The following is a 41,989-nucleotide window of genomic DNA, read 5'->3' on the forward strand; positions in this document are numbered from 1 at the left end:
GGCCCTCGCGCACGAGCGCCTGGGCGAGCACGGTGGCGGTGGTGGTGCCGTCGCCCGCGACGTCGTCGGTCTTCTTGGCGACCTCCTTGACGAGCTCCGCACCGATCTTCTCGTACGGGTCTTCCAGCTCGATCTCCTTGGCGATCGAGACGCCGTCGTTGGTGATCGTGGGGGCGCCCCACTTCTTCTCCAGCACGACATTGCGGCCCTTGGGGCCGAGCGTCACCTTCACGGCGTCGGCGAGCTGGTTCATGCCGCGCTCTAGGCCGCGACGGGCCTCTTCGTCGAACGCGATCAACTTGGCCATACGGTGGTCCTCACTTTTCGATTGGCTCGAACAGGCCGGCGGCGATGCCCGCGACGGACGGCTGCCGCGCGCGGATTCGGTTCCGGCGTCGGCGACCTCATCGGAAGCCAGCTGGCACTCAGCCTAGCCGAGTGCCAATTCGAGTCTGGCACTCGGCCCCGGCGAGTGCAAGGAAATGGCGCCGCGAGCTACGCGGCGCCTACGCTCTGCGGACCCGCAGAGTTCAGGCGAGGCGCACGGCGTCGGCCTGCGGGCCCTTCGGCCCCTGGACGACCTCGAACTCGACGCGCTGGTTCTCCTCGAGCGACTTGTAGCCGTCGGACTGGATGGCGCTGTAGTGGACGAACACGTCCTGGCCGCCGTCCACGGCGATGAAGCCGTAGCCCTTCTCGTTGTTGAACCACTTCACGCTGCCCTGCGCCACCGTGCTCTCCAAGCTCTCGTCGATCGGTCCGGCAAAAGCTACACGGCAGGGCACGCCCGGCCTAGTGGAACGCGCAACCGCCCGTAACGGCTCGCCTTTCCTGCCTGGTGGCCGCAGATTGGTCGCTCGCGCGGCCATAACACAGGAAAGGCCCTGACGCGGTGCGCCGTCCACATCGCTCTGCGGCATCCACATCGCGTGCGGGAACGCCGCAGGGCCGTGCTGGTCCCGCGATCGTGGCGCCTATGCGGCAGCTGCCTCCCGGTCTCGTGTTCACCGCGGATGCCGCCGCGCAGTACGGGTGGACACGATCCGCTCTGCGGCACGGCGTGCGCACCGGCCGCGTGCTGCGGATGGGACCAGGCGTGTTCTGCGCCCCGGAGGCCGCCGACGTGCGGGCGATCGCGGTAGCGGCTGCGCTGCGCCACGCGGACGGCGTGCTCAGCCACCGAACGGCCGCACTGATGCGCGACACGCCCGTTGTCGGCGGCCGTCCGGATCTGGCTGAGATGACGTTCGCGCCAGGGGCCGGCGCAAACCGTGCCGGCGTGCACGTGCACCGTGCCCACCTTCCGCCCACAGACATCGATCCGATGAGCGGCGTACCGGTAACCAGCGCGGCACGCACGGTCGTGGACATCGCTCGCAACCGTCCGTTGGTCACCGGTGTTGCCGCGATGGACGACGTGCTGCACCGCGAACTGGCCGACGAGAAAGACATCCTCCGCGTCCTGCACGAGTGTGCGAACTGGACGGGAGCACGTCGCGCGAAGCTGGCCTGGTCCCTTGTCGACGCCAGGTCGGAGTCAGCCCTGGAATCAGCGAGCAGGCTGCGGCTGCGCGAGCTGGGTGTCTGTGCACCCGAATTGCAGAAGTCAATCTTCGATACGCGGGGCAGGTTCGTTACTCGGGTCGACTTCTATTGGGACGAGTACGGCGTCTACGGCGAGGCGGACGGTCGCACCAAGTACGTCGACCGAGCCACTCTGTGGCTGGAGAAGCAGCGGGAGGACGAATTAGGCCGACTCGGGCTCGTCGCGGCGCGCTGGGGTTGGGACGAGGCCTGGCACCGTCCGCGGCTCATCCGCGAACGCGTCCTGTCGGCCTTCGGTCGTGGACGCGCCCGCGACCGATCCGGGTTTCCTCGGAAATGGTCGCTGTAGAGGTCCCAGAGCGACCGCAGTGCAGGAAAGGCACCCGACCAGCGACCACCAGCCAGGCAAGGCGCCCAGGTTCGCGAGGAAAGGAGGGCCAGGTTAGAGCAGGCCGGCGTCGCGCATGCCGGCGAGCGTCGGGGCGATGACGGCGCTCGGCCGCCCACTGGCGCTCACCGCGTCGATTGTCTTGAGGCCGTCCCCGGTGTTGTAGACGACGGTCTCCACCGAGGTGTCGACCCGGCCCTGCTCGACGAGCTTGCGCAGCACCGCGATGGTCACGCCGCCGGCGGTCTCGGCGAACACCCCGGTCGTGCGGGCGAGCAGCCGGATGCCCTCGCGGATCTCGTCGTCACCGACCGCGGCCATCGCGCCGCCGCTCGAACGCACGGCGTCGAGCGCGTACGGGCCGTCGGCGGGGTTGCCGATGTTGAGCGACTTCGCGATGCCGGTCGGCTTGACCGGTTGCACGTTGTCGTGCCCGTCGGCGAACGCCGTCGCGATGGGCGAGCACCCGGCCGACTGTGCGCCGAACACCGTCCACGACGACTCGGGCACGAGCCCGGTGCCGACCAGTTCCTTGAAAGCCTTATTGATCTTGGTAAGCATGGAACCGGACGCCATCGGCGCGATGTACTGCCCCGGCAGCCGCCAGCCGAGCTGCTCGGCGACCTCGAAGCCGAGCGTCTTCGACCCCTCGGCGTAGTACGGACGGATGTTGACGTTGACGAAGCCGGTGTTCTCGAACGCGTCCTCCTCCGCCAGCATCGAGCACAGCCGGTTGACGTCGTCGTAGGAGCCCTCGACGCCGACGAGCGTGCCGCCGTACACCGCGGTCTGCACGATCTTGGCCGGCTCGAGGTCGGCGGGCACGAAGACGATGGACGGCATGCCGATGCGCGACGCGTGCGCCGCGACGGAGTTCGCGAGGTTGCCCGTCGACGCGCAGGCGATGCGCTCGAAGCCGAGCTCGCGCGCGGCGGTGATCGCCACCGACACGACGCGGTCCTTGAACGAGTGGGTCGGGTTGGCGGAGTCGTCCTTGATCCACACCGGCGCGGTGAAGCCGAGCTCGTCGGCCAGGCGGTCGGCGCGGATGAGCGGGGTCATGCCCGTGTTCGACTCGACGCGGGCGTCGGTCTGGCCGACGGGCAGCAGGCCGGCGTAGCGCCACAGCGAGTGCGGGCCGGCCTCGATGTCGGCGCGCGTGACCCGGGCCAGGGCGTCGGCGTCGTAGCCGATCTCGAGCGGGCCGAAACACTCGAAGCACGCGTGCTGGGCACCGAGCGGGTATTCGGCGCCGCAGTTGCGGCACACGAGTGCCGAGGCCGGCGAGGCGGGGTTTGCAGTGCGATCAGCGACAGCAGTCATTACGAGGTCTCCTCATCTTTCCCGCCACGAACGTGGCGGGGCGGAGTTGGCACCTGCGCGCGGCGAGCTCGCGTCAGACGCAAGTCACCGCACCGTGGTTGCCGGGGCTTCGTCGGGCCGGTCCCTCTGCCCCTCTGGATGAGCGGTGCTATTCGGTTGTGCCCTTGATGATGGCACAGGCCGGCGAAGCTCTAACCGGACGTGTAATCCGACGTGAGGACGACCACGATCGGACCGCTCGGCAGCTGGGCGAATCGCTTCTTGACCCGCTGGATGGACGGGAACTGTTGCGCCAGCGCCTGCGCTGCCGCCTTCGACCCCGGCGAGTCCGGGTCGTAGTAGGCGCAGGTCGACACGATGTTATTGGTGAGGTTGCCCGTGGTGCTGACGTTCCACCCGCCGTCCTCGAAGCGCTTGGCAGCCCGTCCGGCCAGCCCGGAGGTCTCGGTGTTGTTCAGCACGATCAGCGGCACGCTCTTGACGTCGCCCGCGGCGGCGGTCGAGGACGTGTGCGGGGGCGACGACGCGTGCGAGGACTTCCCCGTGGACCTGGACTTCGACTTCGACTTCGTGGCGGACGAGGACGGCTTCGACGACGACTGCGACGACGATGCGCCGGCCGACGCGCTGGCCGACACTGCGGCGACATGCGTCTTCGGGTGGCGCAGCGCCAGGACGGCGATCACCAAGACGATGGCACCGACCAGCACGACACTGATGCCGGCCAGCCGCTCACGCTGCCGGCGACGCGCCTGCTGTCGGGCCAGACGGCCGGAGCCGCCAAGCTGTGCGTTCAGTGCTCAAACCTCGATACCCAGTCGACGTGCCGACCGCTGACGCTGCCGGCTCGCCCGTAAGCGTCTCAAACGCTTCACCAGCATCGGATCGGCGGCCAGTGCTGCGGGGGTGTCGATCAAGGCGTTGAGCACCTGGTAGTAACGCGTCGCGGACATGTCGAACAGTTCCCGGATGGCCTGCTCCTTGGCGCCGGCGTACTTCCACCACTGCCGCTCGAAGGCGAGGATCTCGCGGTCCCGACGGGTCAGCGCATCGGACCCGGAGTCGTCATCAGCTGCGGCGGCGTGCACTGACTGCATCGGTGTTCCGGCCCTCCGACGTGAAAAGTTGCGTACGGCCCCGGCCGCTCGCGCGGCGCGAAATTGCACCCGTGTAATTCGCGGTGCCATTCAACCACGGTTGACGCACGTCAAGCGTTCACGCCGCGCTGTGGACACCGGGACGTGTCGTCCACAGCCGGGCGGCGTACGCGCGGTTGTGGGTGCGCGCAGCGTCATCCTTCGCTGGTGTCCACACCTTTCGACGCCGGCGGCCTCGCGGCCGTCGCCGCGCGCATCGACGCCCAGGCGACGGCACTGCGCGCACAGCTGCCACGCCTGTCCGCCACCTTCGCTGCCGTGCGGTGGACCGGACCCGCCTCCCGGGCGTATCACGGCGCCGCCCGTGAGGTGCTGGCCGTGCTGCTGGCGTCCGCCGACCGCCTCGAGATCGCCGCGGACGCCCTGCGGGTGCACGCCGACCACGTGCGGCTGGGCCGATCCCCTGGAGCGCACTGAATGTCCGCGCCCACCCGGCCGGTCACCGTCGCCGGCGGCAGCACGATGATCGACGCGCATCTGGCGGACTTGACCGCGCTGGCCGCCCGGCTCGACGCCTTCGCGCACGAATGCGAACTGGCGGCGCGCACCGTTCGCGGGTACCTGCTCACTCCCGAATTGGACTCCTCGCAGCTGCTCGACCCGGGCGGGTACTACCGCTTCGAGTCGGCTCTGCTCGATGCGGTCGGCACCGCAGGCGGGCTGGGGTCGGCGGTCGCGCAGGCGGACGCGCTCGCCCGAGAGCTACGCGGCACCGTGACCGCCTACGAGCAGGTGGACGCCCTCGTGCGCCGTCTCGGGTCGGGCGGCTCCCCGTTGCTCACCGGGCTGGTCGGGCTGCCGGTCGCGCTCGGCCTGGGGATCGCCGAGCTCGTCCAGGGCGCCGGGTTCGCCGACGCCGGACAGGCGGTGATCACCACCGACCCGGCGGTCGGCGACGTCGCCATGGCCGCCGGTGGCCTGCAGGTCGGCGTGCTGCTGGGTGGCGTCGTCCCGGACGGGCACGGTGTCGTGACCGACCCCGGCATCGACGCACAGGGCGTGGCCGCGCAGCCGCCGCGCGGGCTGACCGACATCGTCGCCGATCTCGCCCAGCGGGACAACAGTCCGAACGACGGCGAGATCGACGTGCGGATCCTGACGATGCCGGACGGTTCGCGACGCGCGATCGTCGACGTCACCGGCACCAAGTCCTGGAATCCCGGTCCGACGAGCGACGTCACGAGCCTGACGACCAACGAACGCGCGATCGCCGGCCGGCGGACCGCCTACGAGGGCGGTGTCCTCGCCGCCATGCGCACCGCGGGCGTGCGCAAGGGCGACGACGTGATGATCGTCGGGCACAGCGAGGGCGGGATGGTCGCCGTCAACACCGCCCGCGATGCCGTGCGTTCCGGCGAGTTCGACGTCACGCACGTGATCACGGCCGGCGCGCCGATCGGGCGCACCGTCGGCGGCCTGCCGGCGCAGGTCAACGTGCTGGCGCTGGAGAATCGCAATGACGTGGTGCCGCACCTCGACGCCGCCGACAATCCGCAGACGCGCAACGTCACGACCGTCACCGGCCTACGCGGCGACGGCACCGTCGTCGGCGACCACGACGTGCACGGCAGCTACCTGCCGATCGCGGCGGACACGCAGGCCAGCCACGACGTCGCCGTCAGGCAGTACGAGCGCAGCGCGAACGGCTACTTCCACGCGTCGCGCGTCACCACGCACACGTACCGCATACGTCGCAGCTACTCGTGACGTCTTGCCGCGCCCGGCCGGACGGGTCACGATCACCGCATGCTCGGACTCATGCAGGACCTGCCACTGACCGTCAACTGGATCGCCGCGCGGGCGGGGCAGTACTACGCCGACAAGGAGATCGTCACCCGCACGGCGAACGGCATCGAACGCGCGACAATGCGCGACGTGCTCACCGACGCCGGGCGCATCGGCGCGTACCTCGACTCCGTCGGTGTCTCGGCGGACGGCCGGGTGGGGACATTCGGCTGGAACACCGCGCGGCATCTCGCGCTGTACGTCGGCATCCCGTGCACCGGCCGGGTGATGCACACGATCAACATCCGGTACTTCGCCGACCAGCTGATCTACACGGTCGATCATGCACAGGACGAGGTCGTGTTCGTCGACCGCTCGCTGCTGCCGCAGTTCGCCCAGTACCTGCCCAAGCTCGACGGCGTCCGGCACGTCGTGGTCACCGACGACGGCGCGGACTGCGAGCTGCCCGACGATCCGCGCGTCGTCCGGTACAGCGACGTCGTCGAGCCGCTGGACCCGATCGACTTCGACGGTCGGGTCACCGACGAACAGCAGGCGGCGTCGCTGTGTTACACGACGGGCACGACCGGCAACCCGAAGGGCGTCCTGTACTCGCACCGGTCCGCGTGGCTGCACTCCAACGCCGCGACGACGACCGGCGTCTTCGCGCTCAGCGACCGCGACCGCGTCCTGCCGGTGGTGCCGATGTTCCACGCCAACGCGTGGGGCCTGCCCTACGCATGCCTCATGGCCGGCGCGTCGATGGTCATGCCGGGGCCGGACCTGTCGCCGGCGGCGGTGCTCGACCTGCTCGACACCGAGGACGTGACGGTCACCGCCGGCGTCCCGACCATCTGGATGGGCGCCCTGCCGCTGCTCGGCGACCACGACCTCTCCGCGCTGCGGCTCATCATCTGCGGCGGTTCCGCGGTGCCCCGCTCACTGTCCGAGGCGTACCGGGACGCGATCGGTCTGCCGATCCGCCAGGCCTGGGGCATGACGGAGACCTCGCCGATCGGCTCGGTCGCCGTCGAACGCGGTGAACTCGCCGGCGCGGACGAGCAGCAGAAAGCCGACGTGCGGGCGACGGCAGGTATTGCGCCGCAGGGCGTCGAGCTGCGCATCGTCGACGCCGACACCGGGAACGTGCTGCCGTGGGACGACGCCGCGTCCGGCGAGCTCGAGGCCCGCGGGCCCTGGGTGGCGCGGCAGTATTTCCGCACCGACGAGCCGGGCGAGCAGTTCAGCGACGACGGCTGGCTGCGCACCGGTGATGTCGCGACGATCTCGCCGCTCGGTTACGTCCGGCTGGTCGACCGCACCAAGGACCTCGTCAAGTCCGGCGGGGAGTGGATCAGCTCGGTCGACCTCGAGAACCACATCATGGCGCACCCGAAGATCGCCGAGGCCGCGGTGATCGCGGTGCCGCACCCGAAGTGGGCGGAGCGGCCGCTGGCCTGCGTCGTGATCAAGGACGGCGAACAGCTGTCCGCGGCCGAGGTGCTCGATTTCCTGCGCGACCGGCTCAGCAAGTGGCAGCTGCCTGACGATGTGGTGTTCATCGATGAGGTGCCGAAGACGAGCGTCGGGAAGTTCTCCAAGAAGACGCTGCGTGACCGGTTCGCGGACTATCAACTGCCGCAAACCTGACCAAATCGCCCGCTTCGGCGTGTCGCAACACAAGCAACACTTGTCACACCCTTAACGTGGATGGTTTCATCGACCGACCCCTTCCCCCGGGGGTCGAGCGCGGCATGCACGGCACGATCGCGGCTTCGCTCGCCACGACCCGCAGTCCCCCGCCTGCGTGGCCGACGAAAGACCCTCGATGAAGCGCTCCCGCCTGTTCACGATCCCCCGTGGCGCCACCGCCGTCCTGACCTGCCTGGCCCTCGCCCTCAGCGGCGCCGCGGCCACGCTCACCACCGAGAACACCAGCTCGGTGGTCCCGGGCTCGCCGTACGGCGGTATCAACTCGATGCGCGTCGTACCGGGTGGCGTGCAGGTCATCGGCTGGGACATCGACCCGAGCGCGCAGACGTCGCCGGTCGCCACCTACGGAACCGTCGACCACGCGAACGGCGTCCGGGTGACCGCGAACGGCAACAGGCCCGACGTCGCGCGGGTCTACAAGCACGCCGGCGCCGCGCACGGCTTCAACTTCGTCATCCCGGCCACCGAGGGCAAGCACGTCCTCTGCGTCGGAGCGTTCAACATCGGCGCCGGGGCACGCCGCACGCTGAAATGCCTGACGATGACACTCGATTACGGCCCGTTCGGCGGCTTCAACCCCGTCACGAATCGGCCCGGCGCACTCGACGTGCGTGGCTGGGCCATCGACCGGGATGCACCCACCTCGCCGGTCACGATGTCGATCAGCATCGACGGCACGCCGCACACCGTCGTCGCGAACCGCACCCGCACCGACGTCGCCCGCGTCTACCCCGGCACGGGCACCGCACACGGCTTCGACGTCGTGCTCCCGACCTCCCAGGGCGCACACCGCATCTGCGGCACCGCGGTGAACATCGGCTACGGCTCGAACAACAGCTACGGCTGCCGAACGGCAGTGCTGGACAACAGCCCGCTGCTCGCCTTCGGCTCGGCGACGCGCAGCCGCAACCAGATCCGGGTGACCGGTTGGGCCATCGACGAGGACGCACCCACCCGGGCGGTGACTGTCACCGAGACGGTCGACGGCCGGCCGAGCTCCTTCGCCGCGAACACGAGCCGACCGGACGTCGGCCGGGTGTATCCGAACACCGGCACGCACCACGGCTTCGACCACTCCGTCACCGTGGCCGAGGGCACGCACACCGTGTGCGTCCGCGCCGCGAACATCGGCTACGGCGTGGACGCGGTCCTGCCGTGCAAGACGGTGGTCATGAACTACACGCCGACGGCCTCGATCGGGACACCGAGTGCGACGGCGACCGGGATGCGCGTGGTCGGCTGGTCCGTCGACCCCGACACCGCCGCACCGACCGCGGTTCGGATCAGTGTGGACGGCAGGGGCGCCGGCACCACCATGGCGAACCACACGGGCGTGCACGCCGCGCACCGCGGGCACTATCTGACCGTCGGCGTGCGCTCGGTCTCGGGGCGGCACGCGGTGTGCCTCGTCGCTGTCAACGAGCTCTACGGCACGCACGACTCGCCCGCGTCCTGCACGACGACGACGCTCGCGCTGCGTCCGGTCGCGGACGTCAACTCGCTGACCCGGGTGGCGCATTCGACCGCCATCGCGGTGCGCGGCTGGGCTTTCGACCCGGACACCGCGGCGCCGCTGAAGATCGGTGTCACCGTCGACGGCGTGGCCCGCCCCGACCTCACGGCTGCGGCCACACGCACCGACGTCGCACGCGCCTATCCCGGGACGAGCGCCGAGCACGGATTCACCGCCTCGCTGGCGGCCACCGACGGCGAACACCGGGTCTGCTTGATGGCGCGCAACGTCGGCGGCGGCAGCGATCTGACATTCGCTTGCCGAATCATCAATGCCGTGCACCCGCGCGCCGCGAGCGTGCCGCTTTCGGCACACGGCACGCCGGGCTATGGCGCGGTGACCGTCACCTGGACGGCGCCGGTCAGTGACGGTGGCGCACCGGTGAGCCGCTACATCGTGCGCACGAGCAACGGCACGGTGATCAACGCCGCCGCCACGGCGCGGTCGGCCACCGTCACCGGCCTGAAGTCCTCGACGTCCTACCTGTTCAGCGTGGAGGCCGTCAACGTCGCGGGCAGTTCCGCCCGCGCTGGGACCGGACTGGTGAAGACGCTGACCGGCCCGGCGCCGCAGCGCAGCCCCGCGCCGGTGTCCATCAGCCGCTACATCCGCAACATCCGCGGCTCGTCACCGAGTGAGCTGGCGACGATGCGGGCCGAGGGCCTGGCCGACGCGCGGCGAAACCCGTCCGGCCACAGCTATGTCGTGCTGCTCGACATCGGCGGCCAGGATCAGAGCGACGGCGGTGTCGTGCTCAGCGCCGGCGTCCGGTTCGTGTCCTACGGGAACCTGGTGCGCGACGTCGAGGCGTACACCGACGGCTACCACCAGGGCCAGCGCGGCGTGGCGCCGGTGGTCATCGCACTCGGTACCAACAACGACATGGACGTGTCGTACAGCAGTGGCGCGGCATGGGCGACGCGGGTCGTCAACCCGGTGCGATCGCACGCCCACTCGTACGGCGGCATGAGCGTGGCCGGGGCGAACGACATCGAGCCCGGCTTCCGCGCGTCGTACTCGGCGACGCGCAGCTGGCTGTCCGGGTACCTGGCGAGCACCAGCGCGACGTTCGTCTTCAACGGCTCCGCGGACGGTTGCGCCTGGACCGCGACCGGCCGCCGGTGCAACAACGGCTGGACGATGGCCGGCCTGTACACGCTCGCCACCGGCGCCGCGCCCACCCGGTCGTGGAACCTGCCGCAGATCTACAACACGACGATGGCGGCGCAGTGGAAATACATCTCGCTGACCGGTGTCGTGTCGCGCCAGGCGCGCATCCGCTTCGGTGGCACGCTCACCGAGCTGACCGCATGCCGCCAGGCACACAGTTGCGGCAGCCTCAGTGGGGGTAGCGCGTGGTCGACGTTGTGGCGCGATCTGCAGTCGGACTCGCGCGTGCGGGTCAGCAGTCTGCCGTGGGCCACCGACCTGCGGATCGATTCGTGAGCGGTGCCCGGCAGCGACGAACGCTGATCGCGGCAGCACTGCTCGGCGCTGGCGTGCTCGCCGGATGCACCGCGAGCCCGGCCGCGGTGCGGCAGCACGCAACTCAGTCGTCCCGTCCCAGCAGTACGGCGGTGACCAGCGCCGCACCGGCCGTCAGTAACAGCACGACGCCGACGTCACCCGCGGCGCCGCCCAGCACGTCCGTCGCGTCGACGAACGCGCCGGCCGCCCCATTGAGCAGTGCGGCGCCGCGCTCGACCTGCACGAACGTCACGGTCCGCGTCATCCGCGGGTCGGCGGCGCAGGGCATCGAGTTCGCAGCGCTGCAGTTCAGCAACGCCGGTAAGAAGGCGTGCGAGCTCTACGGTTATCCGATGGCCACACTGCGTCTGCAGGGCAAGCAGATCGGGACGCCCGCACAGCCGGCGACGACTGCGACGTCCGCCATGAAGCTCGCGCCGGGCGGCACCGCCGAGAGCCGGCTCGTCGACTACGTCAGCTGTCAGGCACCGTTGTCCGACTCGGTTCGCGTGGTCGTGCCCGGCAGCACGATCCACACCGTCCGGCCGGCGCAGCTGCGCGCGTGCGTGCTGCGCGTCGGCAAGCTGGGCCAGCCCGAGTGAGCGACGCGTTCGTCGACGATCCGCGCTCGTTGCGCCGGCACGACTTCGGCGTGCTGCGGCAGGTACCCACCCGCTGGTCGGACGACGACACGTACGGCCACGTGAACAACGTCGTGCACTACCTGATGTTCGACACCGTCGTGAACGGTTGGCTGATCGAGGCCAGCGGCGTCGACATCCGGGCACTCCCGGCCGTCGGCCTCGTCGTCGAGACCTCCTGCCGGTACTTCGCCGAACTGCGCTTCCCGGAGGTCGTCACCGCCGGGCTCGCGCTCGAACGGCTCGGCACGTCCAGCGTCGTATACCGGCTGGCCCTGTTCGGCGAGCACGCGCAGACGCCGGCCGCGGTGGGTCGCTTCGTGCATGTCTACGTGGGTGCCACGGACCGACGCCCCACCTCCGTTCCGACGCAGATCCGTGATGCGCTCGCCGGGCTGACACGGGGATCAGCCGGCCCGGTTGAGTAGGTGTGCTCACGCGCGCACCCGGCGCCGGACGGCAAGGTCATCGGCATGAACACGAACCCGTCCGCCAAGACCACTCCCGCCTTCTACCTCCAGGCGATTCTGTCGTTCGTCATCGCGCTCGCCGTCGTCGTCATCGGCGAGCTCTACCTGCCGGTGGCGCCGTGGGCACGCGCGTTCCTCGCCATCGGCACCGTCTTCCTGGTCAGCTCGACGTTCACGCTCGCCAAGTGCGTTCGTGACCATCAGGACACCGAGAGCGTCGTCGGGCGACTGGACGCCGCCCGGGTCGAGCGGCTGCTCGCCGAGTTCGACCCCTACCGGGTGCCCGGCGAACCCGCCCCGACCGAACAGCAGCCGCGTTACGCACCGGCTCCCATGCCCGCACCCGTGAGCTGACGTCATCACTTCGCCCACCGACCATTCGGCCCGGCCCGTTTCGACGGGCCGGGCCGTCCTGCTGTCTTCTAGTCTTCGGCGCATGCCCACCGCCCGGCCGAGAGTGCTGTCCGCCCCGGTCAGCGGCGTGCGGCTGTCGCTGTGGCGGGCGGCCTGCGTGTTCCGCGTGGTCGGACTCGCGGTCTGCGTGTTCCTGATCGTCTTGTGGCAGCCGATCTACCGCCGTCCGTCGATCGCCGTCCTGGCCGCCGTCGGGATGGCGGTCGTGACGGCAGCGGTGTTGGTCCTCGGCTGGCGCGGGTACGCGCATCGTCGGGGTTTCGTACTGGCCGACGCGGTGGTGACGCTCGGACTGACGCTGCTGAGCATCCCCGCGCAGACCGCGACGCAGCAGCACGGTGGCATGGTCACGTTGACGACGATCTGGGCCGCCGGGCCGACCGTCGAGGCGGCGTTCGTGGCCGGCCCGTTCGGCGGCCTCGCGGTCGGTGCGGTTCAGTACGCGGTCGCCGCGGGTATCGCGCAGCAGTGGGACGGGCGCACGCTCTACAGCGGCGTGCTGCTGCTGGTGACGGGCGCGGTCGTCGGGTTCGTCGTGCAGCTGGCCACCCGCGCCGAGGACGATCTTCGAGTGGCCGAGGCGACGCGCGCTGCGACGGCCGAGCGTGAGCGCATCGCGCGCTCCATCCACGACGGCGTGCTGCAGGTGCTCGCCCTGGTGCATCGCGCGGGCGCGCGCGCCGACGGCGAATGGGCGCAACTCGCCGCGGCCGCTGCGGAGCAGGAGACGGCACTGCGCGGGCTTCTCGCCTGGCAGGACGCGCCGGCACCGCGCGACGGAATGTGCGACCTGGCGACCGACCTGCGTGGCCTCGCCGGGCCGCGCGTCACGGTGGCGGCGCCGGGCGAGCCGGTGCTGCTGGACGCACAGGTCGCCGAGGAGGTCGTGGCCGCGGTCCGCGCCGCGCTGCACAACGTGGTGATGCATGCCGGGGACGGCGCCCGCGCGTGGGTGCTGCTCGACGCACTCGAGGCTGAGCTGCACGTGTGCGTGCGCGACGACGGAGCCGGGATGGCGCCGGACCGGCTCGACACCGCGGCGCGCGACGGCCGGCTCGGCGTGGCCCGCTCGATCCGCGGTCGGGTGACGGAACTGCGCGGCACGGTCGACATCACGTCCGCACCGGCGCGCGGCACGGAGGTACGGATGGTGATCCCCCGATGACCGCAGACGCCGTGCGGGTGATGGTCGTCGACGACCACCCGATCTGGCGCGATGCGCTGGAACGCGATCTCGTCGACGCCGGCTACGACGTCGTCGGCGCCCCGGCCGACGCCGAGACCGCGGTGCGTATCGCGCCGGCCGTGCGGCCCGACGTCGTCCTGATGGACCTGCAGCTGCCCGGCATGACCGGCGTGGACGCGGTCGCCGAGTTGGTGCGCGTGGACCCTGCGGTACGGGTGTTGATGTTCTCCTCGTCCGGGGAGGACGCGGACGTGCTGGCCGCCGTCAAGAGCGGCGCGCGCGGCTACCTGATCAAGTCCGCGGACCGGGCGGAGCTGCTCGACGCCGTCGCGCGCACAGCAGCCGGCGAAGCGGTGTTCTCCCCCGGCCTGGCCGCGCTGGTGCTCGGCGAGTACCGGCGCATCGGCCGGGACGAGCCGGCGCCGACCGCCGTGCTGACCGAGCGCGAGACGGAGATCCTGCGGCACGTGTCGACGGGCATGTCCGCGCGGGACATCGCCGAGCGCCTGGTGGTGTCGCACCGCACGGTGCAGAACCACGTGCAGAACACGCTGCGCAAGCTGCAATTGCACAACCGGGTCGAGCTCACCCGCTGGGCGATCGAGCAGGGCCTGACCGAGTGAGCGGTCAGCGCTGGTCGCGGCGCAACGGGTGGTCGGCGGGGATCTCGACCAGCACGATGGGCACGCCGTCGGGATCCTCGATCCACGCCTCGAGGAGTCCCCACGGCTCCTGTCGCGGCGCGCGGACGGTGCGCACGCCGGCCGCCGCGATGCGCCGGTACTCGGCGTCGACGTCGCGTACCTGCAGCCACAGCGCCACGCCGTCGCGGCCGGCTTCGGGAGCGGAGCCGGACACCTCGGAGCAGGACGTTGCCCGCGTAGTAGACGACGCCCGGCTCACTTTCTGCGCTTCCCACCCGGGATGGTCGTTGCGTCGACCGGAATCGCGACCATGTCGGGTGGGAAGACGGATGCAGCGGTGCGTCAGGTCGCCATGACCTCGATCCGGTCCATCGCCTCGAGCTCGTCCTTCGGCGTGTCCCGGACGGCGGCGAGGATCGCCTTCTGCAGTTCACCGATCCGGGCGTCGAGCACCGCGCACAACCGGTACGCCAGGCGTCCGACGTGGCGCACCGCTTCCGGATCGACCGCAGGTGACGGCACGGAGGTCACGGCGACCGCGTTCACCTGACCGTCGTCGTCCTGGGCCACACCCACCGTGTAGGTCTCGCGCGGGTTGACGAGCGGGTCGGCGTGATGGTCGCGCAGGTGCATCAACACCCGGTGCCGACGCACGACATCGTCACGCTCCTCGCCCTCGGCCGGATCGAGGTCGGTCTCGGTGACCGCTGCGGCCGAGGCTTCGGCCGCACCGAAGGCCCGGGCGTAACACAGCAGCACGAAGGTCCACAGCGCCTCGGCGGTCGGGTCGGCGCCCCCGCGTGCGGGATCGCCGAGCACGGTGAGCAGCTGCTCGCACGTCACCAGCACGGTCTGCAGGTCGTCATAAGCGCCGACCAACCGCACGAGGCGGATCGCGTCGGGATTGTCGAGGCGGCGGATGGACTGCGGCATGGCGTCGTTGTCGGCTCGATCGCTCATCAGCTGGCTCCTCGGTCGGGGACGGTGCTGGTCTTCAGTGCAGGACGGCATAGAGCAGGTAGGCGTTGAGCGTGATGATCGTGGCGGCCACAGCTGACATCAACGCCGTCGTCGTCGCTCGATTCGCGTGCGGTCCCATGACGTCGGCGCGGCGGCTGAGCATGGTCAGCGGGACGAGGGCGAACGGGACCCCGAAGGACAGCAGCACCTGCGACACCACGAGCGTCGACGTCAACGGCAGGCCGAGGCCGAGCACGACGAGTGCCGGGAGCATCGTGACGCCGCGCCGGACGAACAGCGGGACCTGGCGCCGCAGGTAACCCGCCATCACCACCTGTCCCGCGTAGGTGCCGACGCTCGACGACGAGAGCCCGGACGCGAGCAGGGCCACCGCGAACGCGACGGCGGTGCCGCCGCCCGCGAGCTCGGCGAGCCCGGCGTGTGCGGCGACGATGGAGTCCGCGTGCTGGCCGCTCAGTCCGGAGAACACCGCCGCCGCGACGACCAGCATCACCACGTTGATCACGCCGGCCAGCCCGAGCGCGACGACGACGTCCAGCCGCTGGACGCGCAGCACCGAGCGCCGCTCCCGATCGTTCACGAACGGAGACAGGTTCTTGGTCAACGCCGAATGCAGGTAGACGACGTGCGGCATGACCGTCGCGCCGACGATCCCGGCGGCGAGCACGACGCTGTCCGCGCCGGCGAAGTGCGGCACAAGACCGCCGGCGACCGCACTCGCATGCGCGCCCACCGACGCCAGGTCGTAGAGGAACCCCGACAGCACCAGCGCGAGCAGCGCCACGACCACGAGCTCGAAGCGCCGGCGCCCGTGCTGCTCGAGCCCGAGGATGACGAAGGCGACGACCGCGGTGATGAGTCCGGCAGGCAGCAGCGGCACTCCGAAGAGCAGGTTCAGCCCGATGGCGGCGCCGACGAACTCTGCGATGTCCGTTGCCATCGCGACGACCTCGGCCTGCACCCACAGCAGCGTCGACGCGGTCCGCGGGAACCTCTCCCGGCACAGCTCGGGCAGGTCCCGGCCGGTGACGACGCCGACCTTCGCCGACTGGTACTGCACGAGCATCGCCATCACGTTGGCGACGACCACGACCCAGATGAGCGTGTAACCGTACTTCGCGCCGGCGGAGAAGTTCGTCGCGAAATTGCCCGGGTCGATGTAGGCGACCGAGGCCACGAACGCCGGGCCGACGAGGCCGGCGGCGACACGCCACCGGCTGCGCTCCCCGACTGCGGGATCCGCCGCGGTCGAGGAGGGCTCAGCGTCGTCGGAGACCGGACCGCGGTGTCCGGCCGTCCTCGTGTCGAACACCCATGATCACCCGACCGACGGTCCGAGGCCCATGGACTGCGGCGTGCTGGAGTCCGGCGACGGCTGGTGCAACCCCTCGTCCAACGGACCGAACTCGGTCATCAGCGCGCGGCTGCCGCCCCACGGCGTCTGCTCCTCGGCGATCAGCGTGTTGGTGGTCAACAACAGGCCGGCGACCGACGCGCCGTTCTGCAGCGCTGACCGGCTCACCCGCAGCGGGTCGATGATGCCCATGTCGATCATGTTCCCGAACTCGCCGCGCAGCGCGTCGAATCCCTCGTCGGTGTTCATCCCGGTGATCCGCTCCACGACCTCCTTGCCGGAGTAGCCGGCGTTGGCCGCGATGAGGAACGCTGGTTCGGTGAGCGCGCGGCGCACGATCTCGACGCCGATCGCGTAGTCCTTCTCGACGTTCAGCTCGTCGAGTACCGGCGCGGCATGGACCAACGCTGCGCCACCACCGGCCACGATCCCCTCAGCCATGGCCGCGCGGGTGGCCGACAACGCGTCCTCGACGCGGTGCTGCAACTCGGTCAGCTCGGCATTGGTGGGCGCACCGACCCGAATCACCGCGACCTTGCCGGACAGTGCGCCGATGCGCTCGGTCAGCACGTCCTCGTCGATGCCGAAGGTGGCCCGCTCCAGTTCGGCACGCAGCTGGCCGATGCGGAACGCGACGTCATCGGCGCTGCCCGCGCCGTCGATGATCGCGGTGCTGTCGGCGGTCACCCGGACCTGCCGGGCCCGGCCCAGGTGCTCGAGCTTGAGCGTCTCCAGCCCCACGCCGGACGTCTTGCTGATGACCGTCCCACCGGTGATGCTCGCGATGTCCTCAAGCTTGCGCAGCCGCCGGTCGCCGAAACCGGGGGCCTTGGTGGCCACGCACTTGAAGATGCCGTTGACGTGGTTGTGCACCAGCATCGACAGCGCCGGGCCCTCGACGTTCTCGGCGATGACGAGCAACGGACGCGGTGAGCGCATGACGTTCTCGAGCACCGGCATCAGCTGCTGCACCTGCGTGATCTTCTCGCTGCACAGCAGGATGTACGGGTCGTCGAGCACCGCCTCGAGGCTGGCCGGCTCGGTGACGAGATACGGCGAGACGTAGCCGTTGTCGTACTCGAAGCCCTCCACGAAATCGACGCTCATGCCGTGCGTCACGGACTCCTCGACCGTGACGATGCCGGCGTCGCCGACCGTGTGCAGCGCGGTGGCCAGCACCCGCCCGACCTCGTCGTCGTCGTTGGCCGAGATGGCCGCGACCCGCGCGAAATCGGCCTCGCTCTGCACCGGATGCGCGGCCGCGTGCAGCCGCTCGACGAGCTTGGCCACCGCGAGGTCGACACCACGCTTGACCAGCACCGGGTTGCCGCCCGAGTTGATGGCCAGCATGCCCTCGCGGATGATCGCCTGCGCGATGACCGTGGCGGTGGTGGTGCCGTCGCCGACGATGTCGTTGGTCTTGATCGCGGCTTCCTTGACCAGCTGGGCGCCCATGTTCTCGAACTGGTCGCGCAGGTGGATCTCCCGCGCGATCGTCACGCCGTCGTTCGTCACCACCGGCGAACCGGTGATCTTCTCGAGGATGACGTTGCGGCCCTTCGGGCCGAGCGTCGACTTCACCGCGTCGGCGAGCTGATCGACACCGGACAGCAGCAGCGTGCGCGCATCGCTGCCGAAACGCAGGTCCTTGGCCATGGTTACTCCTCGAGTCGGGCGGGTCGGTCAGGGAACGAGAATCGCCCGGCCGCGGACCTCGCCCGCGTCGAGGTCGTGCAGCGCCTCCTGGGCGGCGTCGAGCGGGTAGGTCTTCGTGTGCAGCGTGACCTTGCCGGCCTGGGCGAGCACCATCAGCTCGGCCAGCTCGTTGTAGGTGCCGACGATGTTGCCGATCACGTTGCGTTCGGTGCTGACGACGTCGAGCGTCGGGACGTGCAGCTCGCCGCCGTAGCCGATGACGTAGTACGAGCCGCCCGGACGGGTCATCGCCCAGCCGTCGCGTTCCGCACCCTCCTCGGCGACGAAGTCGAACACCACGTCGGCGCCGGCACCGTCGGTCAGCTGCAGCACCGCGTCGACGTGCTTGCCGTCGGCCACCACGGTCTGGTTCGCGCCGAGCGACTCGGCCAGTTTGAGCGCAGCGGGATTGCGGTCGACGACGATGATGTTGGTCGCGGTCAGCGCGGTCAGGCACTGCACGCCGATGTGGCCGAGGCCGCCGGCCCCGATCACCACCGCGGTCGTCCCCGGATAGAGCAGCGGCACCGCCTTGCGCACCGCGTGGTAGGCGGTGATGCCGGCGTCGGCCAGCGCGGCGAGGGCGTTCGGCTGCGTCGACGGGGCGAGCTTGATGCACGCGCGCGCCGACGTGAGCAGGTACTCGGCCATCCCGCCGTCGGTGCCGTCCAGGCCGGGGAAGACGCTGAGTTCGCAGTGCATGTCCTGCCCGGCGCGGCACGCGCGGCACAGCCCGCAGGTCGGCGTCGGGTGCAGGATGACGGTGTCGCCGACCGCGACGTTGGTGACCGCCGAGCCGACCTCGTGCACCCAGCCGGCGTTCTCGTGCCCGATCGTGTACGGCAGGGTCGGGTGCATCGCCTCGTCCCACTGGCCGAGGATGATGTGCAGGTCGGTGCGGCACACACCGGCGCCACCGATCTTCACGACGACGTCCGTCGGCCCCTTGACGGTCGGCTCGTCCACCTCGTCGACGGTGGGTTGTTCGTTGTAGGCGTGCAACCGGACGGCCTTCATCAGTCATCTCCTTCGGGGTCCACGGGCAGGCCGTAACGGTTGGCGAGCATGCCTTTGCACACGTGGCCGTTGGCCTCGAGGTTGACCCGCGTGAGCCGCGCCTTGCCCAGGTGCAGCCGCAGGTCGTCGGGTGCGACGGCCGCGCCGGTCCGCACGTCGATCAGCAGCGGCGCGTCGTCGCCGGCCGGTAGCCCGAGCTGGGCACGGCGTGCGCGCAGCCGGTCGACGTCGTCGCTGTGCGGCAGGTCGGCCAACGTCAACGTGGCCAGCTCGGCCGGCGTGCGGCGCAGCTGCCGAACGACGCGGTCGGTGCCGGCCAGGACGGCTTTGCGGACGAAGTCCGCGCGCAGCGTGTCCAACTCACCGTCGGCCAGGCTGCCGAACGACTCGACGAAGCCGGCACGCGCGGCGACGCCGGCATTGATGTCGGTCGAGGCGAAGTGGTCGTCGAGCAGCACCACCGCCCGCGTCACGCCGGGCACCGCGGCCACCGCTTCGTAGGCATCGGCCACCATCAGGAACGCGAAGTTCGGCGCACAGAAGTACGTCGGCAGTCGCAGATGCACCTCGGCGACGCCGTCGTCGCCGACCTCGCAGGAGGCGACGAAACCCAGTGACGTCACCGGCTCGTCGATCTCCGGGTCGATCACGGAGTCGAGAGCGCGCAGCACCAGGGAGCGCGCCGGCAGTGCCAGCACGCTCCCCTGGTTGGGCTGCGTCATGCCTGGCCTTGGACGAGCTCCGCGTCGTCGCGCCTCGCGGGCTCGCTCTGGTCGGCGATCTGGCACTCGGCCGGGACGTCGATGTCGTAGAGCTTGGCCGCGTTGAGGCCGAGAATCTTCTTCTTGGTGTCGACGTTGACCCGCGGGTAGTCGGAGAACTCGTCGCTCGGGTAGTCCCAGTCGACGAACCCCTCGACCTGCCACTTCGGTTCCCAGATGCCGTAGTCGCTGCCGAAGGTCATCTTGTCCTCGCCGACCCAGAACAGCAGCTCGCCCATCACCTTCGCGAAGAACTTCGGCCGGGCGTACATCAGGCCACCGATGACGACCGAGAGGCCCGCGTAGACGTTGGGCTCCTGCGTCGCCATGAAGCAGAAGTCCTCGATGCGCGGCAGGCCGACGTGTTCGACGATGAAGTTCAGTTCGGGGAAGTCGGTGGCCGCGTGATCGACGTCGGACACGTCGAAAGCGTCCTTGTCCAACGGCCAGATCGTCGGGCCCTTGTGCACGTGGACGTTCTTGATCCCCAGCTCTCGGGCCTTGTCCAAGAACCGGTAGCAGTCGGGGTCGCTGAGCTTGTAGCCGCGCGAACCGTTGTTCCACTCGGCGGTGTAGAGCTTGATCCCCTTGGCGTTCCACCGCTTGACGTTGTCGGCGAACTCCTTCAGGCCGCTGTCACCGTCACGCGGGTCGAACCGGGTGTTGACGATGAACTTGCCCGGGTACTTCTCGGCCAGCGCGCCGTTCTTCTCGGTGGTGTTGAAGCCTTCCGAGTACCACTCCTTGAGGTACGTCGGCTGGAAGACCGCGACGTCGACGTGCCCCTTGTCGAACACGTCGCTCATCAGGTCGTCCTCGGAGTACCCCTCGAAGTGCTCGATCGACCAGTGCGTCTCGGGCGGCCCGAGCGACTGGTAGGCGTGGAAGCATTCGATCCACCCCTTGGCGTACTGCTCCTGGCCCTTGACCCAGTTCTCCGGTGTGGCGTCCCAGAAGTGCATGTGGCTGTCGACCACGAAGTACTTCTCGCCGTCCTTCTCGTACACGTACGTCTCCTCACTTGCGCCGCAGCGCAGATGGACGGTCAGCGGGCCTTGAGGTCGAACCCGAGATATTCGGCTGCTTCCTCCGGGTTCGAGAACATGATCGTTCTGTCGTCCAGGTGGACCATGCGGCCGTAGTGCGTCGACATGTTGTTCTCGAACTCCGAGGCGCTGAAGAAGCCCTCTTCCTCACCGAGCGCCGCGTCCATGTCGTCGTAGACGACGTCGAAACGGCCGACCCCGTCGACGCGGATCATCGACGGCAGCGGCGTGACCGTCACGTTGTCGATGCGCGACAGCACCTTCGCCATCACGGCGCCGATCTGGTTGTTCATCAGCGTGAAGCCGCACATGTTCGAGAACGTCTTGTCGGACTTGAACGGGCTCTCGCTCGTCTTGAACCTGGTTTCGGTCACTGCGACAGCTCCTTCGGCGACTTCAGGGACAGGTCGGACAGGATCTCGGCGAACCGGCTCTTGGCCCGGTCGAGGCCATCCTCGAACCGCGGCGCCTTGGCGTCCGGCTGCGACCAGATGGGTTGTAGCCGGCGCGCAGCCGCGATGGAGCGTTCCGTCCACTTCGACAGCCAGCCGTCCAGGATCGACTTGTTGTGCTCGGCGAACTCCTTGTCGTTCGTCAGCAGCTCGAACATCGCCTTCGTGTACCGCAGGTCGCGCTCGGCGTAGTCCCACTCGCCCGCGCCGACGACCGTCGGCGTCACGTAGTCGCCGTTGCGCGGCGCGGCCTGCTGCACCAGGTTGCTGCGGAGGAGCTCACCCACTAGCGGCTCGAACACGACGTTGACCGCGAACACGGCTTCGCACCAGTCGTCGATGCAAGTTATCTGCTCGGCGACCTCACGCACGCCCTGCCAGGCGTCGTCGCTGTTCCACGTCTCGACGTGCGCCGAGCCGTCGAAGCCCTCGATCTCCTCGCTGAGCGTGAGGTTGTAGAGCGCGAGGTCCTGGGCGAAGCGGATCCGGTGCATGCTGTTCACCGAGATCGCGTTGTTGTGCATGTTCGTGGGCGCCCGCCGGTTGGCGTTCGCGAACACGTACAGCCCGAAACCGTGATCGACGTGCATCCAGGCGCCGACGTTGCGCTCGACGAACGTCACCCAGTTCGGGCTCCACTGGCTGAACGCCTTGGTCTGGCGCGCGGTCTCCACGTTCTGGTTGATCTGCCGCACGACGTTGGAGTTGTAGCGGTAGAAGGTGAGTTCCCACTCCTCGTTCGGGTCGCGGAACTCGTGCCACCCGTGGGCCGGCCAGTCGTAACCCTTGCCGCCCGATCCCGGGTAGCGCTCGGGTTCGGGACGGTCACTGCCCCAGGCCTTGAGCGCCGTCCAGTCGAGCGGGTAACCGCCGCGGCCGTCGGAGAAGCCGTAGATCCACCCCTGGGACAGGTAGTGGCGCGGGTCGGGCTGGACCTCGACAGTGACGTCCTCGTAGTGCGACTGACGCCGCTTCGCCGGGGTGAAGTAGTTGTAGCTGCGCGCGGTCGAGTCCGGGAACTCCTTGGCGCCTGCCTCGGCGTCGGTGAATTCCGGTCTCGGTGCGCTGCGTTCCGTGGTCTCGGTCATGGCTACTCTCTCCCCGGGTCGCCGGTTGTGGTGAATTTGTCGTAGTAGATGTGTTTCTCGTCCGCGCCCAGCGCGACGAGTGCTTCCATCGCCGCCTCGACCATCGGCGGCGGCCCGCAGACGTAGCAGTCGGCGGCGGACAGGTCGGTCTCGTTCTTGCTCATCACGTCGGTGATCAGCCCGGTCTCGCCGTCCCACCCGTCGCCCTCGTGATCGGACAACGCAGGGACGAAGCGGAAGTTCGCCAACTGGCCCTGCAGGTTCGCCAGCTCCTCGGTGAAGCACAGATCGGGGACCTGTCGGGCGCCGTAGTAGTAGGTCGCCTTGCGGGTGCTGCCCCGCTCGGCCAACGAGCGCAGCACCGACAGGATCGGCGCCATCCCGGCGCCGCCGCCGAGGAACACCATGTCCGAGTCGCGCCCGTCGCGCAGGGTGAAGACGCCGAACGGGCCGGTCAGCTCGAGGACGTCACCGACCTTGAGCTGCGTGTCGAGATATCCGGAGAACAGGCCGCCCGGGTAGATGCGGATGACGAACTCGAGTTCGGTGCCGCCGGAAGACGGGGTGTTGGCAACGGAGAACGAGCGGGTCTCGTCGGTGCCGGGAACGGTGAAGTCCCAGTACTGGCCGGCGAAGAAGTTGACGCTCTCCGGCTCGACGATCTTCACCTTGACGTGTCGCATGTCGCGGGTGACGGGATCCACCGAGACGACTTCGGCCTTGGCCCGCTGGATGGGGTGCCCGGACCGGATCATCTCCTCGTCGTAGTTGAGCAGCTCGATCGTCACGTCCTCGTAGACGTGCGCCCGGCACAGCAGCGTGAAGCCCTCGTCCTTCTCGAAGTCGGGCAGCGCGAAGGTGGAGTACTTGTCGAGCTCGATGTCGTCGCCGTCGAGGACGAAGGACTTGCAGGAGGCGCACTGCCCTTCCTTGCAGCCGTGCATGAGCATGATGCCCTGCTCGGTAGCGGCGCGCAGCACGTTCTGTTCCTCGTCGACCTCGATCTCGATGCCGACGGGCTCGAAGCGTACTGAGTGCTTGTCAGCCAAAACCTCGCTCCTCGCTCGTCGTCGTGATCTGGTCCGAAGGAGGAGGCCCGGTGTTGCACCGGGCCTCCTCCGGAGTGCGGTCTGTTCCTCCTCAGGCGTCGGCAGGCGCCGGGCGGCCGGCGGGACCCTGCTTGACGTAGTCGGCGTGGTACGCCTTCTGCTCGTCCGCGCTCATCTCGTTGAGCAGCACGTTCGGGCTCTGCAGCGGCGGGCACCGGCGCAGGTGGTCGAGCGTCCACATCTTCTTCGGGTCCAGATTCAGGTGCGGCTGTGCCGTGAGCGTCTTGCCGTCGTCGCGCACGTAGCCCATGTCGGAGACGACGTCGGCCCAGTTCCAGCCGTGGTAGAGCGTCTCCCACTCGCGCTTGCCGATCAGCTGACCCATGTTCGGCGTATCGCGACCCTCGTACGTGGGCCGGAACGCGACGGTGTCCGTCCACCGGCAGGCCTCGTGGCAGTAGGTGCGCATCTGCCCGTCGACCTCGGCCATGACCATGTCCTCACGGACCAGGCAGGGCACCATGCAGGTCCAGCACCGGGCCGGGTAGACGTAGTCGACGTCCTCGAGCGCGATCGGGTTGTGCCCGTTCGCGACCGACAGGCGGGCGTAGTTCTCCCACCAGGCGCCGTACTTGTCGTACCAGCCCGGGTACTTGTACTCGAACCACTCGAAGTCCTCGTCGGTCATCGGGTCGATGCGCCAGTAGTTGGCGAGCCACCCGGTGGCGAAGAACTGCGCGACCTCGTGCACGTAGCCCTTGTTCCAGATCTGGTTCCACGACTCTTCGATCAGGTCGTGCGGGATCTCCAGGCCGTACTTCTCCAGCGGGACGAGGTAGCTGCGGTAGTAGTCGTCGTAGATCCACCGACGCCACATCTCCGCATAGCTCTCCCGATCCTTGCGGCGGTCCTTCGTGCCGTACTCGATGAAGGTGCCGATCGCGGCGTCCACGACCCGGTGGTTGTTCCACCACGCGTAACGCAGGTCGCGGGCCAGCAGCTGGTGGTTGCTCTCGTCCGACAGTGCCATCAGCAGCGTCGCGTACCCGTTGCTGATGTGCCGCGACTCGTCCGACTGCACGGAGTGGAACACCGTCGGCAACAGGTAGTCACCGTTGGCGGCCGCCTCGGCCGGCATCGCGACGAACAGCGTGTTCGTGAACGCCGTCTCGGCGACGATGGTCAAGTAGATGCTCGCGGCGGTGATCGCATCGCCGGTGATGAAGCCCTCCGCGAACTGCCGCCCGATGGTGCCGCAGTAGTCGTTTTGGAAGTTCTTCAGGCTGCTGTTGAAGCCGGCCGGGTCGATGTAGTTGTTCATGTACAGGCGCTTGAGGTTCTGCTGGATCGTCGAGTGGCGAACCTCGTCGATCATCTGGATCGCCTGCCCGTTGTGCAGCTCCGGGTTCGGCACCGTGTTGAACAGCAGCGGCATCGCGCGCGCCGCGGAGATCTCCGGCAACGGGATGATCGACAGGAACAGCTTCTGCCATTCCAGCCACCGCTCCTGCACCTGGCGGAACATGTTGCCGCGAATCGCGCCGTCGGATGCCCCGTAAACGCGGTGGTCCTTCTCCTCCTCCATCGGGAAGTAGGACCGCAACACCTGCTTGAGCGGGTCCTTCTTCTTCGCCTTCTGGAAGGTGTAGTCGGTGCCGTACTGCGAGACCGGCGTGTGGTACAGCGGATCCCAGGACAGCTCCTGGATCTTTTCGTGGGCCTTGGCCACGCTCTGACGACTCATTGCCACACTCCTCGGGTAGACAGGTGCGTCATCTGGCAATCAGACCCGGCCGCGGACGGTCGCCAAGTCTCAGTACGAGACACCTGTCGTCGAGGCATCACGCCTCGGTCCCGCGCTCGAAGACGACGGCGCGGATCTCGTCGAGATCCCTGCGCACCTGACGCATCACCTCGCGGTTGCCCTCGGCGAGTGGCTCGATCCCGAGTGAGCGCAGCAGCGCCCGAGCCGGCTCGGCGGGATCGCCGGCCTCGCCGAGGACCGGGTGCAACCCCTCGTCGGCGAGCTGCGCGAACACCGTGTGGACCACTGTCCACGGGTTGTACGTCTCGACATCCGATTCGTCGGCCGGCAAGTTGCTCAGCTGACTGTCCCCGACTCGCACGCGCTCACCTCCGGACAGCAATACCTCGGACGTGCGTCCGGTGACTGGTCGACCGGCCGCACCTGCCGGTCTAGACCCCCGCCGAGGGGCCGAAAAGTCTCAATTTGAGACACCGAAGGCGGTCGCATTGCGTACATTTGTGAGGTAGACCACTGCGCCTGAGTACATGCCAGGCGCCGATCCGGTCCGTGCTGAGTCGACAGCGGGGAAGCGACCGGTGGGAGGCGATCGGAGGTCGGCTCGACCATGACTGGTCCGCCTATTCCGTCGCTGACGCCCGACGCCGGCGGAGTGGCAGCGAACCGGCTGCGCTTCCTGACCGACGACGGCCGCCCCGAGCGGGTACGACCGCTGATCCTGGCGTCGTGGCGGCGGTCCCGGAACTTCTCGGTCGCGCCGGACTCGCTGGAACTGCCCTACCGCGCCGACCTCCAGATCGACACGCCGCTCGTGCGCAGCGCACAGCCGGTGCTGGCCCGGCTCGCCGAACAGCTCAGCGGCCAGCCCATCAGCATCGTCCTCACCGACGCCGCCGGCCTCGTGCTCAGCCGCCGCAGCGGCACCGCTGAACTGGAGCGATACCTCGACAGCGTCCGACTCGCGCCCGGATTCAATTACGCCGAGGAATTCGTCGGCACCAACGGAATCGGTACCGCGTTGGAGGCCGGTTCGGCGGCCGAGGTCTTCGGCCACGAGCACTACGCCGAGGACCTGGAGCGGCTGGCGTGCGCCGGCGTGCCGATCCACGACCCGATCAGCGGGCGGCTGCTCGGGGTCATCGACCTCACGTGCTGGCGAAAAGACGCCGAGTCACTGCTGTTGACGCTGGCCACCTCGACGGCCGACCAGATCAAGCACGCCCTGGTGGAGTCGTCGAGCGCTCGTGAGTTCGAGGTGCTGCGGGCATACCGGCAGACCTGTCGGCGCACCAACGGCATCGTGTTCGCCGTCACCAACGACGCAATGATGCTCAACAGCTACGCGCAGGCCGAGCTCGACCCGGCCGACCAGGCGGCGTTGCAGACGATGGCCGGTGAGACGGCGTCGTCGGCCCTGGCCGGCCGGCGGCACTCACTCTCCCTTGTGCTGCCGAGCGGCGCTGCGGCGCAGCTGTACTGCCAGCAGGTCGATTACGACGGTGCGCCGGCCGGTCTGGTCGTCCACGTCAAGCTCGTCCAGGACGCCGGTGCGCCGACCGGGATGGCCGACGCCTCGATGTCGGTGCCCGGTCTGGTCGGCGACACGTCGTCGTGGCGACGGGTCTGTCGGCAGGTGCAGGAAGCGATGAACGCGCGCAGCTGGCTGATGCTCGAGGGTGAGGTCGGTACCGGCAAGGTCGCGTTGCTGCGCGGGGTCCAGGTGCGCCGGCAGCCGCCCGCGCGCAGCGTCGTGCTCGACGCCGCGGACGTGGGGCCCGGTTGGATGGACGAGGCACGGCGCGCCGTCGCCGCGAACGACACCGTCATCTTCGCGCACGTCGACCAGCTCAATCCCGCTCGCGTTCGCGCACTGCACGCGCTGCTCGACGACACCCGGCGTGATCCCGAACGCCGTGACCTGTGGGTGGCCGCGACCTGTCGACCCGGCGCCGGGGACGACGCGCTGGCCCGGTTGATGCCGTTCTTCCCCACCACCCTGGCCGTGCCGCCGCTGCGCCTGCACATCGACGACCTGCCGGGCCTGGTCACCTTCTTCCTCGGCAAGCTGGGTTCCGGCGGCAATGTGCAGCTCGCCCCCGCCGCCCTGCGCGTGCTCATGCGCTCACCGTGGCCCGGCAACGTCCGTCAGCTGCAGCAGCTTGTCCACGACCTGTTGCAGCACCGGCGATCCGGGGTGGTCGGCGTCGAGGACCTGCCGCCGGAGATGCATTCCATCAGCCGGCGAGTGCTGTCCACGCTCGAGCAGATGGAACGGGACGCGATCGTGCGCAGCCTCACCGACGCCAGGGGCAACAAGGTGCAGGCCGCGCGATCGCTGGGCATGTCCCGCGCGACGATCTACCGCAAGATCCACGAATTCGGCATCGTCCTGTAACGCGGCCGCGGCTGCGGTTCAGGTCGCGAGCAGGCAGACCCCGCTGATCGCGACGAGGGCCGACGCGAGCTGCACGCCCCGGGTATGGGCTTGCAGCCAGCGCACGTGCGGCCGGTGACAGGCCGGGATGAGCCGGGGGTCCACGTGGTGGACGGCGACGCTCCACGACCACTGCACCAACGACACGAGCGCGGCCACCGCGAGCAGCGCCACCGCGGTCTGTGACATGCGTCGGCTCCTTCGTCGGCATCGCGGTGCGTACCCGGTAATCGTGGCGCCGTCGCAATCCGCCGACTGTCTCAGTCTGAGACCGGCCGGTCAGTGCACAACGGGTCGGCCGAGCGCCAACGCTTTGCCGCCGGTAGCCACCGACGAAACACCCATGTAGAGGTAGACGCCCACTGCGGCGAACGCGAAGGCGACTATGCCGGCGATCTTGGACCATGTGCTCGAGGCGTTGACGGTCGAGATGAGCACGCACACGAGGCATGCCTCGACCAGCACGAACAGCAGCGTGAACGCGAACGGCAGACGCAGGGTGGCCAGGGTCAGCATGCCGATGATGACCAGCCAGGTGATCAGGAACGCCGCCTGCGTGTGCAGCGCCGCGTTCGGCGTGATTGCGAACCAGTTGTGCGTGAGCCCGAGCACGAGGGCGGCGTAGCTGAGCCAGAAACCGGAGAAGATGCCGAAGATGCTCGCGACCGCGCTCTGCCCGAGGGCTGCCGCCCACACCGTGCTGACCGCGAGACCGAATCCCGTCGCCGTCGCGATGATCGGCATCGACGAGCCGAGGCCGCCGGTCGGGACGTAGCCCACCAGCACCAGCGCGAGGGCAACAGTGCCTGCGACGAAGACCGGCAGGCCGAGGGCCGCGGGATTGCCGGACAGGAACGGTGGGGTCGGATCGGGTGCGGGCGCCTCGGCGGTCGGGGTGGGCCTGCGTTCGGTGGCGATGTGGTCGCCGGAGGCGCCTTCGACGCCTGCGTGGGTTGCAGTCATGACGAACTCCTCGGTGCGGAACGATCTTCTTGTCGAGATCGCCGACGATGCTCGCAACGTGGACGCCTCGGCTGCGTCTCACTCTGGGACGTCCCGCGCACACCACCGGAAACGACGGTGCACGTCTCAATCCGAGACGTCCGCGACGGTGCCGGCCGGCCGGGTCGTCGCAGAGTGAGACCGCAGATCCCGCCGGTGCGCGGACGATGAGCGCGCAGGCCGTGGGTTGGTCCATCGAGTTCTTCGCATGAGGAGGCACCCGGATGAGCAGTGACGGATTGCAGGGCCCCGCGTTCCGCCTCATGTACCGCAGCCACAGTCTGATCCCGGCCGAGTCGAGCAAGGCCGAGCTCGGCGCGCTGTTCTCGGTCGCGCGATCGAACAACAAGAAGCTCGGGATCACCGGCGCCCTGATGCTGGACGCGGAGTGGTTCGTGCAGACGCTGGAGGGCGACGAGGCTGCCGTGCGCTCGCTGTTCGAACGCATCAGCACCGATCCCCGGCACGACGACGTCGCCGTGCTCGACACCGCAACGGTGCCCGCCCGCGCGTTCCCGCACTGGTCGATGGCGCAGGTGTCCACCGCCGGCAAGGACGACGTCTATCTCATCGCGCACGAGGACGGCATCGCGCCGGCGACCCCGCGGCGACGCAGTCCGGAGCAGGACGCAGCGCTCGACACCATGCGCGCAGCGGTGAGCGCGCAGGTCTAGCTACTCCGCGGGCGTGCGGCTGCGTTACTCGGTGGCGCCGTGGCCGAGGCCGTCCGGGTCGGCGTCCTCGGCGATGCCATCCACCTCGCTGTGGTGTTGGTCGGCCGCCGCCGCCGCTTGCTCACCCGACGCGTCGTTGGGGTCGACGTCCGGCATCGGCTGGAACATGTCGGGGGCGTCCTCGATGTCGGGCATGGCATCTCCAGGTGCGACTGGCTGGATGGTTCGCCTCATCGTGTGCGGCAGGGTCTGCTGCGGACGTGTCACTTTGCGACACAAGGAACGTCTGGGAGCCGCCTGTCGGAGTCGAACCGACGACCTGCCGCTTACAAGGCGGCTGCTCTGACCAACTGAGCTAAGGCGGCGCTGCGCCTGAGATTACCGGTGTCGCTTCGCTCGCCGGCTTGGGTGAAACCCCGGGCGCGGTCGAAGACGAATAGACGGGCAGACTGCCTACGGGTCCGTAACCGTCGAGGGGATGCGCGTGAGCCGACTGCACCGGCCGAAGGCAGGCTTGTGGATCCGCGTATGGGTGTCGATCCTCTATCCGCTCGACGGGCTGTTCTTCAAGATCCGCTGGCAGCATCTCGAACGGGTGCCCGCGCCGTCGCAGGGTGGCGTGCTGATCGCGATTAACCACGTCTCGCAGGTCGACACCGTGCTGACCGCGCGGCTTGTATGGCAGTCCGGCCGGGTGCCGCGCTTCATGATCAAGGCCGGGATCTTCGACTGGCCCATCGTCGGCTACATGATGAAGGGCGCCGGGCAGATCCCCGTCTACCGCGGGACGGCCGACGCCGCGCATTCCCTGCGCGACGCCGTCAGTGCGCTCGAACGTGGCGAGGCCGTCGTCATCTACCCGGAGGGGACGACGACGAAGGATCCGGCCAACTGGCCGATGCAGAGCAAGACCGGCATTGCGCGCCTCGTCCTGCTAGCGCCGGACATCCCCGTGGTGCCCGTCGGGCAGTGGGGCGCGCACCGGATGGGCGGTCCGAGCCTGCGGCGGCTGGGTCGGCGGCGCACTGCGCAGGCGTCGATCGGCGAGCCGTTGGACCTCAGCCGCTTCCGCGGCAAGGAGCCGACGCCGGCGTTGCTGCGCGAGATCACCGACGAGATCATGAGCGCGGTGCGCGAGCAGGTGGCCGAGCTGCGCGGCGAGCCGGCGCCCGACACGTTCTTCGTGCCGAAACGGGTCTACGTGGACAAAGGGCGTCGCTGAGCGCTCTGCCCTTCTCGGCGATGCGGGAGCGGGGTTGATGTTAGCTCGGCGGCGTTCCGCTGCGCGCGCCGGGACGTATAGGTGGTGTCCCGCAAACGCCAACAATCTTTCGGTTCGGCGAAAGATTCTTGGCGTTTCTCTGGCGAGCGAAGTACCCCTCCTCGTCGCGTGGCGACCCTGCGGGATGACACGCCGAGGATCCGCCCGCAGAGCAGCCACGCGGCACGATTCCATGTGGCGCGAGTGACTGCCGAGGCTGATGTATCGAACGCTGCAATTCACTCGCCGGACTGGCCTGTGGACAACGCGCGCAAGATCGATTCTCGTGCCAGTATTCGTGGGTGCGTATGTGGTGGTGCGCGGCGATACTCGCGATCACTGCTGCGTTGACGGCGTGCACCGGATCGGCCACACCGCGCCCCACTCATTCGCCGGTGCCGACCACTCCATCGACGTCGGCTGCGCCGAGCTCCACTGCGCCGCCGGCACCCGTGGTGCCCACCACCGGCCCCAACGTCCGCCCCGGCGAAAGACCGCCAACGCTCCCGGCGGTGGGCCACGAAGACAAGCCGATCGGCGCCGACTTCTACGCGCGCTATTGGATTGAGACACTCGATTGGGGCTATGCCACCACGAGCTCGGCGTTGGCCCGAACTGCATTCTCGCCGGTGTGCACTGGGTGTGCGAGGTTTGTAACCACCTACGACCTCACGAGCAAGGCGGGAGATCATTTCGTTGGCGGCCGATCAAGCATCACCAGTTCCGCCATCGCAGACAACGACAAGCGGAATGGCGCTCAGTACGCAGTCGACATAACCATTTCGGTCGCACCACTGAAGACGGTGGACGCAAAGGGTGCTGCTGTGTCCTCGGCGAAGCCACTTACGATCACCTTTCGCAACTGGCTCGCTTGGCGCGGCGTCGGATTCACTGTCGTTGACTTCAAACAAGTGGTGATGAAGTGAAGCGAATCGTGCCGTTCGTAATTGCACTAGTCGTTGGATACGCGTGCGCCAACGGCATAGCGCTGGCGCGGGAAGCTCCCCCAGTGGGCAACGGCGGCGGTTACACGGGAACCACGAATCCGGGTCGAGTAACCGTCTCTGGAACCAAGACCGGCGGCCACGAGAAAGTCGCGGGCGTTGCGTCGTCTCGCCGGCCAGCGCCGGTCGGCGCTACGACGTTGGTGCGGTGTGGGGCGGGCGCGGCTGGTTCGCTTGGGCAACTTGGCGATCCGGAAGCACAAGGTGACGCGGCGTGGTGTGGGCAGATCACGCAACAGTGCGCGCAGTCGGCGACTGTGCCTGGCAACACCGACGCTGCGGTACGCGTGCAGAAGGGCACGGACGGCCGCTGGACGTACAACGGCCAGCAGTGCGTGGCGCCGCTGGCGCCGGCCAGACCCGTGGTTACCGCGGCGGCGGTGCGTGCCCAGGCCGTCCGGCTGATCCCCGCGGCAGCGATCGGGCTCGCCCCGCGCACCGCGACGTTGGTCAACATCCAGACCGTCATGTGGGTCGACGCACCCGGCGCGCGCACGCTGCCCGGCGTGCGCATCCTCGGCCAACAGGTCACCATCACCCTGCGACTGGCGCAGGTGGTGTGGTCCTTCGGCGACCAGCACGGCGCGTCGACATCGTCACCCGGGAAGGCGTACGACCAGACCAACGCGCCGTGCCGCACCCGTCTGTGCCCCGGCTACTTCGGTCACGTCTACGCCACTACGGGCGACATGCACCTGACCGCCACCGCACAATGGACCGCGGCGTTCACCGTGAACGGCGGCGCAGCGCAGCAGATCCCCGGCGCCGTCCCGGGCCCGGCCGCCAACGCGAACCTGTTGGTACGGCAGGCGCGCAGCGTCCTCGTTCCCAACTAAGCGACTGTGCACCGCCTGCAGGGCGACACGCCGTCAAACGCGCGCAGCCGGTGCACAGTCGGCGGCTGCGGTGACAGAACCGGCACGAGCAAGCAGCAGTTCAGTCGGCGCGCCGCCGCCGAGCGATCTCGGCGAGAGTCACCGCGGCGGCCACCGAGGCGTTGAGCGATTCCGCAGCGGCCGCCATCGGTATCGAGACGGTCAGATCGCACGTCTCACCCACCAGTCGCGACAACCCACGACCCTCCGAGCCGACGACGACAACGACCGGCTCGGTCGCCATCTCGAGATCGTCGAGCGATGTCGTGCCGTCCGCGTCCAGACCGAGCACGAACAGGCCGGCGTCGCGGCAGTCCTTCAACGCGCGCACCAGATTCGTCACCTGTGCGACCGGCAGCCGTGCGGCCATGCCGGCCGACGTCCGCCACGCCGTCGCGGTGACACCCGCCGAACGCCGCTCCGGCACGACGACGCCCTGCGCGCCGAAGGCGAGCGCCGAGCGGATCACCGCGCCGAGATTGCGCGGATCGGTGACGCCGTCGAGCGCGACCAGCAGGGGCGGCACGCCCGCCTCGAGCGACTCGGCGAGCAGGTCCGGCAGCGCGTGATACGCGAACGGTGGCACCTGCAGCGCGATGCCCTGATGCAGCACCCCGTTGGTCCGGCGGTCGATCTCCGCGCGGCTCACCTCGAGCAGCGCGACGCCGCGGTCGCTCGCCAGGCGCACCGCCTCGGTGACGCGCTCGTCGGCGTCCAGTCCGTGCGCGAGATACAGCGCCGTTGCCGGAACCCCGACGCGCAGCGCCTCGGCCACCGGATTGCGCCCGACCAGCAGCTCAAAGGCCGGCGCGTCGCGTGCGCTGCGCTTCGTGTCGCCGCGATGGGTGGACGGGCGTGGGTCGCGGCTGCTCGCCTCGCCGCGACGCTCGGCCGATGCCGCGCGCCGCGCTGCCGGATGGCCCTTGCGCGCGGACGCCGGTGGTGTCGGGCCCTTGCCCTGCAACTTCTTGCGCGACTGGCCGCCGGAGCCGACCTGCGGGCCCTTCTTCGACTTGCGGATGGCGCCACGGCGCTGCGAGTTGCCGGCCATCAGTCGACGCTCCAGCGTGGGCCGTCGGGCGTGTCCTCGATCTTGACGCCCGCGGCGCTTAGACGATCGCGGATCGCGTCCGATGCGGCGTAGTCCTTGCGCGAACGCGCCGCGGCTCGCTGCTCGAGCGCGACGCCGACAAGTGCGTCGATGACGTCGGTGCGGTCGCCGGCGGCGGCGGGCCACTGCGCCGGGTTGATGCCCAAGACGGAAGACATCTCCTGCACCAGGCGCCGATGATGCGCGGCCGACTTACCGGAGTCGACTTGCGCGTTGCCCTCGCGAACCATGGTGTGCAGCACCGCCAGGGCCGATGGCACGCCGAGGTCGTCGTTCATCGCGTCGACGAACTCGGTGGGGAGTGGGTAGTCGGTTGAACTCGGTTCCTCGTCCGGAGACTGCGTGCGAGCGAGGAAGTTCTCGATGCGCCGATATGCGGCGGCCGCTTCGTCGAGGGCCTCGGGCGAGAACTCCATCGTCGACCGGTAGTGCGCCGCGCCGAGGTAGTACCGCACCTCGACCGGGCGCCATTGCCTGACGATCTCGCGCACCTGCAGCGTGTTGCCGAGCGACTTGCTCATCTTCTCGCCGGACATCGTGACGAGCCCGTTGTGCATCCAGTACCGCGCGAAACCGTCACCCACGGCACGCGACTGCGCGAGCTCGTTCTCGTGGTGCGGGAAGACGAGGTCGAGGCCGCCGCCGTGGATGTCGAACATCGGGCCGAGATACTTCGTCGCCATCGCGGAGCACTCCAGATGCCAACCCGGGCGGCCGTTGCCCCACGGCGTCGGCCAGTACGGCTCGCCCTCCTTGGCGGCCTTCCACAGCGCGAAGTCGCGCGGATCGCGCTTGCGGTCGTCGCCGACGGAGTCGCCCGCGGGCTGCATCTCGTCGACGCGCTGGCCGGACAGCGACCCGTACTCGGGGTACGACGCGACATCGAAGTAGACGTCGCCGCCGGCGACGTAGGCGTGCCCGGAGTCGATCAGCCGGTGCATCAGCTCGATCATCTCCGGCACGTGACCGGTGGCGCGCGGCTCGTAGCTCGGCGGCAGGCAGCCGAGGGCCTGCTCCGCGGCGATGATCTCCCGTTCGTTGCGGAACGCGAGCGACCACCACGGCTCGTCGCTCACCGCCGACTTGACGATGATCTTGTCGTCGATGTCGGTGACGTTGCGGACGAACGACACCTCGTAACCCGAATGCGTCAGCCAGCGCCGCAGGATGTCCATGTCGATCCAGTTGCGGACGTGGCCGATGTGCGGCGGCCCCTGGACGGTGAGCCCGCACAGGTAGATCGACACCTTGCCGGGCTCGAGCGGCTCGAACGTCCGCAGCGAGCGGGTCGCGGTGTCGTAGAGGTGCAGCTGACTCACCGCGCCATCGTACGGACGAGGGCGGTCGGGCCGATGTCCTAGCGTGGCCTGCGTGGACAACTCCCCGCTGCACCCGGACTCCCTCGTCGTCGCACTCGGCAGGCCGCACACCGGCGGTGGGCCGGTGAACGCGCCGATCGTGCTCGCCGCGCCCTACCGGCACGACCCGGTCGACAGCGACGCCGGCGCCAACCGCTACGCGCGGCACGACGTCACTGAGACCGTCGCCGCGTTCGAGACCATCCTCGGTGAGCTGGACGGCGGCCACGCCCTCGCGTTCGGCAGCGGTGTCGCCGCGATCGCGGCGGTGGTCGAAGGTCTGCCCGCCGGCTCGGTCGTGGTGGCGCCGTCGGACGCCTACTCCGGCACGGTGTCGATCTTCGCCGAGCAGGAGCGGCTCGGCCGGCTGACGGTGCGCCGCGTCGATCTCGCGGACACCGAGGCGGTTGTGGCAGCCGTGGACGGTGCTGCACTGGTGTGGCTGGAGACGGTGACGAATCCGCTGATGGCGGTGTCCGACATCCCGGCGATTACCGCGGCCGCGCGGCAGGCCGGCGCGCTCGTCGCCGTCGACGCGACGTTCTCCACGCCGCTGATCGCCCGGCCGATCGAGCTCGGCGCGGACATCACCATGCACTCGGCCACCAAGTACCTCGGCGGCCACTCGGACGTGCTTATGGGCGCGCTGGTCGTCCGCGACGAACCGCTGGCGCTGCAACTGCACGATCGCCGCACGCTCACCGGCGCCGTCCCCGGGGCGCTCGAGGCGTACCTGACGACGCGCGGGATCCGCACGCTGGCGCTACGGATGGACCGCGCGCAGGCCAATGCAGGCGAACTCGCCCGGCGCCTTGCCGACCACCCGCGCGTCACCCGCGTGCGCTACCCCGGCTTGCCCGACGACCCTGGCCACGCCGTCGCCGCCCGCGACCACAACGGTTTCGGCGCGATGCTGGGCATCGAGATCGACGGCAGCGCCGACGACGCGGAGCAGGTGTGCACCGCACTGCGGCTGATCACACACGCCACCAGCCTGGGCGGCGTCGAGTCGCTGATCGAGCGCCGCGCGCGGCACCCCGTCGACGCCGCGTTCGGCACGCCCGAGCAGCTGCTGCGGTTGTCGGTGGGCATCGAGAACGTCGACGATCTCTGGGCCGATCTCGGCCGAGCGCTCGGCTGACGCCCAGGCGTCAGCGCGCTGCGAGCAGGTGGTCGACGGCCAGCTGGTTCAGCCGCACGAAGCCGTAGCCGCGCTCCCCGGCGGCCTGCGGATCGAAGTCCTCGTATGCGCTCGCGTCGGCGAGCAGATCCCTCGTCGTCTCCCCGGCGGCGAGCGTGGGTTCACGCAGCGACGGCACTCCCGCGCGCTCGAGCGCCTCCTGCACCTGCGGGTCGGCCCGGTAGGCCTGCGCGCGTTCGCGCAGCACCAGGTACATGCGCATGCACGCGGCCGCCGACTCCCACACCCCGGCGATGTCCTCGGTGCGCGACGGCTTGTAGTCGAAGTGCCGCGGCCCGGTGTACGCCGGACCACCACCCGGCGCGCCGTGCTCGAGCAGGTCGACGAGGTGGAAGGCGTTGAGCAGATCGCCGTGCCCGAACACGAGGTCCTGGTCGAACTTGATGCCGCGCTGGCCGTTGAGGTCGATGTGGAACAACTTGCCGGCCCACAACGCCTGCGCGATGCCGGCCGCGAAGTTCAGCCCGGCCATCTGCTCGTGCCCGACCTCAGGGTTCACGCCCACCATGTCGGCGTGCTCCAGGCCGGCGATGAACGCGAGCGCGTGGCCGACCGTCGGCAGCAGGATGTCGCCGCGCGGCTCGTTGGGCTTGGGCTCGAGCGCGAAGCGCAGGTCGTAGCCCCGCTCGACGACGTAACCGGCGAACAGGTCGATCGCCTCGCGATAGCGGTCGAGCGCGGCCTGCACGTCCTTCGCGCCGTCGTACTCCGAACCCTCGCGACCGCCCCAGAAGACGTAAGTCTGCGCGCCGAGTTCGGCGGCGAGATCGAGGTTGCGCAGCACCTTGCGCACGGCGTACCGGCGCACCGACCGGTCGTTGCTGGTGAACCCGCCGTCCTTGAACACGGGGTGGGTGAACAGATTCGTCGTCATCATCGGCACGGTCAGCCCGGTGTCGCCGAGCGCCTGGCGGAAGCGCGCGACGAGCCTGTCCCGTTCGGCGGCCGAGCTGCCGAACGGGATCAGGTCGTCGTCGTGGAAGGTCACCCCCCACGCGCCCAGCTCGGTGAGCCGGTGCACCGCCTCGACGGGATCCAGCGCCGGCCGGGTCGGGTCGCCGAACGGGTCGTTGGCCCGCCAGCCGACGGTCCAGAGGCCGAAACTGAAGTGGTCGTCGCGGGTCGGGGTGGGGGTCATGCGTGTCCCTTTTCCGGCTGGACGCCGCGTCTAACGGGTCAGCAGCGCGGTGGCGATCGCGGCGCGCCCCGCACCGCGGCCGGTCAGACCGAGGCCGTCGGTGGTCGTCGCCGCCAGCGAGACGGGCGCGCCCGCCGCGGCGCTCAGCGTCGCCTGCGCCTCGGCCCGGCGCGGCCCGATCTTGGGCTCGTTGCCGATCATCTGGACCGCGACGTTGCCGATCCGCCACCCCGAGTCTGAGATCAGCCGCACGACCTCGCGCAGCAGCGTCACCCCGGCCGCCCCGGCCCAGCGCGGGTCATCGGTGCCGAACACTGCACCGAGATCGCCCATCGCCGCGGCGGACAGCAGCGCGTCGCACGCGGCGTGGGACGCGACGTCACCGTCGGAGTGGCCGGCACATCCGTCCACGCCAGGCCAGAGCAGCCCGGCGAGCCAGCAGTCCCGGCCGGGCTCGACCGGGTGGACGTCGACGCCGACGCCGGTGCGCAGCTCGGGCACTTATTTCCTGCCGGGCGCCTTGGTGTGCGAGACCTCGAAGTCGCCGTCGGCGTAGCGCGCGCGCAGCACCTTCTTGTCGAACTTGCCGACGCTGGTCTTGGGCACTTCGTCGACGAACACCCAGTTCTCCGGCACCTGCCAGCTGGCGACCTTGCCGTCGAGGAACGTGGCCAGCTGCTGCGGGTCGACGGCATCGCCCTTCGCGACGATGCACGCCAGCGGCCGCTCGGTCCACTTCTCGTCCGGGATGCCGATGACCGCGGCCTCGGCGACGTCCGGCGACGCGGCCAGCAGGTTCTCCAGCTCGACCGAGGAGATCCACTCGCCGCCGGACTTGATGACGTCCTTGGATCGGTCGGTGATCTGGAAGAAGCCGCGGTCGTCGATCGTGCCGATGTCGCCGGTGCGCAGCCAACCGTCGTCGAACTTCTCCGCGGCGTCGTCGAGGTGGTAGCCGGCGGTGATCCACGGGCCGCGCACCTCCATCTCGCCGACGGCCTCGCCGTCCCACGGCAGCACGTCGCCGTCGTCGGACACGATGCGCATCTGCACGCCGGCGATCAGCCGGCCGGACTTCAGCCGCCAGTCCAGCTCGTCGGCGCTGCCCGGCTCCACGTCGGCCGGCGGGTGCGCCATGCCGCCCACGGGGGATGTCTCGGTCATGCCCCAGCCCTGGATGATGCGCACGCCGCGTTCTTCGAACGCCTCCATCAGCGAGCGCGGGATCGCCGCGCCGCCGGACGTGCCCATGCGCACCGAGGAGAAGTCGACGTCGCGCTGCTGCGCGACCTGCAGCATGCCGCCCCACAGCGTCGGCACCGCGGACACGAACGTCGCACGCTCGGTCTGCACGATGTCGCACAGCGCGTCGGGGGTCATGTGGGAGCCGGGCATCAGCATGGTGGCGCCGGACAGGAACGAGCCGAACGGGATGCCCCATGCATTGACGTGGAACATCGGCACCACGACCAGCGCGCGGTCGGCCTCGGTGGACCCGGTGCCGGTGTTCGACAGCGTCGCCAGCGCGTGCAGGTAGATCGAGCGGTGCGAGTAGACGACGCCCTTCGGGTCGCCGGTGGTGCCGCTCGTGTAACACATCGACGCCGGCGTCTTCTCGTCCAGTTCCGGCCAGTCGAACTCCGCGTCCGCGTCGGCGAGCAGGTCGGCGTACGCGTGCACGGGCACGTCGTCGCCGAGCACCGAGGTGTCGCCGTCACCGATGACGACGAAGTGCTCGACGGTCTTGAGCTGCGACGCGATCGCGGCGAGCAGCGGCAGTAGCGACGCGTCGACGACCACGACCTTGTCCTCGGCGTGGTTGACGATGTGCGCGAGCTGGCCCGGAGGCAGCCGCAGGTTGAGCGTGTGCAGTACCGCACCCATGCAGGGCACCGCGAAGTACGTCTCGAGATGCTCCTGGGAGTTCCAGCACAGCGTGCCGACGCGGTCGCCGCGTTCGACACCGAGCCCGGTGAGCGCGTTGGCCAACCGCTTGGCGTTGGCGCCGACCTCGGCGAAGGTGGCGTTGCGGCTCGTGCCGTCGCCCTGCCACGTGCGGCACTCGCTGCGGCCGAACACCGTGGTGCCGTGCTCGAGCACGGCCGTGACGGTGAGCTGGAAGTCGTCCTGCATGGTGCTGTTGATCAAAATGTGCCCTCCGCCGACGGTCCGCGTGCAGTGCCGGTCAGCCTAGCCGCGCAACCGCCTCGGCGCGGGCCAGATCTGCCGGGGTCGTGATCTTGAAGCTCTCGTCGGAGCCGCGGGCGGCAACGACCCGCAGGCCGAGCGCCTCGACGAGCGCGGCGTCGTCGGTGACGTCGAGATGGGCGCCGTCGCGGTGCGCGCGTTCGAGCACGTCACGGCGAAAGCCCTGCGGCGTCTGGATCGCGGCCAGCGTCGAGCGGTCGACCAGGCCGTCCAATGCGCCAGTGGCGTCGAGCCGGCGCACGGTGTCGTGAATACCGACGACCGGGACGACGGCGTCCGCGCCGTCGTGCAGCGCGTCGAGCACCGTGTCGATGACGTGCGCAGGCACGAAGGGCCGCGCGACATCGTGCACGAGCACGAACGCGGTGTGCCCACCGGCGGCACGCAGACCGGCCGCCACCGAGTCGCGGCGCGTCGCGCCGCCCGCGACGACCTGGTGATCGACCAGGTCGGCCGCGGTGTCGAGCTGCGCAGCGGGCGCGACAACAACGATCGTGTCGACCCGGGAATGGCGTGCGAAGCGGCCGACGGCATGCTCGAGCAACGTCGCACCGGCGACGTGCACGAAAGCTTTGGGCACGTTCGCGCCCAGCCGCTGTCCCGAACCCGCGGCGACGAGGACGGCGGTGACCGTCTCCGTCGGACGTGTCAGGCGACGGCCTCGCTGAGCACCTCGTCGAGGACGATCTCCGCCTTGTCCTCGTTGGTGCCCTCGGCGAGCGCGAGCTCGCTGGTCAGGATCTGCCGGGCCTTGGCGAGCATCCGCTTCTCACCCGCGGACAGGCCGCGGTCGCGGTCGCGGCGCCAGAGGTCGCGCACGACCTCGGCGACCTTGTTCACGTCACCGGAGGCGAGCTTCTCGCCGTTGGCCTTGTAGCGGCGCGACCAGTTGGTCGGCTCCTCGGTGTGCGGCGCACGCAGCACCTCGAAGACGCGGTCCAGGCCCTCCTGGCCGACGACGTCGCGCACGCCCACGATCTCGGCGTTCTCGGCCGGCACGAGCACGGTGAGGTCGCCCTGAGCCACCTTCAACCGCAGGTAGGTCTTGCTGACTCCTTGCAGGATCCGCTCTTCGATCGCCTCGATGAGTGCGGCCCCGTGATGTGGGTAAACAACGGTCTCGCCGACCTTGAAAGTCATGTGGTGCAGCCCCTTTCGGTACCCCAAGGATAACACGCAGCTGAGAGACCTCCGCCGGCCGCGAAGCGCGGTTACCGGCCGTCCGGGCCCGCGACCACTACGCTCGCGCGCTTCATCGCATGCGACGTGTGGCCGCGCGCAAGTACCCCGCGGATGGTCGATAGTCTGTTGGCGTGACAGCCCGGTTGCCCCGTTCGCGCCGCCTCTCCCGCGTGTGCTGCGGGCTGGCCATCGCGAGCACGTTGGTCGGTTCGGCGTGCGCCGCGGGCCAGCACGCGCAGACCGCGGACCAGAAGCCGACGCTGGACGGCACCGAGGCGTCGGTCGGCCAGCTGGACCTGCGCGGCATCGCCATCGCGGCGCCCCCCTCCGGCGTGAGTTACGCGCCGGGCACGAGTGCTCAGCTGCACCTGGTCGTGGCCAACAACGGCCAGAGTCCCGATCAGCTGACCTCGATCACATCCAGCGCCATCACCGCGTGGGGTTCTTACTCCTCGCCGGCCGCGGCCCAGGCCGCGCAGGAGCCGAGCCCGTCGTCCACGGCCCCGTCGACGACCGCTGCGCCGTCCACCCCAACGCCGGCTGCCAGCACCTCGGGCAGTTCGTCGGGCAGCAAGAGTCCGGCACGCTCAGGCAAGTCCTCGAGCTCCTCGGCGAGCACGTCGGCGGCGCCCTCGACCACGGCCGCACCGACCAGCACGCTGCCACCGCCGCCCACGCCCAGCCGATCCGTCGCGATCCCCGCCGGCAGTGCGACGTCCTGGGGCGTCCCGAACAGCCAGCTGACGTTGGTGCTCAGCGGGATCCGCCAGCGCCTGTTCCCGGCCGCCGCGGTCCGGTTGACGTTCACCTTCGCCAAAGCCGGCAAGGTGACCGTGCCGGTGCCGGTGGAGCTCACGGGCAAGATCGGCAGCTCGTACGTGCCCGAGCCCGCGAACCCCAGCGGGAGCGCAACCGCCTGACCTGCGCCCCGCGTCGTCGCGCCGCCCCGGCAGTGTCGGCAGCGCACGCTAGCGTCCCGCACATGGCGAGGTCGACCAGCAGTTACGCATGCTCGGCGTGCGGCGCGGTGTCGGCCAAGTGGTACGGCCGTTGCCCGAAGTGCGGTGAGTTCTCGACCCTGCAGGAGCGGGCGCCCGCGCAGTCGTCGGCCGGGCTGCGCTCGAGCACCCGGGCAGCCCCGCCAGCC

General features: G+C 69.5%; 44 protein-coding genes, 1 tRNA gene, 2 pseudogenes and 1 riboswitch. Of the genes and pseudogenes, 18 read left to right on the forward strand and 29 right to left on the reverse strand.

The genetic code is table 11. The annotated features are described in order from the left end of the window. Together ACFFCN_RS10055 and ACFFCN_RS10060 are read right to left on the reverse strand one after the other, a co-directional pair. Positions 1-307: TCP-1/cpn60 chaperonin family protein (locus ACFFCN_RS10055; protein ID WP_375491223.1), on the reverse strand; the 307-nt coding region annotated here is incomplete at its 3' end. A gap of 223 nt (positions 308-530) precedes the next feature. Next, a complete protein-coding gene (locus tag ACFFCN_RS10060; RefSeq protein WP_375491288.1) occupies positions 531-731 on the reverse strand; it encodes a cold-shock protein in 201 nt (66 codons plus the stop codon). A gap of 245 nt (positions 732-976) precedes the next feature. On the opposite strand from ACFFCN_RS10060, the gene ACFFCN_RS10065 reads away from it, so the two are divergent. Beyond that, positions 977-1,894, forward strand: a complete 918-nt coding sequence (locus tag ACFFCN_RS10065) for a hypothetical protein (protein ID WP_375491225.1) — start codon at positions 977-979, stop codon at positions 1,892-1,894. A 93-nt stretch (positions 1,895-1,987) separates the two neighbouring features. Here the strand turns inward: ACFFCN_RS10065 and thrC are convergent, their stop codons facing one another. The 3 genes from thrC to ACFFCN_RS10080 form a co-directional block, all read right to left on the reverse strand. Beyond that, positions 1,988-3,256, reverse strand: coding sequence for a threonine synthase (thrC, locus tag ACFFCN_RS10070; protein ID WP_375491227.1), 1,269 nt, complete (start codon positions 3,254-3,256; stop codon positions 1,988-1,990). Positions 3,257-3,265: 9 nt separating this feature from the next. Beyond that, positions 3,266-3,401, reverse strand: a riboswitch (SAM riboswitch). Positions 3,402-3,447: 46 nt separating this feature from the next. Beyond that, positions 3,448-3,966: a LytR C-terminal domain-containing protein gene (locus tag ACFFCN_RS10075; RefSeq protein WP_375491229.1), complete on the reverse strand. Its 519-nt coding sequence runs from the start codon at positions 3,964-3,966 to the stop codon at positions 3,448-3,450. 90 nt (positions 3,967-4,056) lie between these two features. Further along, on the reverse strand, positions 4,057-4,353 hold the full coding sequence (locus ACFFCN_RS10080) for a DUF3263 domain-containing protein (RefSeq protein ID WP_375491230.1): 297 nt from the start codon (positions 4,351-4,353) through the stop codon (positions 4,057-4,059). A gap of 207 nt (positions 4,354-4,560) precedes the next feature. Between ACFFCN_RS10080 and ACFFCN_RS10085 the strand changes: the two genes are divergently transcribed. The 4 genes from ACFFCN_RS10085 (at position 4,561) to ACFFCN_RS10100 (ending at position 10,810) form a co-directional block, all read left to right on the forward strand. Beyond that, positions 4,561-4,830, forward strand: a complete 270-nt coding sequence (locus ACFFCN_RS10085; protein WP_375491231.1) for a hypothetical protein — start codon at positions 4,561-4,563, stop codon at positions 4,828-4,830. Next, positions 4,831-6,120, forward strand: coding sequence for a hypothetical protein (locus ACFFCN_RS10090; RefSeq protein WP_375491233.1), 1,290 nt, complete (start codon positions 4,831-4,833; stop codon positions 6,118-6,120). Positions 6,121-6,159: 39 nt separating this feature from the next. Beyond that, the gene (locus ACFFCN_RS10095; RefSeq protein WP_375491235.1) at positions 6,160-7,788 is read left to right on the forward strand and encodes a long-chain fatty acid--CoA ligase; all 1,629 of its coding nucleotides are present in this window, start codon (positions 6,160-6,162) and stop codon (positions 7,786-7,788) included. Positions 7,789-7,966: 178 nt separating this feature from the next. Beyond that, positions 7,967-10,810 carry a fibronectin type III domain-containing protein gene (locus ACFFCN_RS10100; RefSeq protein WP_375491236.1) on the forward strand — a complete coding sequence of 948 codons (2,844 nt, stop codon included), beginning with the start codon at positions 7,967-7,969 and terminating at the stop codon, positions 10,808-10,810. Between the two features lie 103 nt (positions 10,811-10,913). Here the strand turns inward: ACFFCN_RS10100 and ACFFCN_RS10105 are convergent, their stop codons facing one another. Continuing rightward, complete coding sequence (locus ACFFCN_RS10105) at positions 10,914-11,084, reverse strand: hypothetical protein (protein ID WP_375491300.1); 171 nt, start codon at positions 11,082-11,084, stop codon at positions 10,914-10,916. Here ACFFCN_RS10105 and ACFFCN_RS10110 point away from each other — a divergent pair. The 5 genes from ACFFCN_RS10110 (at position 11,044) to ACFFCN_RS10130 (ending at position 14,165) form a co-directional block, all read left to right on the forward strand. Next, on the forward strand, positions 11,044-11,433 hold the full coding sequence (locus tag ACFFCN_RS10110) for a DUF4232 domain-containing protein (RefSeq protein WP_375491290.1): 390 nt from the start codon (positions 11,044-11,046) through the stop codon (positions 11,431-11,433). The two genes, ACFFCN_RS10105 and ACFFCN_RS10110, sit on opposite strands and share 41 nt — an antisense overlap. After that, on the forward strand, positions 11,430-11,900 hold the full coding sequence (locus tag ACFFCN_RS10115) for an acyl-CoA thioesterase (RefSeq protein WP_375491238.1): 471 nt from the start codon (positions 11,430-11,432) through the stop codon (positions 11,898-11,900). Before ACFFCN_RS10110 ends, ACFFCN_RS10115 begins: the two co-directional genes overlap by 4 nt. 45 nt (positions 11,901-11,945) lie before the next feature. Continuing rightward, the gene (locus ACFFCN_RS10120; protein ID WP_375491240.1) at positions 11,946-12,296 is read left to right on the forward strand and encodes a YiaA/YiaB family inner membrane protein; all 351 of its coding nucleotides are present in this window, start codon (positions 11,946-11,948) and stop codon (positions 12,294-12,296) included. A gap of 82 nt (positions 12,297-12,378) precedes the next feature. Beyond that, positions 12,379-13,521 (forward strand): MacS family sensor histidine kinase, encoded by a 1,143-nt coding sequence (gene macS, locus ACFFCN_RS10125; RefSeq protein ID WP_375491242.1) that lies wholly within the window; start codon positions 12,379-12,381, stop codon positions 13,519-13,521. Continuing rightward, on the forward strand, positions 13,518-14,165 hold the full coding sequence (locus ACFFCN_RS10130; RefSeq protein ID WP_375491244.1) for a response regulator: 648 nt from the start codon (positions 13,518-13,520) through the stop codon (positions 14,163-14,165). Before macS ends, ACFFCN_RS10130 begins: the two co-directional genes overlap by 4 nt. A 4-nt stretch (positions 14,166-14,169) precedes the next feature. On the opposite strand, the pseudogene ACFFCN_RS10135 reads toward ACFFCN_RS10130, so the two are convergent. The 12 genes and pseudogenes from ACFFCN_RS10135 to ACFFCN_RS10190 all read right to left on the reverse strand — a co-directional run bounded on the left by ACFFCN_RS10135 (position 14,170) and on the right by ACFFCN_RS10190 (position 25,755). Continuing rightward, positions 14,170-14,521: pseudogene (locus tag ACFFCN_RS10135) on the reverse strand (VOC family protein). 7 nt (positions 14,522-14,528) lie between these two features. Beyond that, on the reverse strand, positions 14,529-15,146 hold the full coding sequence (locus ACFFCN_RS10140; RefSeq protein WP_375491245.1) for a hypothetical protein: 618 nt from the start codon (positions 15,144-15,146) through the stop codon (positions 14,529-14,531). Positions 15,147-15,180: 34 nt separating this feature from the next. After that, positions 15,181-16,479, reverse strand: coding sequence for an Nramp family divalent metal transporter (locus ACFFCN_RS10145; protein WP_375491247.1), 1,299 nt, complete (start codon positions 16,477-16,479; stop codon positions 15,181-15,183). Positions 16,480-16,485: 6 nt separating this feature from the next. Next, a complete protein-coding gene (gene groL / locus ACFFCN_RS10150) occupies positions 16,486-18,177 on the reverse strand; it encodes a chaperonin GroEL (RefSeq protein ID WP_375491249.1) in 1,692 nt (563 codons plus the stop codon). Positions 18,178-18,204: 27 nt separating this feature from the next. Then, complete coding sequence (locus tag ACFFCN_RS10155; protein WP_375491251.1) at positions 18,205-19,233, reverse strand: NAD(P)-dependent alcohol dehydrogenase; 1,029 nt, start codon at positions 19,231-19,233, stop codon at positions 18,205-18,207. Continuing rightward, entirely contained in the window at positions 19,233-19,955 is a 723-nt protein-coding gene (locus tag ACFFCN_RS10160; RefSeq protein ID WP_375491253.1) for an iron-sulfur cluster assembly protein, read from the reverse strand. Before ACFFCN_RS10160 ends, ACFFCN_RS10155 begins: the two co-directional genes overlap by 1 nt. Continuing rightward, entirely contained in the window at positions 19,952-21,001 is a 1,050-nt protein-coding gene (locus tag ACFFCN_RS10165) for an amidohydrolase family protein (RefSeq protein WP_375491255.1), read from the reverse strand. The genes ACFFCN_RS10160 and ACFFCN_RS10165 overlap by 4 nt, the downstream gene beginning before the upstream one ends. A 38-nt stretch (positions 21,002-21,039) precedes the next feature. After that, complete coding sequence (gene mimD / locus ACFFCN_RS10170; protein WP_375491256.1) at positions 21,040-21,414, reverse strand: propane 2-monooxygenase effector subunit MimD; 375 nt, start codon at positions 21,412-21,414, stop codon at positions 21,040-21,042. Beyond that, positions 21,411-22,580 carry a toluene hydroxylase gene (locus tag ACFFCN_RS10175; RefSeq protein ID WP_375491258.1) on the reverse strand — a complete coding sequence of 390 codons (1,170 nt, stop codon included), beginning with the start codon at positions 22,578-22,580 and terminating at the stop codon, positions 21,411-21,413. The genes mimD and ACFFCN_RS10175 overlap by 4 nt, the downstream gene beginning before the upstream one ends. Positions 22,581-22,582: 2 nt before the next feature. After that, positions 22,583-23,629: an NADH:ubiquinone reductase (Na(+)-transporting) subunit F gene (locus ACFFCN_RS10180; protein WP_375491259.1), complete on the reverse strand. Its 1,047-nt coding sequence runs from the start codon at positions 23,627-23,629 to the stop codon at positions 22,583-22,585. Between the two features lie 91 nt (positions 23,630-23,720). Beyond that, entirely contained in the window at positions 23,721-25,373 is a 1,653-nt protein-coding gene (locus ACFFCN_RS10185) for a methane monooxygenase (RefSeq protein ID WP_375491260.1), read from the reverse strand. A gap of 97 nt (positions 25,374-25,470) precedes the next feature. Then, positions 25,471-25,755 carry a hypothetical protein gene (locus tag ACFFCN_RS10190; RefSeq protein ID WP_375491262.1) on the reverse strand — a complete coding sequence of 95 codons (285 nt, stop codon included), beginning with the start codon at positions 25,753-25,755 and terminating at the stop codon, positions 25,471-25,473. A gap of 246 nt (positions 25,756-26,001) precedes the next feature. On the opposite strand from ACFFCN_RS10190, the gene ACFFCN_RS10195 reads away from it, so the two are divergent. Beyond that, complete coding sequence (locus ACFFCN_RS10195; protein WP_375491264.1) at positions 26,002-27,789, forward strand: sigma-54-dependent Fis family transcriptional regulator; 1,788 nt, start codon at positions 26,002-26,004, stop codon at positions 27,787-27,789. Between the two features lie 18 nt (positions 27,790-27,807). On the opposite strand, the gene ACFFCN_RS10200 is transcribed toward ACFFCN_RS10195, so the two are convergent. Both ACFFCN_RS10200 and ACFFCN_RS10205 read right to left on the reverse strand, forming a co-directional pair. Further along, entirely contained in the window at positions 27,808-28,017 is a 210-nt protein-coding gene (locus ACFFCN_RS10200; protein ID WP_375491266.1) for a hypothetical protein, read from the reverse strand. A gap of 90 nt (positions 28,018-28,107) precedes the next feature. Further along, positions 28,108-28,791 (reverse strand): GPR1/FUN34/YaaH family transporter, encoded by a 684-nt coding sequence (locus ACFFCN_RS10205; RefSeq protein ID WP_375491267.1) that lies wholly within the window; start codon positions 28,789-28,791, stop codon positions 28,108-28,110. Between the two features lie 263 nt (positions 28,792-29,054). Between ACFFCN_RS10205 and ACFFCN_RS10210 the strand changes: the two genes are divergently transcribed. Continuing rightward, positions 29,055-29,504 (forward strand): BLUF domain-containing protein, encoded by a 450-nt coding sequence (locus ACFFCN_RS10210; RefSeq protein ID WP_375491269.1) that lies wholly within the window; start codon positions 29,055-29,057, stop codon positions 29,502-29,504. A 24-nt stretch (positions 29,505-29,528) separates the two neighbouring features. On the opposite strand, the gene ACFFCN_RS10215 is transcribed toward ACFFCN_RS10210, so the two are convergent. Together ACFFCN_RS10215 and ACFFCN_RS10220 are read right to left on the reverse strand one after the other, a co-directional pair. Beyond that, on the reverse strand, positions 29,529-29,699 hold the full coding sequence (locus ACFFCN_RS10215; protein WP_375491270.1) for a hypothetical protein: 171 nt from the start codon (positions 29,697-29,699) through the stop codon (positions 29,529-29,531). Positions 29,700-29,795: 96 nt separating this feature from the next. Then, positions 29,796-29,869, reverse strand: a tRNA-Thr gene (locus tag ACFFCN_RS10220). A gap of 119 nt (positions 29,870-29,988) precedes the next feature. Between ACFFCN_RS10220 and ACFFCN_RS10225 the strand changes: the two genes are divergently transcribed. From ACFFCN_RS10225 to ACFFCN_RS10235, 3 genes are all read left to right on the forward strand, one after another. Continuing rightward, positions 29,989-30,726 (forward strand): lysophospholipid acyltransferase family protein, encoded by a 738-nt coding sequence (locus tag ACFFCN_RS10225; protein WP_375491272.1) that lies wholly within the window; start codon positions 29,989-29,991, stop codon positions 30,724-30,726. A 347-nt stretch (positions 30,727-31,073) separates the two neighbouring features. Beyond that, a complete protein-coding gene (locus tag ACFFCN_RS10230; protein ID WP_375491292.1) occupies positions 31,074-31,691 on the forward strand; it encodes a DUF6318 family protein in 618 nt (205 codons plus the stop codon). Between the two features lie 335 nt (positions 31,692-32,026). Further along, positions 32,027-32,605 (forward strand): hypothetical protein, encoded by a 579-nt coding sequence (locus ACFFCN_RS10235; protein ID WP_375491274.1) that lies wholly within the window; start codon positions 32,027-32,029, stop codon positions 32,603-32,605. Between the two features lie 100 nt (positions 32,606-32,705). Here the strand turns inward: ACFFCN_RS10235 and rlmB are convergent, their stop codons facing one another. Both rlmB and cysS read right to left on the reverse strand, forming a co-directional pair. Next, positions 32,706-33,695 carry a 23S rRNA (guanosine(2251)-2'-O)-methyltransferase RlmB gene (gene rlmB / locus ACFFCN_RS10240; RefSeq protein WP_375491276.1) on the reverse strand — a complete coding sequence of 330 codons (990 nt, stop codon included), beginning with the start codon at positions 33,693-33,695 and terminating at the stop codon, positions 32,706-32,708. Beyond that, entirely contained in the window at positions 33,695-35,074 is a 1,380-nt protein-coding gene (gene cysS, locus ACFFCN_RS10245) for a cysteine--tRNA ligase (protein WP_375491278.1), read from the reverse strand. Before cysS ends, rlmB begins: the two co-directional genes overlap by 1 nt. Positions 35,075-35,126: 52 nt before the next feature. Between cysS and ACFFCN_RS10250 the strand changes: the two genes are divergently transcribed. After that, positions 35,127-36,254 (forward strand): trans-sulfuration enzyme family protein, encoded by a 1,128-nt coding sequence (locus ACFFCN_RS10250; RefSeq protein ID WP_375491280.1) that lies wholly within the window; start codon positions 35,127-35,129, stop codon positions 36,252-36,254. A 10-nt stretch (positions 36,255-36,264) separates the two neighbouring features. On the opposite strand, the gene xylA is transcribed toward ACFFCN_RS10250, so the two are convergent. The 5 genes from xylA to ACFFCN_RS10275 are packed head-to-tail and all read right to left on the reverse strand — an operon-like array spanning position 36,265 to position 40,800. Continuing rightward, entirely contained in the window at positions 36,265-37,452 is a 1,188-nt protein-coding gene (xylA, locus tag ACFFCN_RS10255; RefSeq protein WP_375491282.1) for a xylose isomerase, read from the reverse strand. A 30-nt stretch (positions 37,453-37,482) separates the two neighbouring features. Further along, a complete protein-coding gene (gene ispF, locus ACFFCN_RS10260; RefSeq protein ID WP_375491294.1) occupies positions 37,483-37,944 on the reverse strand; it encodes a 2-C-methyl-D-erythritol 2,4-cyclodiphosphate synthase in 462 nt (153 codons plus the stop codon). Positions 37,945-37,953: 9 nt separating this feature from the next. Next, positions 37,954-39,597, reverse strand: a complete 1,644-nt coding sequence (locus ACFFCN_RS10265) for a long-chain fatty acid--CoA ligase (RefSeq protein WP_375491296.1) — start codon at positions 39,595-39,597, stop codon at positions 37,954-37,956. A gap of 40 nt (positions 39,598-39,637) precedes the next feature. Beyond that, positions 39,638-40,312 (reverse strand): 2-C-methyl-D-erythritol 4-phosphate cytidylyltransferase, encoded by a 675-nt coding sequence (ispD, locus tag ACFFCN_RS10270; RefSeq protein WP_375491298.1) that lies wholly within the window; start codon positions 40,310-40,312, stop codon positions 39,638-39,640. Next, positions 40,309-40,800, reverse strand: coding sequence for a CarD family transcriptional regulator (locus tag ACFFCN_RS10275; protein ID WP_375491284.1), 492 nt, complete (start codon positions 40,798-40,800; stop codon positions 40,309-40,311). Before ACFFCN_RS10275 ends, ispD begins: the two co-directional genes overlap by 4 nt. Positions 40,801-40,973: 173 nt before the next feature. Between ACFFCN_RS10275 and ACFFCN_RS10280 the strand changes: the two genes are divergently transcribed. Together ACFFCN_RS10280 and ACFFCN_RS10285 are read left to right on the forward strand one after the other, a co-directional pair. After that, positions 40,974-41,762: a hypothetical protein gene (locus tag ACFFCN_RS10280; protein ID WP_375491286.1), complete on the forward strand. Its 789-nt coding sequence runs from the start codon at positions 40,974-40,976 to the stop codon at positions 41,760-41,762. Between the two features lie 62 nt (positions 41,763-41,824). Further along, a pseudogene (locus ACFFCN_RS10285) lies at positions 41,825-41,989 on the forward strand (DNA repair protein RadA); the annotation flags it as partial.

Source organism: uncultured Jatrophihabitans sp., assembly GCF_964246335.1.
GTDB lineage: Bacteria > Actinomycetota > Actinomycetes > Mycobacteriales > Jatrophihabitantaceae > Jatrophihabitans.

What these genes read in the sequence shown, in the direction of transcription:
- ACFFCN_RS10065 (WP_375491225.1), top strand. Translation starts at nt 977, where the DNA reads ATGCGGCAGCTGCCTCCCGGTCTCGTGTTCACCGCGGATGCCGCCGCG.
- thrC (WP_375491227.1), bottom strand. Translation starts at nt 3,256, where the DNA reads ATGACTGCTGTCGCTGATCGCACTGCAAACCCCGCCTCGCCGGCCTCG.
- ACFFCN_RS10080 (WP_375491230.1), bottom strand. Translation starts at nt 4,353, where the DNA reads ATGCAGTCAGTGCACGCCGCCGCAGCTGATGACGACTCCGGGTCCGAT.
- ACFFCN_RS10090 (WP_375491233.1), top strand. Translation starts at nt 4,831, where the DNA reads ATGTCCGCGCCCACCCGGCCGGTCACCGTCGCCGGCGGCAGCACGATG.
- ACFFCN_RS10095 (WP_375491235.1), top strand. Translation starts at nt 6,160, where the DNA reads ATGCTCGGACTCATGCAGGACCTGCCACTGACCGTCAACTGGATCGCC.
- ACFFCN_RS10100 (WP_375491236.1), top strand. Translation starts at nt 7,967, where the DNA reads ATGAAGCGCTCCCGCCTGTTCACGATCCCCCGTGGCGCCACCGCCGTC.
- ACFFCN_RS10120 (WP_375491240.1), top strand. Translation starts at nt 11,946, where the DNA reads ATGAACACGAACCCGTCCGCCAAGACCACTCCCGCCTTCTACCTCCAG.
- macS (WP_375491242.1), top strand. Translation starts at nt 12,379, where the DNA reads ATGCCCACCGCCCGGCCGAGAGTGCTGTCCGCCCCGGTCAGCGGCGTG.
- ACFFCN_RS10130 (WP_375491244.1), top strand. Translation starts at nt 13,518, where the DNA reads ATGACCGCAGACGCCGTGCGGGTGATGGTCGTCGACGACCACCCGATC.
- ACFFCN_RS10140 (WP_375491245.1), bottom strand. Translation starts at nt 15,146, where the DNA reads ATGAGCGATCGAGCCGACAACGACGCCATGCCGCAGTCCATCCGCCGC.
- groL (WP_375491249.1), bottom strand. Translation starts at nt 18,177, where the DNA reads ATGGCCAAGGACCTGCGTTTCGGCAGCGATGCGCGCACGCTGCTGCTG.
- ACFFCN_RS10155 (WP_375491251.1), bottom strand. Translation starts at nt 19,233, where the DNA reads ATGAAGGCCGTCCGGTTGCACGCCTACAACGAACAACCCACCGTCGAC.
- ACFFCN_RS10160 (WP_375491253.1), bottom strand. Translation starts at nt 19,955, where the DNA reads ATGACGCAGCCCAACCAGGGGAGCGTGCTGGCACTGCCGGCGCGCTCC.
- ACFFCN_RS10175 (WP_375491258.1), bottom strand. Translation starts at nt 22,580, where the DNA reads ATGACCGAGACCACGGAACGCAGCGCACCGAGACCGGAATTCACCGAC.
- ACFFCN_RS10185 (WP_375491260.1), bottom strand. Translation starts at nt 25,373, where the DNA reads ATGAGTCGTCAGAGCGTGGCCAAGGCCCACGAAAAGATCCAGGAGCTG.
- ACFFCN_RS10195 (WP_375491264.1), top strand. Translation starts at nt 26,002, where the DNA reads ATGACTGGTCCGCCTATTCCGTCGCTGACGCCCGACGCCGGCGGAGTG.
- ACFFCN_RS10200 (WP_375491266.1), bottom strand. Translation starts at nt 28,017, where the DNA reads ATGTCACAGACCGCGGTGGCGCTGCTCGCGGTGGCCGCGCTCGTGTCG.
- ACFFCN_RS10205 (WP_375491267.1), bottom strand. Translation starts at nt 28,791, where the DNA reads ATGACTGCAACCCACGCAGGCGTCGAAGGCGCCTCCGGCGACCACATC.
- ACFFCN_RS10210 (WP_375491269.1), top strand. Translation starts at nt 29,055, where the DNA reads ATGAGCAGTGACGGATTGCAGGGCCCCGCGTTCCGCCTCATGTACCGC.
- ACFFCN_RS10215 (WP_375491270.1), bottom strand. Translation starts at nt 29,699, where the DNA reads ATGCCCGACATCGAGGACGCCCCCGACATGTTCCAGCCGATGCCGGAC.
- ACFFCN_RS10230 (WP_375491292.1), top strand. Translation starts at nt 31,074, where the DNA reads ATGTGGTGGTGCGCGGCGATACTCGCGATCACTGCTGCGTTGACGGCG.
- rlmB (WP_375491276.1), bottom strand. Translation starts at nt 33,695, where the DNA reads ATGGCCGGCAACTCGCAGCGCCGTGGCGCCATCCGCAAGTCGAAGAAG.
- xylA (WP_375491282.1), bottom strand. Translation starts at nt 37,452, where the DNA reads ATGACCCCCACCCCGACCCGCGACGACCACTTCAGTTTCGGCCTCTGG.
- ACFFCN_RS10275 (WP_375491284.1), bottom strand. Translation starts at nt 40,800, where the DNA reads ATGACTTTCAAGGTCGGCGAGACCGTTGTTTACCCACATCACGGGGCC.